The sequence below is a fragment of the Nonomuraea sp. NPDC050536 genome (assembly GCF_044457685.1).
Taxonomy (GTDB): domain Bacteria; phylum Actinomycetota; class Actinomycetes; order Streptosporangiales; family Streptosporangiaceae; genus Nonomuraea.
The window spans coordinates 1-54081 of the sequence record NZ_JBITHD010000038.1; the positions used below are offsets into that span (position 1 = coordinate 1).

Annotated in this window: 57 protein-coding genes and 1 pseudogene (1 of these 58 only partly in view); 35 read left to right on the forward strand and 23 right to left on the reverse strand. The window is 69.8% G+C overall.

Going from position 1 to position 54081, the window contains the following annotated elements:
• Positions 1–110 precede the first annotated feature (110 nt).
• The 4 genes and pseudogenes from ACIBHX_RS50665 to ACIBHX_RS50680 all read left to right on the forward strand — a co-directional run.
• Positions 111–272 (forward strand): annotated as a pseudogene (locus ACIBHX_RS50665) (F0F1 ATP synthase subunit gamma); the annotation flags it as partial.
• 1 nt (position 273) lies between these two features.
• Complete coding sequence (gene atpD, locus ACIBHX_RS50670) at positions 274–1719, forward strand: F0F1 ATP synthase subunit beta (protein WP_397076022.1); 1446 nt, start codon at positions 274–276, stop codon at positions 1717–1719.
• 46 nt (positions 1720–1765) lie between these two features.
• Positions 1766–2167 carry a F0F1 ATP synthase subunit epsilon gene (locus ACIBHX_RS50675; protein WP_397076023.1) on the forward strand — a complete coding sequence of 134 codons (402 nt, stop codon included), beginning with the start codon at positions 1766–1768 and terminating at the stop codon, positions 2165–2167.
• A 23-nt stretch (positions 2168–2190) separates the two neighbouring features.
• Positions 2191–2562, forward strand: coding sequence for a DUF2550 domain-containing protein (locus ACIBHX_RS50680; protein ID WP_397076025.1), 372 nt, complete (start codon positions 2191–2193; stop codon positions 2560–2562).
• 21 nt (positions 2563–2583) lie between these two features.
• Here ACIBHX_RS50680 and ACIBHX_RS50685 read toward each other — a convergent pair whose 3' ends face one another.
• Positions 2584–3174, reverse strand: coding sequence for a cob(I)yrinic acid a,c-diamide adenosyltransferase (locus ACIBHX_RS50685; RefSeq protein WP_397076026.1), 591 nt, complete (start codon positions 3172–3174; stop codon positions 2584–2586).
• A 240-nt stretch (positions 3175–3414) separates the two neighbouring features.
• On the opposite strand from ACIBHX_RS50685, the gene ACIBHX_RS50690 reads away from it, so the two are divergent.
• The 4 genes from ACIBHX_RS50690 to ACIBHX_RS50705 are packed head-to-tail and all read left to right on the forward strand — an operon-like array spanning position 3415 to position 6912.
• Positions 3415–4290 (forward strand): ABC transporter ATP-binding protein, encoded by an 876-nt coding sequence (locus ACIBHX_RS50690; RefSeq protein WP_397076028.1) that lies wholly within the window; start codon positions 3415–3417, stop codon positions 4288–4290.
• Positions 4287–5390, forward strand: coding sequence for an ABC transporter permease (locus ACIBHX_RS50695; RefSeq protein ID WP_397076029.1), 1104 nt, complete (start codon positions 4287–4289; stop codon positions 5388–5390). Before ACIBHX_RS50690 ends, ACIBHX_RS50695 begins: the two co-directional genes overlap by 4 nt.
• Positions 5391–6557: a sensor histidine kinase gene (locus tag ACIBHX_RS50700; protein ID WP_397076031.1), complete on the forward strand. Its 1167-nt coding sequence runs from the start codon at positions 5391–5393 to the stop codon at positions 6555–6557.
• Positions 6558–6594: 37 nt separating this feature from the next.
• Positions 6595–6912 (forward strand): STAS domain-containing protein, encoded by a 318-nt coding sequence (locus ACIBHX_RS50705; RefSeq protein ID WP_397076033.1) that lies wholly within the window; start codon positions 6595–6597, stop codon positions 6910–6912.
• 99 nt (positions 6913–7011) lie between these two features.
• Here the strand turns inward: ACIBHX_RS50705 and ACIBHX_RS50710 are convergent, their stop codons facing one another.
• The 5 genes from ACIBHX_RS50710 to nucS all read right to left on the reverse strand — a co-directional run bounded on the left by ACIBHX_RS50710 (position 7012) and on the right by nucS (position 11959).
• Entirely contained in the window at positions 7012–7635 is a 624-nt protein-coding gene (locus ACIBHX_RS50710; protein WP_397076034.1) for a TetR/AcrR family transcriptional regulator, read from the reverse strand.
• 63 nt (positions 7636–7698) lie between these two features.
• The gene (locus ACIBHX_RS50715; RefSeq protein ID WP_397076035.1) at positions 7699–9171 is read right to left on the reverse strand and encodes an aldehyde dehydrogenase family protein; all 1473 of its coding nucleotides are present in this window, start codon (positions 9169–9171) and stop codon (positions 7699–7701) included.
• Positions 9172–9194: 23 nt separating this feature from the next.
• Positions 9195–9761, reverse strand: a complete 567-nt coding sequence (locus ACIBHX_RS50720) for a GNAT family N-acetyltransferase (protein ID WP_397076037.1) — start codon at positions 9759–9761, stop codon at positions 9195–9197.
• Positions 9761–11053, reverse strand: coding sequence for a carotenoid oxygenase family protein (locus tag ACIBHX_RS50725; protein ID WP_397076039.1), 1293 nt, complete (start codon positions 11051–11053; stop codon positions 9761–9763). Before ACIBHX_RS50725 ends, ACIBHX_RS50720 begins: the two co-directional genes overlap by 1 nt.
• Positions 11054–11296: 243 nt before the next feature.
• A complete protein-coding gene (gene nucS, locus ACIBHX_RS50730; protein ID WP_397076040.1) occupies positions 11297–11959 on the reverse strand; it encodes an endonuclease NucS in 663 nt (220 codons plus the stop codon).
• 36 nt (positions 11960–11995) lie between these two features.
• On the opposite strand from nucS, the gene ACIBHX_RS50735 reads away from it, so the two are divergent.
• From ACIBHX_RS50735 to ACIBHX_RS50755, 5 genes are all read left to right on the forward strand, one after another.
• Positions 11996–13438, forward strand: a complete 1443-nt coding sequence (locus tag ACIBHX_RS50735; RefSeq protein WP_397076042.1) for a 3-hydroxybutyryl-CoA dehydrogenase — start codon at positions 11996–11998, stop codon at positions 13436–13438.
• A complete protein-coding gene (locus tag ACIBHX_RS50740) occupies positions 13435–13719 on the forward strand; it encodes an ATP/GTP-binding protein (protein WP_397076043.1) in 285 nt (94 codons plus the stop codon). Before ACIBHX_RS50735 ends, ACIBHX_RS50740 begins: the two co-directional genes overlap by 4 nt.
• 130 nt (positions 13720–13849) lie before the next feature.
• Complete coding sequence (locus ACIBHX_RS50745; protein ID WP_397076045.1) at positions 13850–14554, forward strand: alpha/beta hydrolase; 705 nt, start codon at positions 13850–13852, stop codon at positions 14552–14554.
• A 313-nt stretch (positions 14555–14867) separates the two neighbouring features.
• On the forward strand, positions 14868–15626 hold the full coding sequence (locus ACIBHX_RS50750) for an SDR family NAD(P)-dependent oxidoreductase (protein ID WP_397076047.1): 759 nt from the start codon (positions 14868–14870) through the stop codon (positions 15624–15626).
• Positions 15627–16665: 1039 nt separating this feature from the next.
• Complete coding sequence (locus tag ACIBHX_RS50755) at positions 16666–17460, forward strand: alpha/beta fold hydrolase (protein WP_397076049.1); 795 nt, start codon at positions 16666–16668, stop codon at positions 17458–17460.
• On the opposite strand, the gene ACIBHX_RS50760 is transcribed toward ACIBHX_RS50755, so the two are convergent.
• The 3 genes from ACIBHX_RS50760 to mce all read right to left on the reverse strand — a co-directional run bounded on the left by ACIBHX_RS50760 (position 17420) and on the right by mce (position 20635).
• On the reverse strand, positions 17420–18586 hold the full coding sequence (locus ACIBHX_RS50760; protein ID WP_397076051.1) for an AI-2E family transporter: 1167 nt from the start codon (positions 18584–18586) through the stop codon (positions 17420–17422). The genes ACIBHX_RS50755 and ACIBHX_RS50760 overlap by 41 nt on opposite strands.
• A 135-nt stretch (positions 18587–18721) precedes the next feature.
• Complete coding sequence (locus ACIBHX_RS50765; RefSeq protein ID WP_397076053.1) at positions 18722–20020, reverse strand: DivIVA domain-containing protein; 1299 nt, start codon at positions 20018–20020, stop codon at positions 18722–18724.
• A gap of 192 nt (positions 20021–20212) precedes the next feature.
• The gene (gene mce / locus ACIBHX_RS50770; protein ID WP_397076055.1) at positions 20213–20635 is read right to left on the reverse strand and encodes a methylmalonyl-CoA epimerase; all 423 of its coding nucleotides are present in this window, start codon (positions 20633–20635) and stop codon (positions 20213–20215) included.
• 84 nt (positions 20636–20719) lie between these two features.
• Here mce and ACIBHX_RS50775 point away from each other — a divergent pair, with 84 nt between their 5' ends.
• On the forward strand, positions 20720–21901 hold the full coding sequence (locus tag ACIBHX_RS50775) for an acetyl-CoA C-acetyltransferase (RefSeq protein WP_397076056.1): 1182 nt from the start codon (positions 20720–20722) through the stop codon (positions 21899–21901).
• A 419-nt stretch (positions 21902–22320) separates the two neighbouring features.
• On the opposite strand, the gene ACIBHX_RS50780 is transcribed toward ACIBHX_RS50775, so the two are convergent.
• The 4 genes from ACIBHX_RS50780 to ACIBHX_RS50795 all read right to left on the reverse strand — a co-directional run bounded on the left by ACIBHX_RS50780 (position 22321) and on the right by ACIBHX_RS50795 (position 25373).
• Positions 22321–22464: a hypothetical protein gene (locus ACIBHX_RS50780; protein ID WP_397076057.1), complete on the reverse strand. Its 144-nt coding sequence runs from the start codon at positions 22462–22464 to the stop codon at positions 22321–22323.
• A 275-nt stretch (positions 22465–22739) separates the two neighbouring features.
• Positions 22740–22892, reverse strand: coding sequence for a hypothetical protein (locus ACIBHX_RS50785; protein WP_397076058.1), 153 nt, complete (start codon positions 22890–22892; stop codon positions 22740–22742).
• 437 nt (positions 22893–23329) lie between these two features.
• Positions 23330–23989 (reverse strand): DUF4230 domain-containing protein, encoded by a 660-nt coding sequence (locus tag ACIBHX_RS50790; RefSeq protein WP_397076059.1) that lies wholly within the window; start codon positions 23987–23989, stop codon positions 23330–23332.
• Between the two features lie 28 nt (positions 23990–24017).
• A complete protein-coding gene (locus ACIBHX_RS50795) occupies positions 24018–25373 on the reverse strand; it encodes a hypothetical protein (RefSeq protein WP_397076060.1) in 1356 nt (451 codons plus the stop codon).
• A 210-nt stretch (positions 25374–25583) separates the two neighbouring features.
• Between ACIBHX_RS50795 and ACIBHX_RS50800 the strand changes: the two genes are divergently transcribed.
• Genes ACIBHX_RS50800 through ACIBHX_RS50815 form a run of 4 tightly spaced genes read left to right on the forward strand, consistent with a single transcriptional unit; the run spans position 25584 to position 29147 of the window.
• A complete protein-coding gene (locus ACIBHX_RS50800; protein WP_397076061.1) occupies positions 25584–26102 on the forward strand; it encodes a MarR family winged helix-turn-helix transcriptional regulator in 519 nt (172 codons plus the stop codon).
• Between the two features lie 4 nt (positions 26103–26106).
• Complete coding sequence (locus ACIBHX_RS50805) at positions 26107–27042, forward strand: tetratricopeptide repeat protein (RefSeq protein WP_397076062.1); 936 nt, start codon at positions 26107–26109, stop codon at positions 27040–27042.
• Between the two features lie 9 nt (positions 27043–27051).
• Positions 27052–27681 (forward strand): AAA family ATPase, encoded by a 630-nt coding sequence (locus tag ACIBHX_RS50810; RefSeq protein ID WP_397076064.1) that lies wholly within the window; start codon positions 27052–27054, stop codon positions 27679–27681.
• Positions 27682–27737: 56 nt separating this feature from the next.
• Positions 27738–29147 (forward strand): NAD-dependent malic enzyme, encoded by a 1410-nt coding sequence (locus tag ACIBHX_RS50815; protein ID WP_397076065.1) that lies wholly within the window; start codon positions 27738–27740, stop codon positions 29145–29147.
• Between the two features lie 223 nt (positions 29148–29370).
• Here ACIBHX_RS50815 and ACIBHX_RS50820 read toward each other — a convergent pair whose 3' ends face one another.
• Positions 29371–30708 carry an MFS transporter gene (locus ACIBHX_RS50820; RefSeq protein WP_397076066.1) on the reverse strand — a complete coding sequence of 446 codons (1338 nt, stop codon included), beginning with the start codon at positions 30706–30708 and terminating at the stop codon, positions 29371–29373.
• A 69-nt stretch (positions 30709–30777) separates the two neighbouring features.
• On the opposite strand from ACIBHX_RS50820, the gene ACIBHX_RS50825 reads away from it, so the two are divergent.
• On the forward strand, positions 30778–31389 hold the full coding sequence (locus ACIBHX_RS50825; RefSeq protein ID WP_397076067.1) for a TetR/AcrR family transcriptional regulator: 612 nt from the start codon (positions 30778–30780) through the stop codon (positions 31387–31389).
• Here the strand turns inward: ACIBHX_RS50825 and ACIBHX_RS50830 are convergent.
• The gene (locus ACIBHX_RS50830) at positions 31379–32155 is read right to left on the reverse strand and encodes a hypothetical protein (protein ID WP_397076068.1); all 777 of its coding nucleotides are present in this window, start codon (positions 32153–32155) and stop codon (positions 31379–31381) included. The genes ACIBHX_RS50825 and ACIBHX_RS50830 overlap by 11 nt on opposite strands.
• A gap of 123 nt (positions 32156–32278) precedes the next feature.
• On the opposite strand from ACIBHX_RS50830, the gene ACIBHX_RS50835 reads away from it, so the two are divergent.
• Positions 32279–32857 carry a YqgE/AlgH family protein gene (locus ACIBHX_RS50835; protein ID WP_397076070.1) on the forward strand — a complete coding sequence of 193 codons (579 nt, stop codon included), beginning with the start codon at positions 32279–32281 and terminating at the stop codon, positions 32855–32857.
• On the opposite strand, the gene ACIBHX_RS50840 is transcribed toward ACIBHX_RS50835, so the two are convergent.
• On the reverse strand, positions 32854–33468 hold the full coding sequence (locus tag ACIBHX_RS50840; RefSeq protein WP_397076071.1) for a TetR family transcriptional regulator: 615 nt from the start codon (positions 33466–33468) through the stop codon (positions 32854–32856). The two genes, ACIBHX_RS50835 and ACIBHX_RS50840, sit on opposite strands and share 4 nt — an antisense overlap.
• 149 nt (positions 33469–33617) lie before the next feature.
• Here ACIBHX_RS50840 and ACIBHX_RS50845 point away from each other — a divergent pair, with 149 nt between their 5' ends.
• The gene (locus ACIBHX_RS50845) at positions 33618–35222 is read left to right on the forward strand and encodes an MFS transporter (protein ID WP_397076073.1); all 1605 of its coding nucleotides are present in this window, start codon (positions 33618–33620) and stop codon (positions 35220–35222) included.
• 50 nt (positions 35223–35272) lie between these two features.
• On the opposite strand, the gene ACIBHX_RS50850 is transcribed toward ACIBHX_RS50845, so the two are convergent.
• A complete protein-coding gene (locus ACIBHX_RS50850; RefSeq protein WP_397076074.1) occupies positions 35273–36667 on the reverse strand; it encodes a cellulase family glycosylhydrolase in 1395 nt (464 codons plus the stop codon).
• A 77-nt stretch (positions 36668–36744) separates the two neighbouring features.
• Here ACIBHX_RS50850 and ACIBHX_RS50855 point away from each other — a divergent pair, with 77 nt between their 5' ends.
• The 6 genes from ACIBHX_RS50855 (at position 36745) to ACIBHX_RS50880 (ending at position 42601) form a co-directional block, all read left to right on the forward strand.
• Entirely contained in the window at positions 36745–37248 is a 504-nt protein-coding gene (locus tag ACIBHX_RS50855) for a hypothetical protein (RefSeq protein ID WP_397076076.1), read from the forward strand.
• Between the two features lie 32 nt (positions 37249–37280).
• Positions 37281–37532, forward strand: coding sequence for a DUF3039 domain-containing protein (locus ACIBHX_RS50860; RefSeq protein ID WP_397076078.1), 252 nt, complete (start codon positions 37281–37283; stop codon positions 37530–37532).
• Positions 37533–37608: 76 nt separating this feature from the next.
• Positions 37609–38487 (forward strand): zinc metalloprotease, encoded by an 879-nt coding sequence (locus ACIBHX_RS50865; RefSeq protein ID WP_397076079.1) that lies wholly within the window; start codon positions 37609–37611, stop codon positions 38485–38487.
• Positions 38488–38506: 19 nt separating this feature from the next.
• Positions 38507–39892: an MFS transporter gene (locus ACIBHX_RS50870; RefSeq protein ID WP_397076081.1), complete on the forward strand. Its 1386-nt coding sequence runs from the start codon at positions 38507–38509 to the stop codon at positions 39890–39892.
• Between the two features lie 104 nt (positions 39893–39996).
• Positions 39997–40677, forward strand: coding sequence for a hypothetical protein (locus tag ACIBHX_RS50875; RefSeq protein WP_397076083.1), 681 nt, complete (start codon positions 39997–39999; stop codon positions 40675–40677).
• Positions 40678–40849: 172 nt separating this feature from the next.
• Positions 40850–42601, forward strand: coding sequence for a DEAD/DEAH box helicase (locus ACIBHX_RS50880; RefSeq protein WP_397076084.1), 1752 nt, complete (start codon positions 40850–40852; stop codon positions 42599–42601).
• Between the two features lie 660 nt (positions 42602–43261).
• Here ACIBHX_RS50880 and ACIBHX_RS50885 read toward each other — a convergent pair.
• From ACIBHX_RS50885 to ACIBHX_RS50895, 3 genes are all read right to left on the reverse strand, one after another.
• A complete protein-coding gene (locus tag ACIBHX_RS50885; RefSeq protein ID WP_397076086.1) occupies positions 43262–43768 on the reverse strand; it encodes a hypothetical protein in 507 nt (168 codons plus the stop codon).
• Between the two features lie 110 nt (positions 43769–43878).
• Positions 43879–44457, reverse strand: coding sequence for an isochorismatase family protein (locus tag ACIBHX_RS50890; RefSeq protein WP_397076088.1), 579 nt, complete (start codon positions 44455–44457; stop codon positions 43879–43881).
• 14 nt (positions 44458–44471) lie between these two features.
• Positions 44472–45755 carry a nicotinate phosphoribosyltransferase gene (locus ACIBHX_RS50895; RefSeq protein WP_397076138.1) on the reverse strand — a complete coding sequence of 428 codons (1284 nt, stop codon included), beginning with the start codon at positions 45753–45755 and terminating at the stop codon, positions 44472–44474.
• A 46-nt stretch (positions 45756–45801) separates the two neighbouring features.
• Between ACIBHX_RS50895 and clpS the strand changes: the two genes are divergently transcribed.
• The 5 genes from clpS to ACIBHX_RS50920 all read left to right on the forward strand — a co-directional run bounded on the left by clpS (position 45802) and on the right by ACIBHX_RS50920 (position 48456).
• Entirely contained in the window at positions 45802–46095 is a 294-nt protein-coding gene (clpS, locus tag ACIBHX_RS50900) for an ATP-dependent Clp protease adapter ClpS (protein ID WP_397076090.1), read from the forward strand.
• Between the two features lie 10 nt (positions 46096–46105).
• Positions 46106–46630: a DUF2017 domain-containing protein gene (locus ACIBHX_RS50905; RefSeq protein ID WP_397076091.1), complete on the forward strand. Its 525-nt coding sequence runs from the start codon at positions 46106–46108 to the stop codon at positions 46628–46630.
• 66 nt (positions 46631–46696) lie between these two features.
• Entirely contained in the window at positions 46697–47098 is a 402-nt protein-coding gene (locus ACIBHX_RS50910) for a Mov34/MPN/PAD-1 family protein (RefSeq protein ID WP_397076093.1), read from the forward strand.
• Between the two features lie 136 nt (positions 47099–47234).
• Positions 47235–47507 carry a MoaD/ThiS family protein gene (locus ACIBHX_RS50915; protein WP_397076094.1) on the forward strand — a complete coding sequence of 91 codons (273 nt, stop codon included), beginning with the start codon at positions 47235–47237 and terminating at the stop codon, positions 47505–47507.
• A gap of 1 nt (position 47508) precedes the next feature.
• Positions 47509–48456: a PLP-dependent cysteine synthase family protein gene (locus tag ACIBHX_RS50920; protein ID WP_397076096.1), complete on the forward strand. Its 948-nt coding sequence runs from the start codon at positions 47509–47511 to the stop codon at positions 48454–48456.
• Positions 48457–48501: 45 nt separating this feature from the next.
• Here ACIBHX_RS50920 and ACIBHX_RS50925 read toward each other — a convergent pair whose 3' ends face one another.
• Positions 48502–50280, reverse strand: coding sequence for a DUF3352 domain-containing protein (locus ACIBHX_RS50925; protein WP_397076098.1), 1779 nt, complete (start codon positions 50278–50280; stop codon positions 48502–48504).
• 166 nt (positions 50281–50446) lie between these two features.
• Positions 50447–50767: a hypothetical protein gene (locus ACIBHX_RS50930; RefSeq protein ID WP_397076099.1), complete on the reverse strand. Its 321-nt coding sequence runs from the start codon at positions 50765–50767 to the stop codon at positions 50447–50449.
• A gap of 104 nt (positions 50768–50871) precedes the next feature.
• Here ACIBHX_RS50930 and ACIBHX_RS50935 point away from each other — a divergent pair, with 104 nt between their 5' ends.
• The 3 genes from ACIBHX_RS50935 (at position 50872) to ACIBHX_RS50945 (ending at position 53364) form a co-directional block, all read left to right on the forward strand.
• Positions 50872–51660, forward strand: a complete 789-nt coding sequence (locus ACIBHX_RS50935) for a thioesterase family protein (RefSeq protein ID WP_397076100.1) — start codon at positions 50872–50874, stop codon at positions 51658–51660.
• A gap of 61 nt (positions 51661–51721) precedes the next feature.
• Positions 51722–52615, forward strand: coding sequence for a glutamate racemase (murI, locus tag ACIBHX_RS50940; RefSeq protein WP_397076101.1), 894 nt, complete (start codon positions 51722–51724; stop codon positions 52613–52615).
• Positions 52612–53364 (forward strand): MBL fold metallo-hydrolase, encoded by a 753-nt coding sequence (locus ACIBHX_RS50945; RefSeq protein ID WP_397076102.1) that lies wholly within the window; start codon positions 52612–52614, stop codon positions 53362–53364. Before murI ends, ACIBHX_RS50945 begins: the two co-directional genes overlap by 4 nt.
• A gap of 14 nt (positions 53365–53378) precedes the next feature.
• Here ACIBHX_RS50945 and ACIBHX_RS50950 read toward each other — a convergent pair whose 3' ends face one another.
• On the reverse strand, positions 53379–54081 hold the 3' portion of the coding sequence (locus ACIBHX_RS50950; RefSeq protein ID WP_397076104.1) for an MFS transporter. It continues 536 nt past the right edge of the window; only the last 703 of its 1239 coding nucleotides appear in the window; its start codon lies beyond the right edge, outside the window — the gene reads right to left on this strand; it ends in the stop codon at positions 53379–53381.

Consider the following 54081-nt stretch of genomic DNA (forward strand, 5'->3'; position numbering starts at 1 on the left):
CGCCCGGCCCCCCCCCGGCGGCGCTCGGGCCGGCCCCCCCCCCCCCGGGGGGGGGCCCCCCCCCCGCCCCCCGGGGGGGGGGGGGGGGGCCCCCCCCCCCCCCCCCCCCACGCCGCCGCGCCATGAAGTCCGCTACGGACAACGCCAACGAGCTGATGAGGGTCCTCACCCAGGACATGAACCAGGCTCGCCAGGCCGAGATCACCCAGGAAATCAGCGAGATCGTCGGTGGCGCCAACGCGCTCGCTGACGCCGCAGCGGGGAAAGAGTGAAATGACTGCAGAAGCTGTTGAGACCGTGGAGAGCTCCGCGGCCGGAACTGGCCGGGTGGCTCGAGTCAACGGTCCCGTCGTCGACGTGGAGTTTCCCGTCGACGCGATGCCTGAAATCTACAACGCGCTGAACGTCGACGTCACCCTCAACGGTGACACCAAGACGCTGACCCTGGAGGTCGCGCAGCACCTGGGCGACAACCTGGTGCGCGCCATCTCCATGCAGCCCTCCGACGGTCTGGTTCGTGGCGCCCCGGTGTCCGACTCCGGCGGCCCCATCTCGGTGCCGGTCGGCGACGTCGTCAAGGGTCACGTGTGGAACGCGCTGGGCGAGACGCTCGACGTGCCCACCGCCTCCCTCAAGGTCGAGGAGCGCTGGGGCATCCACCGCCCGGCGCCCGCCTTCGACCAGCTCGAGGCGCGTACCGAGATCCTGGTCACCGGTATCAAGGTCATCGACCTGCTCACGCCGTACGTGCAGGGTGGGAAGATCGGTCTGTTCGGTGGTGCCGGCGTCGGCAAGACCGTTCTGATCCAGGAGATGATCCGCCGCGTCGCCCGTAACTTCGGCGGTACGTCGTGCTTCGCCGGTGTGGGCGAGCGTACCCGTGAGGGCAACGACCTCTGGCTGGAGATGGAGGAGGCGGACGTCCTCAAGGACACCGCGCTCGTCTTCGGCCAGATGGACGAGCCGCCGGGCACCCGTCTGCGCGTGGCGCTGTCGGCGCTGACGATGGCGGAGTACTTCCGCGATGTGCAGAAGCAGGACGTGCTGCTGTTCATCGACAACATCTTCCGCTTCACGCAGGCCGGTTCCGAGGTCTCCACGCTGCTGGGCCGCATGCCGTCGGCCGTGGGTTACCAGCCCACGCTGGCCGACGAGATGGGCGTGCTCCAGGAGCGCATCACCTCGACCCGTGGTCACTCGATCACCTCCATGCAGGCGATCTACGTGCCCGCTGACGACATCACCGACCCTGCGCCGCACAACGCGTTCGCCCACCTCGACGCTCAGACGGTTCTGTCCCGTCCGATCTCCGAGAAGGGCATCTACCCGGCGGTGGACCCGCTCGACTCCAGCTCCCGCATCCTCGACCCGCAGATCGTGGGCGAGGAGCACTACGCGGTGGCCCAGGAGACCAAGCGGATCCTGCAGAAGTACCGCGAGCTCCAGGACATCATCGCGATCCTCGGTATCGACGAGCTGTCCGAGGAGGACAAGGTCACGGTTCAGCGGGCCCGTCGCATCGAGCGGTTCCTGTCCCACCCGATGTACGCCGCCGAGGCGTTCACCGGCCAGCCGGGCGAGACCGTGCCGCTGGACGAGACCATCGCCTCCTTCAAGGGCCTGTGCGCCGGCGAGTACGACCACCTGCCCGAGCAGGCGTTCTTCATGGTCGGTGGCATCGAGCAGGCAGTGGCGAAGGCCAAGGAACTCGAGCGCTGATCATCGCCCGTGGCGGGGGCTCTGCCCCCGCCGGAAAGGAAGCTACGTGGCGAAGCTACGAGTTGGGGTTGTCTCGCCCGAGCGGGAGATCTGGTCGGGCGAAGCCGACATGGTGATTGCCAAGACCGTGGACGGCGAGATCGGTATTATGCCGCAACACGCACCTGTGCTCGGCGTCCTGGTCGAGGGCGGCGTGCTGCGGGTGAAGCGGGAGGGCGACGACGACCTTGTCGCGGCCGTGCACGGCGGTTTCATCTCCGTGGCGGACGACGAGGTGTCCGTCCTCGCCGAGGTGGCCGAGCTCGGTTCCGAGGTCAACGTCGCGGCTGCCCGTGATGCGCTCGAACGGGCGCAGGCCTCGATCGAGGCCGACCAGGAGGACGCCGACGCGGCGGTCGCGGCCAAGCGGGCCAAGGCCCGGCTGCGCGCGGCAGGCGAAGAGGTCTGACGTACACGAGCCAAGGGGGCGGCATGGTAGCGGGCATCGTCATCTGTTTGCTACTGATTGCCGCCCTGATAGGGGTACGTGCCCTCGTTCTGAGGGGCAACGTGCCGTGCCGGCTCAGGGTCGGCAACCACCGCTGGCGGAGCGGGGTAGCCCGCTACGCCGATGGGGAGCTCCACTGGATTCCCCTGCTGGGTCTGCGACTGAGGCCGCGCCACGCGATCGCGAGGCGCGGCCTCGTCGTTTCCTCCCGCCGTCCGCTCGACGGCGACCTGTTCGCGGTCGACTGCTCGGGCACCACGCGCGACATCTCGCTCGCGATGAGCGCCGACGCGCTCACCGGCTTCCTGGCCTGGCTGGAGTCGGCTCCCCCCAGCGCCTATCTCGACGTCGCCTGATCCGGTACGGCGAAGCCGCCCTTACCGGGTGCCACCCGGCTTCCAAAGGATCTCCGTGCCGTCGTGGGCGATCCTGCACAGGATGAACAGCAGGTCCGACAGCCGGTTCAGATACTTGGCGGTCAGCGGGTTCATGTCGTCGTGCTCGTGCAGCGCGGCCCACGCCGTCCGCTCGGCCCGCCGTACCGTGACCCTGGCGACGTGCAGTTGCGCGGTGGCCGGGTCGCCGCCGGGCAGGATGAAGCTGCGCAGCGGCTTGAGGCGCTCGTTGAAGGCGTCGCACTGCTCCTCGAGCCAGTCGATGTAGGACTGCTCGACCCGCAGCGCAGGGAAGGGCGGATCGGCGACCACCGGCGTGGCCAGGTCGGCGCCGAGGTCGAAGAGCTCGTTCTGGACGCGCCCGAGCACGGCGGTGATCTCGGGGGAGAGCGTGCCATAGGCCAGGGCCAGGCCGATGGCGGCGTTGGCCTCCTCGGCGTCGGCGTACGCGGCCAGGCGGGAGTCCGTCTTGGCGGCCCGGCTCATGTCGGCGAGCGTGGTCGTCCCGTCGTCCCCGGTGCGGGTGTAGATCTTGGAAAGGACGACGGGCTTGTCCTTGTCTGCTCGGGTCATGCTGTCCAGGATCCCACGCCGGCGGGTGCGGGCTGTTCGACGGCGAACGTCCCATTTGCCGTCTGAAGCCCGCGGGGAAGGCGGAGGTCCGGTTTATCCGGAATGCCGCGGGCGAGCCGCTACGGCGCGTGTGCGGCCCACAGGAGGCGCTTCTGGCGCGCCGGCGGATGACAAATGTCAAGTCGGGGCGGTGATTCCGGCGACTACCCGGCATGTCCCCCAGACGGGCAGCATGGGCGCATGCTGGAGATTCGGGAACTACGCAAGCTCTTCGGGAGCAAGCTGGCATTAGACGGGATCGGTTTCGCGGTCCGTCCGGGGGAGATGTTCGGGTTCGTCGGCGCCAACGGCGCGGGCAAGACCACGACCATGCGCATCGTGATGGGCGTGCTCGAGCCCGACTCCGGCTCGGTGCATTGGCAGGGCGAGCCGCTGGGCTTCGCCGACCGGCGGCGCTTCGGTTACATGCCGGAGGAGCGCGGGCTCTACCAGAAGATGCGGGTGGCGGAGCAGATCGAGTACTTCGGCCGCCTGCACGGCCTCGGGCCCGCCAAGGCCCGCAAGGCAGCGGACGAGCTGCTCGAGCGGCTGTCGCTGACCGAGCGCAGGGGTGACGCGGTCGAGGCCCTGTCGCTGGGCAACCAGCAGCGCGTGCAGCTGGCCGTGGCGCTGGTGCACGATCCCGAGGTGCTGATCCTGGACGAGCCGTTCTCCGGGCTGGACCCGATCGCGGTTGAGGCGCTGGCGGCGGTGCTGCAGGAGCGGTGCCGCGGCGGCGTTCCGGTGATCTTCTCCAGCCACCAGCTCGAGCTGGTCGAGCGGCTGTGCGACTCGGTGGGCATCGTCTCGGGCGGGCGGATGGTCGCCTCGGGGACGGTCGGCGACCTGCGCGCCGCCGAGGGCCGCACGCTCCGCGTGGTGGTGCGTGACCCGGCCCCGGGCTGGGCGGACGGGCTGTCCGGCTCGGTGACCGTCAACGGCGACCTGCAGGTGCTGCTCACCCGGGACGGCGACGACCAGGAGATCCTGCGCCGCGCGATCAAGGCGGGCCACGTCGAGCACTTCGGCCTCGAGCAGCCGACCCTCACCGAGATCTTCAAGGAGGCCGTGGCATGAGCGGCATGATGCTGGTCGCCCGTCGCGAGATCACCACCCGCATCCGGACCAGGGCCTTCGTCATCGGCCTGCTCGTCACGATCGTGCTGGTGGGCGCGGTGGCGTTCGCGCCCAAGGTGTTCGGCGGCCCCGACTCCTTCACGCTGGGCACGGTCAACTCCCAGAAGCTGCCCTTGCAGGACCCGGGCGCGAAGATCGAGTGGAAGAGCTTCCCCGACGAGGCCGCCGCGAAGAAGGCGGTGCTGGCGGGCGACGCCGACGCCGTCCTCGTCGACGGCACCAAGGTGATCTCTGACGGGGAACTCGATTCCAAGCTCGCCGTGCTCCTGCAGAGCGCCAACCGCGAGGTCAAGCTGGGCGCGGCGGGGGTGAAGATCCCGCCGCTCGCGCTGGAGTCCGTGGGCCAGGACACCCGATACCAGTCCGCTCGCACGGGCATCGCCGTGGTGCTGGTCGTCCTGCTCTTCATGCTGCTCATCGGACAGGCCATGATGGTCGCGATGGGCGTCGTGGAGGAGAAGGGCAGCCGCATCGTGGAGATCCTGCTCACCTCGGTCAGGCCGTGGCAGCTGCTCGGCGGCAAGATCATCGGACTGGGTGCGCTCGGGTTGATCAACCTGAGCGCGGTCCTCGTGGTGGGGCTGACCGCCTCGAAGATCTCGGGCACGGCCGTGGACTTCCCGCCGGGGATGTTCGGGATCGTGGCCGGCGTGCTGGCCTGGTTCGTGCTGGGATACGCCTTCTTCGCCACGCTCGCGGCCGCGCTGAGCTCGCTGGTCTCGCGCCAGGAAGAGGTCAGCAACGTGATGTCGCCTCTCACGATGCTGATCATGGCGTCCTACTTCGCCGCCTTCTACGCCACGTTCCAGCCGACCGGCACGCTCGCCCAGGTGCTGTCGTTCATCCCGCCGTTCTCCTCCATGGTGATGCCGGTGCGGATGGCCGCGGTGGACGTGCCGCTGTGGCAGGTGGGCGTCGCGGCGGTGCTCATGCTGGTCGCGGTGGCGGGGGTGCTATCGATCGGGGCCAGGATCTACCAGCGAGCCGTCCTGCGCACGGGGGCCAGGGTGAAGCTCAGCGACGTTCTGCGCGCCCGGTAGATGGAGGCGATCACGCGAGCCCGGCGGCTCACCAAGCTGATGCTCAACAGCATGCTGGTGGTGGCCTGGGTCATGGTGGCGGCGATGTCTGCGGCCTCGCTGGCCGAGCATGTGTCGACCTGGCCGCCGCTGGTCCTCGCCGGGCTCGCCGGGATCGCCTTCACCTGGCTCTTCCTGCGCATCACCGACGCGGCCATCGAGCACCGGTACGCCACCCGCGAGGTCGTGGCGGCCGGTGCTCTGGCCGTGGCGGCCGCGGCACTGGGCGGCGCCGACCCGATGAGCTGGGGTGTCCTGCCCGTGGCCTGGCTCTCCGTGGCCGTGCTCGGCGTCAGCAAGCGACGGGCCCAGCTCGTCGGCCTCGCCACGTTCGTGGTCTGCAGCGCGCTGAGCGCGCTCGGCATCCTCGCAGGACGCAGCATGTTCAGCGTGGACGGCGGCGGCACGGTCGCGTCGTCCATCGCCGTCTCCTGCCTGATCTACGCGATCTGGTGCCTGGCCATGCCCGGCTCCAACCGCATGTGGGCCTGGATCTGGCGCCTGGCCAACGAGGCGCACGAAGGCCGCGAGGCGCACGCCAGGCTGGCGGTGGCCGAGGAACGGCTGCGCTTCGCCAGGGACCTGCACGATCTGGTCGGCCACCAGCTGTCCGCGATCGCGGTCAAGGCCGAGCTTGCCGTACGGCTGGCCGAGGCGGGCCCGGCGAAGAACGAGATGACCGAGGTGAACGCGCTGACCCGGCAAGCCCTGCGGGAACTGCGCCAGGCGGTGCGCGGATACCGCGAGCTGGACCTGTCGGCCGAGCTGGGCAGCGTCCGCGGCGTGCTGGAGGCCGCGGGAGTGCGGTGCGAGCTCAACCTGCCCTACCGGGACCTGCCCGACGGTCTGGCGCCCGTGTTCGCCTACGCCGTCAGGGAGGCGGCCACCAACGTCCTCAAGCACAGTACGGCCACCTTCTGCGCCATCACGCTCCGCTTCACCCCGGACGAGGCGGAGCTCGTCGTCCGCAACGACGGGGTGGCCCGCCGCCAGGCCACCGACCTGGGCAGCGGGCTCACCGGGATGGGGGAGCGGCTGGCGGCGGTGGGCGGAAAGCTCACGGCCCGGCCCACGGCCGACGGGGAGTTCCTGCTGAAGGCGGTTGTTTCACTCCCGATTCGTGGGTAGGGGGTAGACCCGAAAGGGTGTGACCAGGGAGGGTGGCATGCGCGTCCACGGCGATCCCCGTGCCCAGGTGGTGCGGGTCGGTACTCGGCTCGACGCCGGGACCTCGGCCGGAGTACGCCCACGCCTGCACGACGCGGTCGACTCCGGCGCGGGCGACCTGATCCTCGACGTGTCCCGGCTGGAGATGATCGACGCCACCGGCCTCGGGGTGCTCGTGGGCACGCACCGGCGCGCGATGAGCGCGGAGCGACGCCTCGTCCTGCGCGGCGTTCCGCCACGGATCATGCGGATACTCGCGGTGACGCGGCTGAATCGGGTGCTGCACGTCGAGGTTACGCACGCCGCCGTGGCCTGAGACTCGTGCAAATGCAATTGCACGGAAATCCCGCGGGCTGTCGGAGTTCGAAAATGCCGTGAATAACGGCGGGAAATATCGCACCGCGTGATCAATCCCTCACGTAGCACCCAGCGAGCGGCCGAAGATGTGCCCGGCCACGCCGACCAGCTCTTCGATCTCGGGCTGTTCGTCGGCCAGCAGCCATTCGATGAGCAGCTCTTGCAGCGCTCCAATTACACCGAGTGCGAGCAGCCGCCGATTGAGCCCGGCCGGCTGCGGGAATTCCGCCGCGGTCTCCTCGATGAGGTGGGCGAAGGCGTCCACGGCGCGCTGCCTCGAGATCGAGAGCACATCGCCTGACCTGCGCACCTCCACGTGCATGATGCGGGCACGGCGCCAGTCGGCGGTGGCGAATTCGACGTAGGCGCGAATGCCGGCCTGCACTCTGCCGGCCAGCGTACTGGGCGCGTCCTGTAACGCTTTGGCCACGGCCGCGAGGGTTTCGTCGACGCACCGTTCGTGCAGCGCCTGAAGCAGTTCCTCGCGCCCGCCGAAACATTCGTAGAAGGCGCGGTTGGAGATCCGCGCCTCCGAGCACAGCCTTTCGATCGTCGTCGCCGCGAATCCAGGCTTGGCGTAGAGCGTGTACGCGGCGGTCATCAGCCGCTCGCGCCTGTCAGCCAGCCTTTGCTCAGCCGTCATTCCCCGGTAAGACCGGTTCACATTCCACCCGTCCAACATGATCGTGGCCCCCAGAGCACACAATTATGGACGGATGATCCCTTATAGGAAAGAGTGTGAACATTACCTCTTTCGTCGACCGTGCAAGAACGTGACAAGCCTGATCAGCCGGTCAAGCTCTTCCTGGCCGCGGGAGAACGAGGTCAGGTTCATGCCCGGCATGGCGAAGCGTTGCCGGGAAACGGCCTTCGGCCTGGCGAATTCGCGTAGCCCGTCGGCTCCGTGGATGCGCCCGAACCCCGAATCGCCCACCCCGCCGAACGGCAGCGCGGGCACCCCGGCGAAGGAGATGACCGAGTTGATCGCCGTCATCCCGGTCCGCATCGCCCTGGCCAGTTCCGTGGCCCGCCGGGCGTTGCGCGAGAAGATCGTGCCCGCCAGCCCATAGGCCGAGGCGTTGGCCAGCTCCAGCGCCTCCTGGGCGTCCCTGGTCCGCCTGACCGTGATCGTCGGGCCGAACGTCTCCTCCCGTACGGCAGGCGAGTCCTCGGGCACGTCCTCCACCACGACGGGATCGACATACGGCGCGCGGACGGACTCCGGCCCACCGGTCACGATTTTTCCGGACTTGGTGGCGTCGTCGATGTGGCGCCGGATGATGTCCAGCTGCCCCGGCATGGTGATCGGGCCGTAGTGCTCCCCTGCCTTGACCCTGGCCACCCGCTCGCCCAGCTCCCGCATGAACGGTTCGTAGACCGCGTCGACCACGTAGACGCGCTCGACGCCCACGCACGTCTGGCCGGCGTTCGACATCGCGCCCCACAGGCACGCCTCCGCCGCGGCCGGCAGGTCGGCGTCGGCGTCCACGATGAAGGCGTCCTTGCCGCCGCACTCGGCCACGATCGGCGTCAGGTTCTCCGCGCAGGCGGCCATGACCCGCTTGGCCGTCGCGGTCGAGCCGGTGAAGGCGATCTTCTTGACCCGCGGGTCCTTGGCCAGGAACGCGCCGGTCTCCCCGAGCCCCGTCACGGTCTGGAACACCGGCTGCTCGGGCACGGACTCGGCGAACAGCTCGGCCAGCCGTACACCCACCCCGGGGGTGAGCTCGCTGGGCTTGAAGACGACCGCGTTGCCCGCCGCCAGGGCGTAGGCGATCGAGCCCATCGGGGTGAAGACCGGGTAGTTCCACGGGCCGATCACGCCCACCACGCCCAGCGGCAGGTACTCCAGCGTGGCCGCCAGGTTCATGCCGATCATGCCGGTCGAGACGCGGCGGCGGCCGAGTACCCTCTGTGCGTGCTTGGCCGCCCAGTCGAGGTGCGTGATGGCCAGCACGATCTCCAGCGTGGCGTCGCCGACCGGCTTGCCCGTCTCCTCGTGGACGAGTCGCGCCAGCTTCCTGAGGTCGCGCGTGATGACGGCCTTGTAGTCCAGCAGGCGTCGCCGGCGCTCGGCGGGGCCGATCCCGGCCCACCAGGCCGCGGCCTCGTCGGCTCTGCCGACCGCCTCGTGCACGGCCTCGGCCGTCTGCTGGGGATGGCTGCCGACGACCTGCCCGGTCGCCGGATTCAGGGAGTCGAACGTCAGCGTCGTCATGGCCGCCACGATAACTCCGTAAGCTATCGCTTACTAGGTCTCCACATGCCCCACATCGGCGGACCGCCAGGTACGTCGAGGCGCTCGGTGACGGTGAAGCCGTAGTGCTCGTAGATCGGGATGTTCGACTCCTTGGTGCTCTCCAGGTAGGCGGGCAGCCCCTCGGCGTCGACGCGGGCCAGGCCCGCGCGCATCAGCTCGCCGCCGACACCGGAGCCCTGGGCCTCGGGCACCACGCCGATCTGGGCGAGATACCAGTGCGGCTCCTTCGGGCGGTGCGCGGCGAGCGCCTCGTCCAGCAGCATGCCGTAGGTCACGCGGTCGCCCATGGCCTCGACGAAGCCGGGGATGGCGCCCTCCATGTCACCCTCGTAGCCCGGCGGGTCCCACAGCGCCGCGCCGGCCGTCTTGTCGTCGCGGTGGGCCAGGTCCGCCAGCGCGTGCTGGTAGCGGGCCAGCGTGGTGAACATCAGCGCCGAACCCTTGCCCCCTGGCAGCATCCACAGGATCACCGGGTCGTCGTGGAAGGCCCTGGCCAGCACCTCGCCGAGCTCGCCGGTGTCCTTCTCCTTGTCCGCCGATCTGATCATCAGTCCTCCAGCCAGGTCCCGTGGAAGCCCGCGGGCACGCGCCGCGGCAGCCGTACCGACGCTACCCGCGAAAGATCCGCGGCGTGCAGGACCAGCAGCTCGGATGTGTCGCCGGTGGTCACGATCGACAGCAGCCAGCCGTCGTCCTCGCTGTCCGAGGCGGGCACGAAGACCGCCTCGCCGGTGTCGCCGCCGGTCTGCCGGGTGGCGGCCTCGCCGGTTCGCTGGTCGTACTTGACGATGGTGTCCTTGCCGACCGTGTAGAGGTAGCGGCTGGCGGTGCCGAGCAGGTCGTCCCTGAACGTCGGGAACTCGATCGTGCGGTCGTCCAGCGGCTCCTCGCTCACCGTGCCGGTGCGCGGGTCGAGCGTCCAGCGGTGCAGGGTGGCGCCGCCCTGCCTGGCCGCCTGCCTGGCCGGGTCGTTGCTCCCGCCGATGCGCCGCCACGCGCCCGCGAACGACTCGCCCGAGTAGCGGGCCGCGTTCAGCACGATGCGTCCCTGGTCGTCCTCCCAAGCGTTGCCCACGTGGAAGACGTAGCAGGGGTCCACCTCGAACCACCGCGTCGGGCCGCCCGCGCGCGGGGTCACGCCGATGCGCGCGCCATAGGACTCCTCCCAGTCGTACGGCATGCCCTCCCTGCCCAGGTCGAAGACCACCGGCAGGTCCAGCCACAGCAGGTGGTGCTCGGTGACGGCGAAGTCGTGCATCATCGTCGAGGCCGGGACCTCGATCTCCCTGCTCTCCACCAGCTCGCCCGCCTTCGACAGCCGGTGGTAGGTCAGGAACGGCGGCATGAAGCCGTAGCCGAAGAAGTGCAGCTCGCCGGTGACCGGGTCCTGCTTGGGGTGTGCGGTCATCGCCGTCGTCAGCCGCCCGCCGAAGTCGCACGGGCCCACCGTCGCCAGCTCCGGCGTCATCTCGTACGGCAGGCCGTTCTCGACCAGCGCGAAGATGCGCTCGGAGTGCCGGATGACGCTGGTGTTGGCTGTCACGGCGGACAGGTCGACCCCGTGGTCGCCGATGAAGTGGGCGCCGTCGGTGAACTTGCGGGTCCTCACCCAGCGGTTGCGGTACCACTCGGCCCTGCCGTCCCTGAGGCGGATGCCGTGCAGCATGCCGTCACCGACGAACCAGTGCCCGGGGTCGTCGCCCGGTTTCGGGTTGGGGCCGTTGCGGAAGTACCTGCCGGTCAGCTCGCCGGGCAGCTCGCCGTCGACGGGGAGGTCGTGGGCGTCGATCTCGTCGGGGACCGGGGCCAGGTTGCCGCTCAGGTAGCTGGGCATCATCATCGCAATACTCCAATCTTGATAGGTCAAACGTAGAAGCTTCATGTGTGACCTGTCAATGTTGGAATAATGTGCCGCGTTTCGGCTCTCCGCGTGGCAAGGGGCGCACAACAGGACCAGCCAGACGCATTCCGTGTGTCGTAACGGCGGTCAGCCGTCACCTCTTCAGGCGTGGCGTCTCCCTGGAGGCCCCCAGCCGAAGTGCGGTGACTGGCGGTGGGGTGGCTCGCCGTAACTCTTGTGTTTCTAGAAGAGCGTCGGATTCTCGGGCTCGATGCCGCGCAGGGCGGCGTAGTCGAGGGTGACGCAGCCGATGCCGCGGTCGGTGGCCAGGACGCGGGCCTGGGGCTTGATCTCCTGGGCGGCGAAGACGCCGCGGACGGGCGCGAGCAGCGGGTCGCGGTTGAGCAGTTCGAGATAGCGCGTGAGCTGCTCCACGCCGTCGATCTCGCCGCGGCGCTTGATCTCGACGGCCACCGTGGCGCCGGCGGAGTCGCGGCAGAGGATGTCGACCGGGCCGATCGCCGTCATGTACTCGCGGCGGATCAGCGAGTATCCCTCACCGAGCGTGGTGATGTGCTCGGCCAGCAGCTCCTGCAGGTGGGCCTCGACGCCGTCCTTGATCAGGCCGGGATCGACGCCGAGCTCGTGCGAGGAGTCGTGCAGGATCTCCTCCATCGTCAGGACGAGCTTCTCGCCCGTCTTGCCGTGCGTGACGGTCCAGGTCCCGTCGTCCTCCTTGAGCTTGCACGGCGGGTTCATCCAGTTGAGTGGCTTGAAGGCCCGGTCGTCAGCGTGGATGCTCACGCTGCCGTCGGCCTTGATGAGCACCAACCGAGGGGCCATCGGCAGGTGTGCCGTGAGCCGTCCGATGTAATCCACGCTGCATCGCGCGATGACCAGCCGCATGACCGTCAACCCTAGCGGCTCTGGAAAACTGGACGCATGGCGTTCGACAGGGTGGGAGTGGTCGGTCTCGGCACGATGGGGGCCGGGATCGCGGAGGTGTTCGCGCGGGCGGGGATCCGGGTGATCGGGGTCGAGGCGGACGCCGAGGCCCTGGCCAGGGGGCGGGGACACCTGGAGAGGTCCACCGGGCGGGCGGTCGACAAGGGCAAATTGACCGCCGCCGAGCGCGAGGAGATCCTCGGGCGTGTCACGCTCACCACCTCACGGGGCGACCTGCGTGAGGCGGATCTCGTGGTCGAGGCGATTCCCGAGGTGCTGGAGTACAAGCTCGCGCTGTTCGGGGAGCTCGACCGGATCTGCAAGCCGTCGGCCGTGCTGGCCACGAACACCTCCTCGCTGCCGGTCACCGCTCTGGCCGCTGCCACCGGGCGGGCCTCCCAGGTCGTGGGGCTGCACTTCTTCAATCCGGCTCCGGTGATGCGGCTGGTCGAGGTCGTGGGGACGGTGGTGACCTCGCCCTCCGTTTTGTCCGACATCTCGGATTTGTCGGGAAATTTGGGTAAGCGGGCGATCGTGGTGGGGGATCGGGCCGGGTTCGTGGTGAACCGGCTGCTGCTGCCCTATCTGAACCACGCCGCCCAGCTGCTCGAGCAGGGGACGGCTGACCGTGACGGGATCGACGCGGCCGTCAAGCTGGGCGCGGGGCTGCCGATGGGGCCGTTCACGCTGCTCGACCTGATCGGGCTGGACACGGCCTACGAGATCATGGGCGTGCTCTTCGACGAGACGCGCTCGTGGCGGCACGCTCCCGCGCCGCTGCTGCGGGAGCTGGTCGGCGCCGGGCTGCTCGGGCGCAAGAGCGGGCGCGGATTCTATGCCTCTGCCGAAGGCCCCGCTGCCCCTGCGGACACGTCGGGCGTCTCCACGTTCGCCGTGCAGGGCTCACCCTCGCTCGCGGTACGGCTGGCCGAGGCGGGTTTCAAGGAGTCCGACGACCCGGACGTCGTGCTGCACGTGGGGGATCGGCCGGTCGTGGAGCACGCCGTACGGCTGGCGCGGCCCGAGCGGCTGGTGGGGGTGCACCTGGCGGAGCCCGTCGCGGAGCTCGCCGCCACCGTGTTGACCTCTCCGGAGGCGGCGCTGGCGGCTCGCGATCTGATGACCGTGATCGGGCTGACGCCGGTCGCCTGCAGGGATCGGGCGGGGTTCGTGCTCGACGCCCTGATATTTCCGTACTTGAACGATGCCGTCCGGATGTACGAGTCCGGCTACGCCTCGATCGACGACATCGACACCGCCATGCGGCTGGGCTGCGGATACCCGCAGGGCCCCTTCGAGATGCTGGAGTCGCTGGGGCTGGCCCGCGTACGTGACGGCCTGCGCGCCCTCTACGCCGAGTACCGTGAGCCCGCCTTCGCGCCCGCGCCGCTGCTCGACCAGCTCGTCACCGCCGGGCTCAGCGCCTTCCCGCGCCCATGAGCCCACGCCGCGCCCGCCGCAAGGAGACCCCCGCGCCGCCGCTCTCGGCCCGGGGGGTCGACCGGGTCGAGGAGTGGCCTGATGGCGAGTGGAAGGTCAGGATGCTCAGGGGCTCGGGCAAGGCATACCGGTGCCCCGGCTGCGACCAGGAGATCCCCGCCGGGCAGCCGCACCTGGTCAGCTGGCCCAACTGGCCGGGCGGCGACGACGAACGCCGCCACTGGCACACCGCGTGCTGGCGCAAACGCCTCGACCGCGGCCCGGGCCGTTCCCGCTACTGACCCCCGCCGGCGTGGGCTCGCGGGCTTGCCCTTGTCCTGCCGGGCCGCCGCCGTGGGCCTTGCCGGTGGAGCACGGAACGTAGCCACTACCGTAGGGTCTCGGACCGCGGCCATTACCGAAGGGACGAACGTGGAGATTCGCGCGGCGACCGTGCTGCCCGCCAGGCGAGAGCCGATCGAGCTGCACACGGGCGACGGCCTGACGCTGGTAGGCGAGCTGGCCCAGCCGCTGGACAAGCCGCCGGTGGCCACGCTCGTCACGCTCCACCCGCTGCCCACCCACGGCGGCTTCATGGACAGCCACGTCTTCAAGAAGGCCGCCAACCGCCTGCCCGCCCTGGCGGACCTGGCGGTGCTCCGCTTCAACACCCGCGGCACGTCCTCGGAACGCGGCACCTCCCAGGGCACCTTCGACGGCGGCGAGGGCGAGCGCTTCGACGTCCTGGCGGCACTGGAGTACGCCGAGTTCCACGACCTCCCCCACGTGTGGGTGGTCGGCTGGTCCTTCGGCACCGAACTCGCCCTCAAGTGGGCCCACGACCCCCTGGTGGAAGGCGCCATCCTGCTGTCGCCTCCACTCCACCGCGCCACGGACGCCGACCTGGACGCCTGGACCGCCTTCGGCCGCCCCCTGGTGGTCCTGGTCCCCGAGTTCGACGACTACCTCCGTCCCGAGGAGGCCCGCCGCCGCTTCGCCAGGGTCCCCCAAGCAGAGGTGATCGCCGTGCCCGGCGCCAAACACCTCTGGGTCGGCGAACCCTACGTCCGCACAGCCCTCAACGAAATAGTCCGCCACACAAACCCCACAGCCCACCCCCTCCCCACCGACCTCTAACCCACCCCGCGCACGTAGGCCGCAACTCCACCCCACAGCCGCCAAGCCCAGACCCACCCCCCGCCCAGCGCCGGGCTTGGTCCCGCACGCCATCCCTCCAGGCGCCGATACGGCGAGACCCACGACCCCTTCCAGACGCCGGTAGTGCGAGTCGTGGGTTGGTGGTGATCGGCGCGCTCGTACGGCCGCCCGGCCCACCCCTGGCGCCCCGTGAGCGAACGTCACCGCCCATGGGGGATCCGCATTGGCCGGTTGGAGTGGTGGGATGGGGAGTGGGTTCGTAGAATCTCGTTCGGTCGGCTTAGGAGGCGGGATGGGCGCGTTCGGGTTGGATGGCAGGAAGGCCCTGGTGACCGGGGCGTCCAAGGGCATCGGGCGGGCGATCGCGCTCGCGTACGCCGAGGCGGGCGCCGACGTCGCGCTCGTGTCGCGGTCCGCCGAGGCGCTGTCCGAGGTGGCCAAGGAGGTCGAGGCGCTGGGACGGCAGGCCCTGGTGATCCCCGCCGACCTCACAGACCGCGAAGCCGCCGCCGCCTCCGTGCAGGCGGCCATCGAGGGCCTGGGCCACGTGGACATCGTGGTCAACAACGCCGGAGGATCGAACTTCCTGGTCGAGTTCAAGGACCTGCGCCTGTCCGGCTGGGACAAGCTGATGCGCCTCAACCTCGACTCCGCCATGACCGTCTGCCACGCGATCGCCCCCCACCTGCTGGAGCGCCGCACCGGCTCGGTCATCAACGTCGCGTCCGTCGCCGCCCTCGGCGCCCCGCTCCTGGCACCGTACGCGGCCGCCAAAGCGGGCCTGGTGGCGCTGACCAAGACCCTGGCCGTGGAATGGGCCGGCGCCGGCGTCCGGGTCAACGCCCTCTGCCCCGGCTGGACGGCCACCGACCTCAACAGAAACCTCTGGGAGGACGAGCCCACCAGCGCCTCCACGGTCGCCGGCGTTCCAATGCGCCGCTGGGGCACCCCCGAAGAGATGGCCCACCCGGCCGTCTTCCTCGCCAGCGACGCATCCGCCTACATGACCGGCCAAATCCTCTTCATCGACGGCGGCGCCACAGCCATCTGACCACCCCTCAGCATCGCCGCAGTACACCGCCTCACCGTCGTACGTCCCTCTACCGTTGTATGTCGCTCTGCTGTTGTGCGGCGCTGCGCTGTTGTAGTCGCTCTGTCCTTGTACGGTGGGCCGCCGTTGTGCGGTGCTCTGCCGTTGTACGACGTTCTGCCGTTGTACGGCGCTTTGCTGTTGTGCAGCGCTTTGCTGTTGTACGGCGGGCCGCCGCCCCCGGCCGCCCGCCGCACTTCGGCTGAGGGCCCGCGCCCGGCGCTCCCGGCGAGTTGAGGATCCTTGCTCGCCGCCACGGCGCTTCGTTCTCTGGGTACCACGGTCCCCTCCGCCCCGCCGCCACAGTCCTTCGTTCTCCGGGCACCATGGTCCCCTCCGCCCCGTCCGCCAGCGCCCTTCGTCATCCGGTCGGCTCAGTCCCTCTGCTCCGGCCACCATGGCTGCTTCCTTCCCCAGACACCACGGCCCCCCGGCCCGCCGTACAGGGCGCCGAGCTCGGCCGTACCCCGCCTCGCCGACCCGGCGCCTGGGCAGGGTCCCTTGGACGCGAGGAGGCGACCTAGGCGCTTCCCAGGGTTCACACCCTCCGGGCCGCCCCCGGGTCTACCGCGCACTCCCGGTCCCAGCACTTTCCAGGCGCCGGGTCGGCGGGGTGGTGGTCGGCGGAAGGCGGCGCCCTGTGCGGCGCGGAGCCGGGGGAGATGGATTCCGGTGGCGTTGTGGCGGGGACCGTCACCGACTCGCCGGAAGCGCCGGGCGCGGGTCCTCGGCCGGAGTGCGGTGGGCGGCCGGTGGCGGGGGCTTGCCGTACATCAAGAGGAAGAGGGCGTACATCAAGAGGAAGAGGGCGTCCAGCACGGGGAAGTGGGCGTGCATCAAGGGGGAGGGGCGGGCGGCAGGTGGGAGGGGGCGTGCGGCAGGAAGAGGCTGTTCAGGAGGGGGAGGTGCCGGGGGCGGAGGTGGGGAGGGGCGGGGCGGGGCTGGTAACGAGAAGGGAGAGGAGCTTGTCAGGGGGAGCGAGGGGGCTAACGTTTGGTCCGTGCAGCTCTACACGAGATCAGCCGGGACCGGGCTCCCGGTCGTACTGCTACACGCGTTCCCCGTGTCGTCGGCGATGTGGCTCGCGCAGCGGGAAGGGCTGGCGCCGGCGTGCCGGGTGGTCACGCCCGACCTGAGAGGGTTCGGGGGCTCACGGCTGGGGGCCGACGAGCCGTCGATCGACCTGATGGCCGACGACGTGGCGGCGCTGCTGGACGAGGAGGGCATCGACCGGGCGGTGGTCGGCGGGCTGTCGATGGGCGGCTACGTGACGATGGCGTTCTGCCGCAGGCATCCCGACCGGGTGATGGGCGTGATCCTGGCCGACACCAAGGCCTCGGCCGATCCGCCGCCGGCGCAGGAGAACCGCGAGCGCATCGCCAGGGCCGTGCTCGAGGACGGCAGCGAGGTGCTGGTCAGGGACGTCCTGCCCGCGCTGATCGGCAGGACGACCAGGGAGCGCAGGGCGATGGTCTTCGGCCGGGTCCGCGGGCTGGTCCAGTCGGCCCCGCCGCAGGCGGCGGCGTGGGCGCAGCGGGCGATGGCGCGCCGTCCCGCCTCCTTCGACACGCTGGCGGGGCTGAAGGTGCCCGTGCTGGTCGTGGTGGGCGAGGAGGACGAGCTGGCCCCGATCGCCGACGCCGAGGCGATGGCGAAGGCCGTGCCCGACGGGCGGCTGGAGGTCATCCCCAAGGCCGGCCACCTCAGCGCGGTCGAGCAGCCGGAGGCGTTCAACGCGGCGGTGCTCGGGTTCCTCAACTCTGAGCTTGGCGGGGAAGCACGATCTCGCGGATGACCAGCGAGATGGCGGCGGCCACCGGGATGGCGAGCAGCGCGCCCACGATCCCCAGCAGCGCGCCGCCGAACAGCGCCGCGATCACGGTCACGGCCGGGGTGACGTCCACCGAGCGCTTCATGACCCTCGGGTAGATCAGGTAGTTCTCGACCTGCTGGTAGACGATGAAGAAGATCGCGCAGGCGATGCCCGCGGGCACCGACTGCAGGAACGCCACCCCGGTCACCAACACCGCGCCGATCGTGGCGCCGACCAGCGGGATCAGGTCCGTCAACGCCACCACGAGGGCCAGCGCGAGCGCGTACTTCACGTCCGCGATCGACAGGAAGATCCACGTGAGCAGGCCCGCGATGACCGAGATGAGCACGTTGCCCGCCACGTATCCGCCGATGCCGTCCAGGACCTCCTCGGTGATGCGGCGCGTCCGGTCCCTGCGGGAGGCGGGCACGAGCTTGAGCAGGTAGTCCTTGATCGTGTGCAGCGAGCCGAGGAAGTAGAGCATCAGCACCAGCAGCGTCACACCGGTGAACACCCCGTTGAGCACCACCAGGCCCGCGCCCACCACGCCGCTGGCCAGCGCCGGCCCCAGCGTGCCCGTCACGAACGCGCGCAGCGTCGGCAGGATCTGGAAGTCGGTGTCCAGCTTGCGCAGCGTGGTGTTGCTGGTCAGCTCGTTGAAGTAGCCGGGCACGGCCGCGATGAACTCGGCCATCTGCCTGCTCACCGGCGGCACCACGGCGAACCCGAACAGCACGAACACCACGATCACGCCGGTGAACACGATCGAGATCGCGCCCCGCCTGGCCAGCCCGCGCCGCTGCAGCGCCTCCACCGCCGGGTTCAGCCCGACGGCCAGGAACATGGCGACCACGACCAGGATGATCACGCTGAGCGAGTGCATGATCATCTGCGCGATCGCGATCGCGGTCAGCACTCCGAGCCCGCCCACCAGCCCGAACAGGAACGGCCCTCGCCGCAGCGGCTTCCCCGGCAGCCCGTACGGCAGGGCCGCCTCGTAATCCGCCTCTCCGCCCACCGGGTCGGAGTCCTCGGCGTCCCGGGACGTGGTGGACCGGGTGGCGGGTTCGGGGGCGCGCGGCGCGGGGGTGGTGGCCTCCGGGGGCACGGGGGGCTCCTCGTGATAGGGGGCGAACCGCATCGAGGACGGCCAGGCCGTACTCGAAAGCAAAAAAGAGAGCCTAGCGACCATACCGGTCGCCAGGCTCCCTTCAGCCGTCAAGCAGCCCCCGTGCGGGCGGTTTTACTCCTGCCACCACTCAGCGTCGTCCTCCGACTTGGCCTCCGACTTGGCCGGAGCCGGAACAGGCGCGGCCGCCGCGGCGGGCTTGTCGTTGGCGGGCGACGCGGCGATCGCCGGCTTGGCCGGAGCGGCGGCCACGGGCTCGGGCTCCATCCCGGGCAGCGCGGCCCCGCCGAGCAGCTGGCGCAGCTGGGCGAGGTGGCTGGTGATGCTGTCGCGCTGGCGGGTGAGCTCGTCGACCTGGCGCTGCATCGAGGTGCGGGTGCGCTCGGCCTCGTTCTTGGCCTCGGTGACGATCGTCTCGGCGCTGCTCTTGGCCTCGGCCACGATCGTCTCGGAGCTCTTGCGGGCGTTGGCGACCAGCTGCTTGGCGTGCAGGTCCGCCTCGCGGCGGGTCTGGTCGGCCTGCTGGGTGGCCTTGGTGGCCCGCGACTCGGCGGTGGCGGCGCGCTGCTCGGCCTCGGCGACCAGCTTCTGCGTCGCGGCCTGCGCGGTGGCGTGGCGCTCTGCCTCCTGGCGCTCCGCCTCCTCGCGGCGTGCGGCCAGCTGGATCTCGAACTCCGCCTCGTCCTGCGCCCGCTTCGCCTCGGACTCCTCCAGGACCCGCTGAGCCTGCGCGCGCATCTCGTCGGCCTGGCGCTTGGCCGTGGTCAGCACCTCGTCGCGCTCGCGCTTGGTCGAGGCCCGCAGCTGGGCCACCTCGCGCTCGGTCGTGGTGCGAAGCTTGGCGATCTCACGCTCGGCGTCGGCGCGCTTCTCCGCCACCTCGTGGTCGGCGGTGGCGCGCAGCTTGGCGGCCTCGCGCTCGGTGGTGTTGGTCAGCTCGTCAGCCTCGCGGCGGGCGGTCGAGCGGATCTCCTCGGCCTCCCGCTCGGCGCTGGTGCGCATGTCGTCGGTCTCACGAGTGGCCTGGGCCCGCTTCTCGGCGGCCTCCGACTCGGCGGCGGCCCGCAGGTCCGCGGCCTCCACCTTGGCCGCGGCCTTGATCTCGTTGGCCTCGGACCTGGCGGCCTGCACGAGCTCGGTCGCCTGCTCCTCGGCAAGCCTGAGCAACTGCTCGATGCGGGCGCCAAGACCGGAGTAGGTGGGCCGCTCCTGCTCCTGGAGCTGGCGCTGGGAGTCGGACAGGTCACGCTGCAGGGCGCCGACCTGCTCGCGGGACTGGCGGAGCTCGTTGTCAATCTGCTTCAAATGGTCGTGTACCTGGTGCCGGTCATAACCGCGGAGCACGACGTCGAACTCGCGTGCGGGGGCATCCTCGAAGAAGTTGTTGAGCTGGGCGTCGATGTCGGACTGCATGGAGGCTCGATCCTGGGTTGTCGAGACGGCTACACGGGCCGGACGGGGGGTCGGGACATCCGAGCCAGGAGCCCATGCCTCACGGCAGGACCCATGTCCGGTGGAAGGCCAGCGTACTCCGCTGGTGCCGCCTTGGAGGCCCCGTCCAACTTTCTGCGTCACTAGTTACATACTGAACGTTTATCGCGGTTGCTAGGGTCTGGCGGCTTGGACCAGCTCCGTGAGCATTCCTCCCACGTCCTTGGGGTGCAAAAACGCGATCGAGGAGCCCATGGAACCGTGCCTGGGGCTCTCGTCCAGGAGCCTGACGCCCTTCGTCCCAATCTGCTCCATCGCCTCCGCTACGTCCGGCACGCCGAACGCGACATGGTGAACCCCTTCACCGCGCTTGGCCAGGTATTTCCCCACGGGTGAATCCGCGGAAAGGGGCTCAAGAAGCTGAATGTAGGAGCCCCCGCCCTCGCCGTCGGCGATGTGGAGCATCGCCTCCTTGACCCCCTGCTCCTCGTTCACCTCGCGGGCGACCACCTCCAGATCGAACAGCGAGGAGAAGAGCGCGATCTTCTCCTCGAGGTCGTGGCAGGCGATCCCGATGTGGTCGATGCGCATGAACATGTGTGGCCTACCTCCATGGCGGTGATCCGGCTGCTCGTGGGTATCGTGTCAAACGACCCCGCACGCGCACAGGAGGCCCCTGCCATGTCTGGTTCCGTCATCGTCGCCGGAGCTCGCACCCCGATCGGCAAACTGCTCGGGGCCCTGTCCGGCCAGCAGGCCGTCGACCTGGGCGGTATCGCGATCAAGGCCGCGCTGGAGCGCGCGGGCGTGTCGCCCGAGCAGGTGGAATATGTGATCATGGGTCAGGTGCTCCAGGCGGGCGCCGGCCAGATCCCCTCCCGCCAGGCCGCGGTCAAGGCCGGCATCTCGATGACCGTCCCGTCGATCACCATCAACAAGGTGTGCCTGTCGGGCCTGGACGCGATCGCGCTGGCCGACCAGCTGATCAGAGCCGGCGAGTTCGACATCGTGGTCGCGGGCGGCATGGAGTCGATGACCAACGCGCCCCACCTGATCCCCGACCTCCGCAAGGGCGTCAAGTACGGCAACGCCGGGATCGTCGACTCGATGGCGCACGACGGCCTGTTCTGCGCCTTCGACCAGTGCGCGATGGGCGAGTCGACCGAGCGCTACAACGCCCGCCTCGGCATCGGCCGCGAGGAGCAGGACGAGCTGTCGGCCCGCTCGCACCAGCTGGCCGCCGCCGCGATCAAGAACGGTGTCTTCGCCGAGGAGATCGTGCCCGTCGAGATCCCGCAGCGCCGCGGCGAGCCGATCCTGGTCAAGGACGACGAGGGCGTGCGCGGCGACACGACCGTGGAGACGCTGGCCCGCCTCAGGCCCGCCTTCGCCGCCGACGGCACGATCACCGCGGGCTCGGCCTCCCAGATCTCCGACGGCGCCTGCGCGGTGGTCGTCATGTCCAAGGCGAAGGCGGAGGAGCTCGGCCTGCCGTACCTCGCCGAGATCGGCCGCCACGGCAACGTCGCGGGCCCCGACGCCTCGCTGCAGTCGCAGCCGGCCAACGCCATCAAGCACGCCCTGGCCAAGCAGGGGCTCACGGTCGACGACCTGGACCTGGTGGAGATCAACGAGGCGTTCGCCAGCGTGGTGCTCCAGTCGGCCAAGGAACTGGGCGTGCCGCTCGACAAGGTCAACGTCAACGGCGGCGGCATCGCGCTCGGCCACCCGATCGGCGCCTCGGGCGCGCGCATCGTCCTCACGCTGGCCTACGAGCTCAAGCGCCGCGGCGGCGGCACCGGCGCCGCCGGCCTCTGCGGCGGCGGCGGCCAGGGAGATGCACTGATTCTGACGGTTCGCTGACTTTCGTGCGGCGCGCTTCTTCTCTTGTGCGGCGCGCATCTTCTCTTGTACGGCGGGCCGCCCCACCGGCCGCCCGCCGCACTTCGGCTGAGGGCCCGCGACCGGCGCGTGCGGCGAGTCGGTGCCACTGACCCGCCGCCACGGCGCACGGATCCCGCCCGGGTGGTCCCATGGAGGGCGGGGAACCCGGGCACGCGGGCATGCCGTGCACGGATCCCGCCTGGGTGGTCCCGAGCGTGCCCATGGAGAGCGGGAACCCGGGCACGCAGGCGTGCCGTACCCCGGACATGAGGAGAGGGCGAGAGATCTGGAAATCTCTCGCCCTCAGATGTGGGTGCGATATGTCTGCTCCCTAGCGAACTAGGGAGGGAGATTGGCCCGGCCGCGAGGGAGGTTGCGGCCGGGCCTTCTTGACGTCTTCATGAGGAGAGGAAACGGGCGAACAGCGAGCGGCGCCCGGACTTGCGGCCCTTGGCCTCCTGGATCGTGCGGTGCCTGGCGGCGGCCCTGCGCAGCTCCTCGGCGTGGTTCTTCATCACTACGTATTCGAGCTCGGCGTGCATCTCGGCTCCTCTGGAAGGTGCTCCTTGTTGGCACCTCTAACACTGCTCCTAAGGCCCCTCCCGTCACATCGGGCGGATGCCTTATCTCTGGTCGTAGTACCGCGTAGGGATACCTAGAGCCCGGTCTCAGCTCCTGATGAGCAGGTAAGGAGCCCTCTCGAGCGGCGGAGGTGCTGACATGAAGAAGGGCGCGAGCTCTGGTCTCGCGCCCTGTCGTCAAGGGGGAAGTTCGGCCCGGCCGCGAGGGAGGCTGCGGCCGGGCTTTTCTGACGTCTTCATGAGGAGAGGAAGCGGGCGAACGCGGAGCGGGTGCGGCGCTCGGACTTGTGCGCCTTCCGTGCCTCGCGTACCTGGCGGTGCTGCGCCGCGGCGGCCCGCAGCTCCTCGGCGTGGTTCTTCATGACTGCGTACTCGAGCTCGGCGTTCATCTCGCGTCTCCCGTGCTGTGCGGTGCTTTCTTGCTGGCACTCTCTACTCTGCGGCTAAGGCCCCTTCCGGCACATCGGACGTATGCCTTATCTCCCGGCGTGTACGAACACGCCCCATACCTAAGCCCCGCCTTAGGGGTACTTAGACGCGCCTGGCCTGCACTTATACGACCTGGCCACGCCCCACGCAGGACCACCCAGATGGCCTACGCAGGACCACCCAGACGGCCTACGCCGAGTCGATCCAGACGGCCTACGCCGAGCCGCCTCAGACGGCCCCCCCGAGCCGATCCAGACGGCCTGGAGCGGAGTCGTTGCGGCGGCCCGCCCCGCATCACCGGAGGAGCGTCTCCCTGGACAGACGCGGCCGAAGTGCGGCGACTGGCGGTGGGGCGGCCCGCCGTACAGCAGCGGATATCTAGAAGATCAGCAGACGGTCACGGCTCGTCGGAGAACTTGATGGTGGTTTTGGTGAAGCCGAGCGACTTCAGCAGGCCGGTCAGCATCGCCTTGGTGTTGGTGTCGGCGCGGGCCCGCAGGTCGCTTTCCCGGGCCGCCTGGCTGATCTTGTTCTCGGCCAGCACGTAGAGCTCCCGCTCGTCCGACGGCGAAGACGAAAGGAAGCCCTGCACCCGGTCCAGGAGGCCGCGCTGCTGGGCGAAGACGTAGGAGCGGCTGTTGTCCAGGTTGGCCTTCTCCAGCTCGGCGTGCGGCAGGCGGAGCGTGGCCTCCTTGCGGTCCTGCGACACCGTCACCATGCTCCCCGACAGTCCGGAGAGGTCGACGTAGGCGTCGACGCTGCCCGCGCCGACGAACAGCGTCCGGGTGCCCTTGATGGCGTCGGGCAGGAAGGGGGCGTCCTTCTCCAGGTCCACGACGACCTGGAAGCTGCCGGTGGCGGCCTCGAAGCGGCTCAGGTCCTTGATCGACTGGAGCAGCACGGGCTGGCTGCGGTCGATCGTGCGTTCGCCGAGCGGGTCGAGCCAGGACCAGGCCAGCCGTCCGCCCACGACCAGCAGGACGGCGAGCACGAGGAACCCGGCCAGATATCGCCACCGGCGGCGCCGCGCGGGAGCGGCGGTCGGAGGAGTAGTCATGAGCCCTTGACTACCCGCCCGTCGATCATCAGTGCCAGCTTTTTGGTGACATCTCCGATCCCCAGTCGGACGTGGGCTCCACGGCGGGGTCCGGGTAGACCGGGTAGACCTGCGTGGCGTCGGGCGAGGGCTGGACGGGCGCGGCCGCCCGCGTCGGGCCGCCACCGAAGTGGCTGCTCGACAGCTTGCACGCCTCGAAGTCGCGGTAGAACATGCGCAGCCACTCGCGCCGCTGGTGCTCGCTGAGCCCGGAGAACCAGGCCGCGGCGTACTGGTGCTCGGGCAGCGGCCCGCCAGGCAGCGGCTCCCCACGCAGCCAGGCCAGCACGATCTCCCGGTAGCCGGCGGCGGTCGTGTTGGTGCACTGGGGGGCCAGCGAGTCGACGTACTCGTAGGCCGCCTTGTCGGCGAACCCCGCCGACAGGTCCGGCAGGTGGATCTGCGCCAGCCCGGCGGTGTGCTCGAGCGTGTCCTCCAGCGGGCGCTGCTCGACCCGGGTGAAAGCCGCCGGGGTGCCCGCCAGGCGTGAGGCGATGCTGGTGAACGCCGCGCCCAGCTCGGTGAGCCCGGCTCGCATGCCGGGATGCACGCACACCGTGATCGGCCAGTCCTGGCAGGCGTAGGCGATCTCCTGCGCCGCGGCCGGCTTCGGCTCGGTCAGCAGCCGCGCCACCCCCGCGCCCGCGGCCAGCACGGCCAGCAGCGCGCAGGCCAGCGCCAGCGCCTGCCGGGTGACCATGGCCGCCCAGCCGAGCAGCAGCGCCCCCGCGATCCCGGCCAGCCACATCGTCTGGTCGGTGAACGTCGCCCCGCTCAGCCCCTGGAACAGGTCGTACGGCTCGCCGGTGCCGGGCGCCAGCTTGTCGGCCCACGTCTCCCGCCCGGCCAGCCAGGTGAACAGCCCGTAGCAGGCCAGCCCGGCCAGCGGCGGCGTGAGCACGCGCGGCATCAGCCACCCGGCCACCCACCCGATCACCGAGTAGAGCGCGAGACCCGCCATGCCCATCCCGAGCCCGGACAGGCTCAGCCGCCCAGACTGCTCGGTGATCACGGTCTTGACCGCCAGCACCAGCACCGTGGCGCCGAACGAGCCCACCACGACCACCACGATCGCCAGCGGGGCCTTCAGCGCCCGCCAGGTCGACATCGAACGGCCGCGCAGAGCCCTGCGCTTGCGGATGGCCACCCACGCGGCGAAGGCCGCCGCGACGGGCCCGGTCAGCCGGAGCGAGCCGAGCACCGCGGCCACGATGTTCTCCCAGGCGTCCACACCGGGGATGAGCACGCTCCAGGCCGCGACCAGGCCGAGGGCGAGCAGCACGGCGACCGTCACGGCCGCGCTCTGCTTCAGCTCCTCGCGTGTCACCCCCGCGTGCTCACGCACGCGTCACCCCGATGAAGTCCATCAAGCACCCCCCGTGCCCCGAAGGCGAGGCGGAAAACGATCAGTCCCCACTTGGTTTCCGCGTCACCATTTGATGCGAGAACCATAACTGAGCGTGACGATTGGCGTCTGGATTCTTGGTCAACCGGTGAATTCGATCGCTGAGAGTAACCAGACGAACCCGGACGAGCGGCGCGCTACGGTAGCGCTGTGTCGCTCAATTTGCCGTTCGATCCGATCGAGCGCGCCGCAGAGACCTGGCGTGTTCACTTCGGTCCCTCTTCCGCCATGGCCGCCGTCACTTCGATCATGAGAGCGCACCAGATCCTGCTGTCGCAACTTGACTCGCTCCTGAAGCCTTACGACTTGACCTTCGCCAGATACGAAGCGCTGGTGTTGTTGACCTTCAGCAGAACCGGCAGGCTTCCGCTGTGGAAGATCGGTGAGCGTCTCATGGTCCACCCGACCAGCGTCACCAACACGGTCGACCGGCTGGAGAAGTCCGGTTTCGTGCGCCGCATGCCCAACCCCGACGACGGCCGCGGCGTGCTGGCCGAGATCACCGACGCCGGGAGACAGGTCGTACGGCAGGCCACGGCGGACCTGATGGGCGCCGACTTCGGCCTGACGATGTACGGCGAGGACGAGCTGGCGAGCATGTTCCAGCTCCTGCGCACCCTGAGGGTGGCGGCAGGTGACTTCCCAGGAGCTGAGATGCGGCAAGATTGAGGGCATGGCCGACTTCAGTAGGCCCGGATCGCTCTACGGGGCTATCGATCTGGGCGCGCGTAAGCAGGCACTCGAGGCGCAGGCCCGGCGTGGGACCGCCGGACCACAGTCGTCGGCGTCCGTCGTCGAGGTGACCGAGGAAACGTTCACCGCCGACGTCATCGACCGTTCGATGAACGTGCCCGTGGTGCTCGACCTCTGGTCCCCGCGGGCGCCCGGCAGCGCCCAGCTGAGCCCGATCCTGGAGAAGGTGGTCGGCGGCCTCGCCGGCAAGGTCGTCCTGGCCAGGGTCAACGTGGACGCCAGCCCGCAGATCGCGCAGGCGCTGCGGGTCCAGGCGGTGCCCACGGTGCTGGCCATCTTCCAGGGCCAGGCCGTCACCGGCTTCCAGCAAGTGCTGCCCGAGCAGGAGGTCACCCGCTGGCTGGATGAGCTGATGGCCGCGGTCGAGCAGTTCTACCAGGCCAACCCCGACGTCCGCCCGCCTGACACCGGCGAGGCGGGGCCCGACGTGGAGGCCCAGCCGCCCGTCGACCCCGACCTGCTGGCCGCCGAGGAGGCCATCGACAAGGGCGACCTCGACGCGGCCGAGGCCGCCTACGAGCGGCTGCTGGCCCGCAGCCCCGGCGACGAGGACGCGCGCATGGGCCTGGCCGGCGTCGGCCTGATCAAGCGCACCAGCCAGGTCGACCCGGCCGACGTGCAGCGCCGCCTGCAGGACCCGTCAGACCTGGACGCCCAGCTGCTCGCCGCCGACCTGGAGATGCTCTCCGGCTCGGTGGACGAGGCGTTCGGGCGGCTGGTCGGCGTGGTCAAGCGCACCTCCGGCGACGACCGCGACAAGGTCAGGAAGCACCTGCTCGGACTGTTCGAGGCACTGCCCGCGGAAGACCCTTCGCTGGCGAAAGCACGTAGAGCTTTGTCGAGCGCTTTGTTCTAATCTGAGGGCATGCGCGTCGTCACGATCTCGGCGACCTACGGCACGGCCGGCAGCCACATCGGCCCGGCCGTCGCCGAACGGCTGGATGTTCCCTTCGTCGACCGCGCCATCCCCAGCGCGGTGGCCCAGGAGCTGGGCTGCACGCTGGAGGAGGCCCTGGTCCACGACGACCGTGCGGAGCACGGCCTCGGCAGGCTGCTGTCGGGCGCCATGCGCCTGCCGACCGTCACCTTCGGCGGCGTCGACATGTACTGCCCGGGAACGCTGCCGCTGGCGGCAGAGGAATTCGTCACACGTACCGAGCGCATGCTCAAGGAGATGGCCCTCACCCAGGGCGGGGTGTTCCTGGGCAGAGCGGGCGCCATCGTGCTGCGCGACCACCCCGGCGCGCTGCACGTCCGCCTCGACGGCCCGCTGGAGCGCCGGGTCCGCCAGACAGCCGAGTACAACGAGGTCAGCGAGCGCGAAGCACGCCGCGTCATCGAGGACAACGACCGCGCCCGCACCGCCTACGTGCGCCACTTCTACCGGTCCGACCCGTCCGAGCCGTGCCAGTATCACCTGGCGATCGACAGCACCACGATCCCCGTGCAGGCGTGTGTCGACCTGATCGTCATCGCGGCCGAGGCGCTGGACTGACCGCGGGCCCCCTACCATAGGGGTACTTCTTGGTCAGGCGCGAAGGAGCGAATGACGTGGCGACCGTCCCGAGTGTGTCGTACTCCATCACCGTGCGGCTTGAGGTGCCCGCAGGCGGCAAGGCCGTCAGCCAGCTCACCCACGCCGTAGAGTCGGCAGGCGGAGTGGTCACCGCCCTCGACGTCACCAACGCGGGCCACGAGAAGCTCCGCATCGACGTCACCTGCGCCGCCCGCGACACCGACCACGCGCAGCAGATCGTCGACCAGCTCGAGGCCGTCGACGGCGTGGTCATCCACAAGGTCTCCGACCGCACGTTCCTCATGCACCTCGGCGGCAAGATCGAGATGAAGTCGAAGGTGCCGCTGCGCAACCGCGACGAGCTGTCGATGGCCTACACGCCCGGCGTGGCCCGCGTCTCGATGGCCATCGCGCGCAACAAGGAGGACGCGCGCCGCCTGACCATCAAGCGCAACAGCGTCGCCGTGGTCACCGACGGCTCCGCCGTACTCGGCCTGGGCAACATCGGGCCCGAGGCCGCGCTGCCCGTCATGGAGGGCAAGGCGGCGCTGTTCAAACGCTTCGCCGGCATCGACGCCTGGCCGATCTGCCTCGACACGCAGGACGTGGACGAGATCGTGCGCACCGTCCAGATCATCGCGCCCGGGTTCGGCGGCATCAACCTGGAGGACATCGGGGCGCCGCGCTGCTTCGAGGTGGAGCGGCGGCTGCGCGAGCTGCTCGACATCCCCGTCTTCCACGACGACCAGCACGGCACGGCCATCTGCGTGCTGGCCGCCCTCACCAACGCGCTGCGGGTCGTCGGCAAGCCGATCGACTCCGTCAAGATCACCATGGCCGGTGCGGGCGCCGCCGGCAACGCGGTGCTGCGCCTGCTGCTGGCCGCCGGGGCGCGCAACGTCATCGTCTGCGACTACCTGGGCGCCGTCCACGGCGGCCGCGACGACCTGGACGAGTCGCTGCGGTGGATCGCCGAGCACACCAACGCCGAGGGATACTCCGGCGACCTGCGCGGCGCGGTCAAGGACGCCGACGTGTTCGTGGGCGTCTCGGCGCCCGGCATCCTCACCGGCGACGACATCGCCACCATGGCCAAGGACGCGGTCGTCTTCGCCCTGGCCAACCCCGAGCCCGAGGTCTCGCCCGATGACGCCCGCGAGCACGCCGCCGTCGTGGCCACCGGGCGTTCCGACTACCCCAACCAGATCAACAACGTGCTGGCCTTCCCCGGCGTCTTCCGCGGTCTGCTCGACGCGCAGGCCGACGGGGTTACGCAGGAGATGCTACTGGCCGCCGCACACGCCCTCGCCTCGGTCGTCACGCCGGAGGAGCTGGGGCCCAACTACATCGTCCCCAGCGTCTTCCACCCCGACGTCGCCGGCGCCGTCGCCGCCGCCGTCCGCGAATCCGCCGGCGGCCGCGCCCGCGGCTTCACCGAGGCGTGATCTCCTCTTCAAGGACAAGGGCCTTCATCTCGTACGGCAGGCCGCCCCACCGCCACCCGCCGCACGGGGCCGGGCTCTGTCCAGGGTGACGCTCCTCCGGTGATGCGGGGCCGGCCGCCGTTACGACGCACGTGACCGTGGCCCCCGGCCCCGCCTTCCCGCCACACAGGGCGCCCATGTGTGGTGCCCGGGTCCTACCTACGCCGGGGTCGGCGAGGAGCGGTCAGCCCTTCTTCATGAGCGTCCCGACCAGGGTCAGCGCCGCGTTCACCAGCACTGCGACGATCACCCCCTGCAGCACCGAGCCCATCGCCGCCGTGACGACCGCGCTCATCACGGGGATGCCCATCGTGATCCCCACCTGCTGCGTCATCGTGGCCAGCCCGGTGGCCAGGCCCTGCTCCGAGTCCGGCAGCCCGGACGTGGCGGTCACCATGAACCCGACGATCGCCACCATGTTGCCCACGCCGCCGACGAAGGTGGCCGCCAGCAGCAGCCAGATCCACCCGGGCGAGGTGCCCAGCAGCGCCAGCGACGCCGTGGCCAGAGCCTGGACGGCGAACCCGGCGACCAGCGCCCGGCGGTTCCCCAGCCGCGCGAGCACCCGCGCCGCCACGGTCCCGCCGAGAACGGTTCCGAGCCCCAGCACGCCGAAGGCCAGCCCGGTGGCCAGCGCCGAGTAGCCGAGCACCTTCTGCAGGTAGAGCGTCATCAGGAAGACCAGCGACGTCTCGGTCGCGAACGCGATCAGCCCGGCCAGGTTGCCCCACTTCACGCTGCGCCTGGCCAGGATCGCCACCGGCACCAGGGGCGCCTCGGCCCGCCGTTCCACGAACCAGAACACCACCAGCAGCACCGCACCCGCGGCCAGCCCGGCCAGCGAGGCCCTGGTCAGCCCGAACACCAGCGCGAGCAGCCCCGCGGTCACCGTCACGGCCCCCACTACGTCCATCCGCGGCCGGCTCTCGGGCCGGCTCTCCGCCAGCACCGAGGGAGCGGCGACAAGTACGGCCAGCGCCACGGGAACGTTGATGAAGAACGCCCACCGCCAGCTCAGCAGCTCGGTCAGCAGCCCGCCCAGGATCGCGCCCGAGGTGAACCCGGCCGACATCAGCGCCCCGTTCAACCCGAGCGCCCTGGCCCGCAGCGGCCCCTCGGGGAAGGCGGTGGTCAGCAGCGACAACCCGGCCGGTGTCACGATCGCCGTCGCGAGCCCCTGCGCCACGCGGGCCACCAGCAGGATCCCCGGTGCGGGGGCCAGCCCGCCCGCCAGGGAGGACAGCCCGAGCAGCGCCATCCCGGCCAGGAACAGCCTGCGCCGCCCGAACAGGTCGGCGATCCGCCCGAACAGCAGCGTGAACCCGGCGGCCGCGAGCGCGAACGCCGTGGCCACCCACTGCAGGTCGGCCAGCGCGAAGCCAAGCCCTGAGCCGATCACGGGCAGGGCCACGTTCAGTATCGAGAAGTCGACGGCCAGCATGAACTGCGAGCCGAGCAGCAGCACGAGCACCAGTCGTTGCCGTGCGGTCATCCGCGTCTGGGCGAATGCCATCGTGGTCATGGCGAACCTTCTTAATGGGTCACGAGTTCCGTTAAGATGCGAGATGACGGTAACACGGGAGGAGCATTAATGGAACAAGAGACCCGTTTGGCTGGCAGCGTGCGTCCCGGCGGCCGGACCGCCCGCGTCCGCGCGGCGGTGCTCGAGGCCACCCAGGACGAGCTGGTGGAGCACGGCTTCCACGGCCTGACCATGGACCAGGTGGCGGCCAGGGCGGGCGTGGGCAAGACCACCGTCTACCGGCGCTGGGGGAGTACGGCCGGCCTGGTCACCGACCTGATGAACGACCTGGCGGACCAGTCGGCGGCGCACGCCGACACCGGCTCGATCGAGGCCGACCTGCGGGCCAACGCGACCAACGTGCTGGGCGCCATCACCGACCTGCGGCTGGGCGCCACGCTGCAGGCGATCATCGCCGCCGCCACCTGCGACCAGCAGGCCGCGGACGCGCTCAACGCCTTCTACCTGCGCCGCATCACGGAGTGGGCGCGCGTGGTCGACCTGGCCGTCGAGCGTGGCGAGCTGCCTCCCGGCACCGACGGCCCCGAGGTGATCAGGGCGGTCTCGGCCCCGCTGTACTACCGGCTCGTCGTCACCAGGGAGCCGGTGAACGAGGCGCTCGCCGTACAGGCGGCGGATCGGGTGCTGGCCGCGGCGCGCGCGGGCGCGTTCAGATGTTGAGGCCGGGCCAGCGCCTGCGCGACCTGGTACGGCCGGCCGTGATGGTGCCGTCGTAGTTCTGGCGCGGCCAGATGGAGCCGTACCACCACGCGATGCCGCCGGTCAGCATGAGCCCGCCCGCGGTGGCCACCTTGCCCCACAGGTCGGCGGGCGGACCGGTGAACGGCAGGCGACGGCCGCCGCAGTTGCCGTTCCATCCGCCGCCCCCGTGGTCGCAGCCGTTGCCGCAGTTGTCGCCCCTGCCACCACCCCAGCCGCCCTGACCCCAGCCGCCCTGGCCCCAGCCGCCCTGGCCCCAGCCGCCCTGGCCCCGACCGCCCTGGCCCCAGCCGCCCTGGCCCCAGCCCCCGCCGCCCCAGCGGTTGCAGCCCCCGCGATTCCCGCCGCCGTTCCCGCCGCAGTGGATGCCGAGCTGCTTGAAGAAGATCTGCGAGTTGGTGAGCTCGGAGTACACCGAGATCTGCACCGGACCGCCGGGCGGCAGGTGCACCACCTCCCTGGCGGGGTCGTCGCCCGGGTCCAGTTGCTGGGTGTCGACCACCTGCTTGTCGGCCTTGAGGGTGAAGGTGTCGGACTTGGAGGGGCTGCCGGAGTTGGTGATGGTCACGAAGAGTCTGCCGCCGCCGCATTCGAAATTGCTGAGCTTGACGTTCAGTGGCGACTGGTTGTCGTGGTTGGGCCACTCCCAGGCGCGGGCGGTCGTGGGCAGCAGAAGCGCCGCACCCAGCGGCAAACCAAGAAGAGCAAGGCGGGTGGCGGACTTCATGCTGGTACTCCCGTGCTGCGCCTGATCGTGATCTTTGGTACCTACAGTGCCCAATTGACTACAGAAAGTAACATCGCGAACCCGGGGGAGCGGGATCCGGGGTTCACCCTTCATGATGGATGTATGGCGGAAGCGATCTACGTCGGCGGTCTTCTGGTGGCGACGCCGCTTCTCGACGACCCCAACTTCCGGCGTAGCGTCGTGCTGATCCTGGAGCACGACATCGACGGCGGCACCCTCGGCGTCGTACTGAACAGGCCGAGCGAGATCGCGGTGACGCAGGTGCTGCCGGTGTGGGACCCGCTGGTGACGGGCCCCCCGGTGCTGTTCGAGGGCGGGCCCGTGCAGACCGACAGCGCGCTGGCGCTGGCCGCGGTGCCGAGCGGGGAGGAGCCGCTGGGCTGGCGCCGGCTGCACGCGGGCACCCCCGCGGTGAGCAGGCTGGGCACGGTCGACCTGGACGCGCCGCCGGAGATCTTGCAGGGCGAGATCGCGCAGATGCGGATCTTCGCCGGCTACGCGGGCTGGACCTCGGGGCAACTGGAGAGCGAGATCGCCGAGGGTGCGTGGTACGTGGTCGAATCCGAGGTGGGTGATACTTTTCACACCGATCCCGGCTCGCTGTGGCGGCACGTGCTCCGCCGCCAGCCGGGCGAGCTGGCCTTCGTGGCCACCTGCCCGGACGACCCGACGATGAACTAGAGGTCCCAGCCCGGCTTCAGCGAGCGCTCGGCCAGCTCCAGCGTCTGCTCCATGCGCCCGACGATCTCGCTCAGGTTCTCCACCTCAGGGGGGCATTCGAAGCCCACCCGCATGGTGGCCATCGCGAACATGACGATCAGGTGCGTCTTCTGATCGGTGGCGTCGACCCCTCGCCGGGCGGCGATCTCCTCGGCGAGGTGGCGCTCGGTCTGCGCACCACGGGCGACGGACATCCCCACCAGGTGGGGATTCTTCTCCAGCAACTCCCGCAACTTCAGGAACCTTGCGGTGTCGTCGCTCGTTGACTCCTCCAGGTCGCGAAGCACGGCCCGCAGGGCGTGTGCCATCGACGTGAACGGGGGTTCGTCGGCGGGACGGCTGCGCAGCGTCTCCAGCATGACCTCCTCGCCGTGGTCGTGGAACCAGAAGACGAGTTGGTCCTTGACGGCGAAGTAGCGGAAGAACGTGCGCGGGGACACGTCGGCGGCCCCCGCTATCTGATCCACCGTCGTCGAGTCGTACCCTTGTTCGAGGAACAGGTCGAGCGCCGCGTCGAGCAAGGCGAGGCGCGTCTTCTCCTTCTTGCGTTCCCGCAGACCCACTGCAGTCACTCCCTCGAAACCTTCCTGTCACAGTCTGCCATAAGTCATTCTGCGCCGAACCAAACTCATTTGTCATCTGGCAGCGTCTGACATAAATTACCTGAGGCTTAAGTGAACTATGCCCCTGTATGGGGCGGCACGTACTGAGGGGGCAACTCATGGCTCACGCCAGGACGGTGGATGCACCGTTGTCAGCCGAAGGGGGAACCAAGAGCGGGGGCAACCCGTGGCTGACCCTGCTGGCCGTAAGTCTCGGCGTCATCATGGTGATGCTGGACGGCACCGTGGTCGGCATCGCCAACCCGGTCATCGGCAGGCAGCTCGGCGCCTCGCTGTCGGACCTGCAGTGGGTGACCAGCGGCTACCTGCTTGCACTCGCCGTCTTCTTGATCACCGCCGGCAAGCTGGGTGACCTCTTCGGGCACAAGCGGGTCTTCCTGATCGGCGTGGCCGGATTCGCGCTGTCGTCGGTGGGCATCGGCCTCAGCCAGCAGCTGGCCGACGTTTTCTCGTTCATCTCGCCGATCGGCGCCCTGATCGCCCTGCGCGTGCTGCAGGGTCTGTTCGGCGCGCTGCTCCAGCCCGCCGCGCTCGCGCTGCTGCGCGGGGCTTTCCCAGGTGAGAGGCTCAACCAGGCCATGGGCGCCTGGGGTGCGATCATCGGCCTGTCCAGCGCCGCGGGCCCGATCGTCGGCGGCCTGCTGGTGGAGAAGGTGAGCTGGGAGTCCGTCTTCTTCATCAACGCCCCCGTCGGCCTGGTCGCGCTGATCATGGGCATCGTCATCATCAAGGAGACCCGGGCCGCGACGCTGGCCAGGATCGACTGGCTGGGCGTGGTGCTGCTGTCCGGCGCGATGTTCGCCCTGGTCTGGACGATCATCAAGGCCCCCGAGTGGGGCTGGGGCGACACCAAGACCCTCGGCTTCGTGGCAGGCTTCGCCGTGCTGATCGCTCTGTTCATCGTCTGGCAGAGCAAGGCCAGCCAGCCGCTGGTGCCGCTGTCGCTGTTCCGTAACCCGTCGATCTCGATCGGCACCGTGCTGATGATGATGGTGGCGTTCGCGATGTTCGGCGCCATGTTCTTCCTGGGCTTCTTCTTCCAGGGCGTGCACGGGCTCTCCCCGCTCAACGCCGGCCTGCGCATGCTGCCGATGTCGGCGGGCATGATCGTGGCCTCGCCGCTGGCGGGCATGATGATCGGCAAGGTCGGAGCGAAGATCACGATGGCCGTCGGCCTGGTGATCACCGCGCTCTCGATGTTCCTGATGGCGCAGCTGACCATCGACGCCTCGTTCTTCGCCACCGGGCTGCCGTTCCTGCTGCTGGCCTTCGGCCTGTCGCCGGTGTTCGTGGGCGCCACGGAGATCATCGTGGGCAACGCGCCGGTCGAGCTCAGCGGCGTGGCCGGCGGTGTGCAGCAGTCGGCGATGCAGGTCGGTGGCGCGCTCGGCACCGCCATCCTGGGCGCGGTGATGGCCGGCGTCATCTCCGACAAGCTCCCCGGCTACCTCGGCCCCGCGGCCCAGGCCATCCCGGCGGACAAGATCACCCTGCTGGAGAAGGTCGCCGCGTTCGGCAAGGCGCCCGACGGGCTGCCCGCCCAGATCGCTCCGGTGATCTCCAAGGCGGTGCACAACTCGTTCATGGACGGCATGCACGTGGCCTTCCTGATCAGCACCGGCATCGCCCTGCTCACCGCGGTCCTGGCCCTGTTCGTCAAGGCCGGCCGCAAGTCCGAGGGTGTCCAGGTCCACGTGGGGTAGTGGTTGGTTCGTTCGGTGGTACGGCTCTCGCTGCGGCGGGAGCCGTACTGCTATGTGGGGGTGATCGTCAGGGTGACGATGCCCGAGGTCTTGGTCGTGACCGTCAGGATGCGGCGGGCGGGATCCCAGGTGGCGGTGCCGACGGAGGGCGTGCCGCCCTTCGGGAAGTCCCTGGCGGGCAGGTAGAACTCGGTGGGGCCCGTCTCGTTGGCGTCGAAGACGACGGTCAGCGCCTTGCCGGCGTAGGAGATCTTCTGGGGGATGCCGCCGACGGCCCGCGGGTAGGCGCGGTTGTAGACGTCGACCAGCGGGGTGGGCTTGCCCTTGTCATCGTAGGGACCCCAGACGCCGGGATCGCGGGACCAGTAGGACATGCTCAGCCCCAGTTCCTGCACCCGTCCGACCAGGTCGGCCGAGCCCGGCCGGGTCATGTCCAGGCCGAACTCTCCCAGGATCACCGGGCCGCCGATCCGCTTGGCCGTGCGGAGCGTGTTGTCGCGCCACCAGCCGATCGTGCGGTCCGTCCACTGCCTGGACCCGGCGGTGTAGTCGTCGCCCAGGTCGAGCGGAAGCGGGTAGAGGTGCGGCACGAAGCCGATCCTGGACGGGCCGGAGCGGGGGTCGTCGAAGTGGGGGAGCGCGGAGGGCAGGCCCCAGTTCGCGCCGACCGCCTGCGGCTCCAGGAAGACCCACGAGTCGGTGTCGACCGACCTGATCTGGGCGATGCACCGGCGGTAGAGCTCGGCCAGCGGGCCGGTCTCGAACGTGGCGCCCTGGACCGAGCCGCCCCACGGCTCGTTCATCAGGTCGTAGCCGAGCACCGCGGGCTCGTCCTTGAAGCGGGCCGCGACCGCCTTCCACGCCCCGGCGTAGTGGTCCATCAGCTCCGGATGGTCGCCCGTGGTGTTCCAGAAGTGGTCGAAGGCGCGGATGACGCCGGGCTCCAGGTAGAACATCTCCCAGGTGGGCTGCTTGGTGGCGACCGGCAGACCGTCCAGGTGGGTGGCCCAGCCGGGGGCCCCGTTGCCCGCCCCGCCCTCCGGGGTGATCCCCGAGCCCCACAGGTCCTGGTGCATGTCGAGCATCACGTGGTAGCCACGCTTGGCGTACCAGCGGACCCGCTCCGCCACCTTGTCCAGATATTTCGTGTCATAGGTGCCGGGGGAGGCCTCGACCGCGCGCCACTGGAGGAGGAAGCGGACGAAGTTGGTGCCCATGTCCCGGTACTCGCGGTCCAGGTCCGCCTCGGTGAACTCGGGCAGCCCGTCAGGCGTGCCCTTGGCGCTGCCCGCGGTGTTGAACCCGCGCAGGATCAGCGCCCTGCCCTGGTCGTCGGAGACGTAGGGCAGCCCGTCCTCGGGTGCGCTCCGAGTCCACGCGACGATCCCGGCAACTGTCAGAAAGGCGAGCACGAGGACGGCTGCGATGAACCGGGCGAGCTTCATGTGGTCTCCGGGCTTCAGAGGGGGTTCCCGAATCCGGGTCTTCCGCCAGAATCATGGTCGCCGCTAGCCTGCCGAACATGAGCCTTGTTCGCAATGGCCTTCCCGCGATCGTCACGTTGATGATGGTGCTGGCCTTCGGTCTGTTCGGCGCCACGCTCGTCACCCGGGTGGGCTACCTGGCCGTCCCCTCCTCCATCGGCCTGCCGTACGGCCTGCCTGGGCTGCGCGTGGTGCCGCTGGGCGAGACGACCTGGCTGACCATGCTCACCGAGAGCGTGGCGGCGCTGGTGCTGGTCGTCTTCGTGGCGGCGACCAGAGGCGGGTTCTGGCGGACCTGGGGCGCGTTCCTGCTCGGCACGCTGGTCGCGGACCTGCTGCGGGCGGCCGTGCTCTTCCAGGAGTCCAACGGCGCCGGGATCGGCACCTATGGCGCCTACCTGGCGGGCGGGCTGCTGGCCGGGCTGGTCTGGGGGCTCGGGCTCGGCTGGATCGCGGGGCTGGCCACGCTGGCCCGCCGTACCCGGGCGGGCGAGGACGCCGGCCGTACACCCGTGACGGCAAGCACGTCGAGCGGCGGATGAGGACGGCTGCCCGCGCGAATAGACTTGGCAGGGTGAGCACGAAGATCCTGCCAGAGCAGGAAACCATCCCGCAGGTTTCGCACGGCGACGGCGATCACGAGCGGTTCGCGCACTACGCGGACAAGCACAAGATCACCGAGAGCATGGTGACCGGCACGCCGATCCGCGCCCTGTGCGGCAAGGTCTGGGTGCCCAGCCGCGACCCGAAGAAGTACCCGGTTTGCCCGGAGTGCAAGGAGATCTACGAGGGTCTGCCCGAGAACAACGGCGACGACAGCCAGTGAGTGTTGATCACGGCTGATCGCCTCCGGTAGGGCTACGGTCGGTTACTGACCTGCTCATGCCGGATCGGGGGACCGCATGGCCCGGCGCGCGACCGCCGTCTTGTTGGTATGCCTGCTCGCAGCCTGGCCCTTCGCGCCGCCCCGGCCGGCGGCCGCCTCGGGCTGCGCCAGGGGAGCGGCGCGCAGTCCGCGCGGCGTCGAGCCCGGCTCGCCGGGCACCGATCAGGTGACCGGCGTGCTCACCGAACTGGCCAGGCGCCTGGTGGGCACCACGGTTCCCGACACGATCACCGTGCCCATCCGGGTCCACGTCATCACCGACGGCCAGCGCCGCGCCACCGACGCGTCGATCAAGACCCAGATCGACACCCTCAACGCCGCCTACAGCGGTCGCTACGGCGGCGCCGACACGGGGATCCGCTTCCGTCTGGACGGCACCGACGTCACCACGAACGCCGAGTGGTTCACCGACCCGGTGGCCAACGAGGCGGCCATGAAGACCAAGCTGCGCACCGGCGACGCCCAGACGCTCAACCTGTACATCGCCCAGCTCAGCCGGCTCATCCTGGGCTACTCCACCTACCCGTTCTGGTACGACGAAAGCCCGGACCTGGACGGTGTGGTGATCGACTGGCGCACGCTGCCGGGCGGCAGCATGCGCGACTTCAAACTCGGCTACACGGGCGTGCACGAGATCGGCCACTGGCTGGGCCTGTTCCACACCTTCGAGAACGGCTGCCAGCCACCCGGTGACGGCGTCGCCGACACCCCGCCCGAGGCGAACGCAACCCAGGGCTGCCCCGCGGACAAGGACACCTGCTCCGGCGACGGCTCCGATCCGTTCCACAACTTCATGGACTACTCCCACGACCGCTGCATGAGGGGCTTCACCGCCGGTCAGGGCACCCGGCTCCGGGAGATGTGGGTGGCGTACCGGACTAAAAACGATTTGTAACACCTACTACGATGTGTGAGTGACAGCACCGAAGACCATCGACGCTACATACGAACCGCCGCGCATCTTCGGGCCGGCCTACCGCACGGCCACCGTCGGCATCCTGCTCGTCGTCACGCTGATCGCCTTCGAGGGCATGTCGGTCAGCGTCGTGATGCCTGCCATCTCCCGCGAGCTGCACGCCGACAGCGTGTACGGGCTGAGCTTCTCGGCCTTCCTCATCGCGAGCCTGTTCGCCAACGTCGTGTCGGGGCTGTGGTCCGACCGGCGCGGGTACGGCCTGCCGTTCCTGCTCGGGGTGGTGCTGTTCGTCGTCGGCATGGGGCTGGCCGGAGCCTCGGTCAGCAAGGAGATGTTCCTGCTCGCCAGGACCGTGCAGGGGCTCGGCGCCGGGTTCACCGTCGTGGCGCTCTACGTCATGATCGCGCGGGTGTACCCGGCCGAGTCGCGGCCCAAGGTGTTCGCCGCGCTGTCGGCCGCCTGGGTGGTGCCCGCGATGGTGGGGCCGGCCGTCGCCGGGTTCGTCGCCATCGCTCTGGGCTGGCGCTGGGTGTTCTTCGGGATCATCCCGCTGGTGGTGCCCGCCCTGGTCATGCTGGTCCCCGCGCTGGGCAAGAAACCCGCCGAGGAGGCCACCCCCGGTGACGGGCCCCGCTCCCGGCCGCTGGCGATGACCGTGGCCGCCACCTCGGCCGCGTTCGGCGCCGCCATCCTGCTGTACGGCGTCGACCTGCTGCACACCAGGACCGCACTGGGCGTGGTCGAGGTCGTGGCCGGTCTGGCGCTGCTCGGGTACGGCCTGGCCAAGCTGCTCCCGCCGGGCGCGCTGCGGTTCGGTCGCGGGCTGCCGACCACGGTCATGATGCGGGGCGTGTTCTCGGCCGCGTTCTTCGGGGTGAACATGTACATCCCGCTCGCGCTCCAGACGGTCAAGGGCTTCGACGCCAGAACCGCGGGCATCGCGCTGACCACCGGGGCGCTGGGCTGGTCGACCGGCTCGTACCTGCAGAGCAGGCGTACGGCGGAGCCGCACCGCCGCATCAGGCTCGGCATCGCCTGCGTGATGACCGGGATCCTGCTGTCCCTGCTTTCCGTGCTGCCCGGGGTCACCGGGTGGGTGGCGGTGCCCGCCTGGATCGTCGCCGGGTTCGGCATGGGGATCGGCATGACCACGGTCAACGTCACCGCGCTCAAGCAGTCGCCGGTCAACGAGCAGGGGGCCAACTCGGCCGCGCTGTCGGTGACGGACATGCTGGGCTCGGCCGTCGCCGTGGGAGTCGGCGGCGCGCTCATCAACGTCATCGGCCACGCGCCCGCGCAGATCGCCACCGGGTTCGTCGTCATCACCTGTCTCATGGCCGCCGTCGCGCTCGCCGGGACCGTGCTGGCGTCGCGTACGCGGTAGGGCTCGCCGTACAGGATGGCCTTTTCTTCCTCCTGAGCCACAGCGATCACGGATTCCCGGAAGCCCGCTCTCCGGAGTGATAGGACAGCGGGCAGGGAGGTGTCATGGTGGGTGATCATCGCGTCTGGCCTCCTGACGAACCGTGGAATCCGACGCTGAGGCGGACGGCCGAGCGGTCGTGGGAAGCGCTGCCTCCGTCGGCGCGGATCCACGGCGCCCCCGCCGACCCGGGGATCGCCCGGCGGATGGGCGGCCGCAGGTGGAAGCGCCGGATCGGGGCCGTGCTGGCGCTGGTCGTGGCCTCCGGGCTGGTCGCAGGGACGGTCGTGCTCGTGCTGCGGCTGGCCAGGCCGGCGCCCGTCAGCGGTCAGCTGGTCGACTCGCTGGCCGGGGTGACGATCGCGCTGCCGCCCGGCTGGCAGCGTGGCGCGGTGCCGCCCGTCACCGGGTTCACCTCGGTGGTCAGGTCCGGGTCCGCGCTGGTGATGGCCAGGCCGCTGGACCAGGTCGCCGACCTCAAGCAGGCGGTGTTCGACGACTCGGAGCTGTACTCCCGGCTGCTGCTCAAGGGCGACCGGGTGACGATCGTCGAGGACAAGCCCATCCCGCAGGGTCACACCCGGGCGCTGCGCGCCGAGTACCAGGACGTGGTGAACCGTCCCGCCTACCTGCGAGTGACAATTCTCACCCGGCGAACCGGCGGCGTGCTGCTGGTCGGGCTGCTGCAACCCGAGGATCCCGCGGCCAGACAGGCGCTGGACACCCTCATGATGAGCGTGCGATAAGCCACTTACCACCTGAGGATTACCTTGGCCAGGATCCCCGTTGCTCGGCACGTCTTGTCAGTGCCCCCGATTACTCTTGTGACACTGTGAGCACTCGAACCTCGAACGTGATGCCCGTGAGCGTGCGTAACGCACTGTGCTCACAGCCTGACGAGCGTAGCGAGGCTGGTCTGTGAGCACCTTCGCCGCATCCCATCTCTCGCCCTCATACCCCGACCGAGCAGCGTGGGGCACCGCGCCCAAGCTCCGGGCGTGGCAGCAGGAAGCGTTCGATCAGTACTTCAGGCGCGAGCCGCGCGACTTCCTCACCGTCGCGACCCCCGGCGCGGGCAAGACCACCTACGCGCTGCGCATCGCCAGCGAGCTGATGGCCAACGGCGTGATCAGGGCGATCACCATCGTGACGCCCACCGAGCACCTCAAGCGCCAGTGGGCCGACGCCGCGGCCCGCGTCGGCATCGGCATCGACCCCGAGTTCAAGAACAGCCAGGGCGCCACCTCGCGCGACTACATCGGCGTCGCCGTCACCTACGCCCAGGTCGCCATGCACCCCGCCCTCCACAGGGCGCGCACCGAGGCCCGTAAGACGCTGGTCATCTTCGACGAGATCCACCACGCGGGCGACGCCAGGTCCTGGGGCGACGGCGTGCGCGAGGCCTTCGAGCCCGCCACCAGGCGCGTGCAGCTCACCGGCACACCGTTCCGTTCCGACGACAACCCGATCCCCTTCGTCGGCTACGAGGAGGACGAGGAGGGCTTCAAGCGCAGCGTCTCCGACTTCTCCTACGGCTACGGCCCCGCCCTGTCCGACGGCGTCGTCCGCCCGGTCATCTTCCTGGCCTACTCCGGCGAGATGAAGTGGCGCACCCGCGCCGGCGACGAGATCGCCGCCACGCTCGGCACACCGCTGACCAAGGACCAGCTCTCCCAGGCCTGGCGCGCCGCGCTCGACCCCAAGGGCGACTGGATCCGCCAGGTCATGCAGGCCGCCGACCGGCGCCTGACCGAGGTACGGCGGGGCGTCCCCGACGCCGGCGGCCTGGTCATCGCCACCGACCACGAGGCGGCCCGCGCCTACGCCCGCCACCTGCGCAACATCACCGGCGAGGGCGCCACGGTCGTGCTCTCCGACGACCCGGGCGCGTCCAACAAGATCAAGCAGTTCGCCGCCTCGGAAGACCGCTGGCTGGTCGCGGTCCGCATGGTCTCAGAAGGCGTCGACATCCCCCGGCTGTGCGTCGGCGTCTACGCCACCTCGACCTCGACCCCGCTGTTCTTCGCCCAGGCCGTGGGCCGCTTCGTGCGGGCCCGCAAGCGCGGCGAGACCGCCTCGGTCTTCCTGCCCTCGGTGCCGACCCTGATGGGCCTGGCCAACGAGATGGAGGTCGAGCGCGACCACGTCCTCAACAAGCGCCCGCCGGAGGACGGCCTCGACGACAGCCTGCTCGAGCAGGCCAACAGGCAGCAGGACAACCCCGACGTCCTGGGCGACGAGCTGCCCTTCGAGACGATGGAGACCTCGGCCACCTTCGACCGCGTCCTGTTCGACGGTGGCGAGTTCGGCACCGGCGCCGAGGTTGGCTCGGCCGAGGAGGAGGACTTCCTCGGCCTGCCCGGCCTCCTGGAGCCCGACCAGGTGGCCACCCTGCTCCGCAAGCGCCAGTCCGACCAGCAGGCGGCCAAGCGCAAGGTCGCCGCCGCTGAGCCGCAGGAGCGCCTGGCGCCCCACGAGCAGATCGCCGAGCTCCGCCGCGAGCTCAACGGCCTCGTCGGCGCCTGGAACCACCGCACGGGCCAACCCCACGGCGTCATCCACTCGGAACTACGCCGCGCCTGCGGCGGCCCTCCCATCGCCCAGGCCACCGCCGACCAGATCCAGGACCGCATCAACAAAATCCGCACCTGGGCCACCTCCCGCCGCTAACCCCCTCCCCCGTCAGCGGCCGGCCGAGGATCGTGGCATCCGGGCTCGACGAGGCGCGGGTCTACAGCCCTCGGCTGGGCGCCGGGTCGGCCGGGTGACACCCGGAGTGGCAGAGGTCACGCGCAGGCCGCGCCCCCAGGCTGGGCGCCGGGTCGGCGGGACGTGGGTCGGCGCAGGTCGGCGCCTTGTACGGCGGGCTGCCGAGGAGCGTGGCATCGGGCTCCGGGGCGTGGTGGGGGTCTGCGCGGCTCTGGGCAGGTGTCACACGGGCGCGCAGTGCCCGGCTGGGCGCCGGGTCGGCGGGATGTGGGTCGGCGCCTTGTGCGGTGGGCTGCCGGGGAGCGTGGCATCCGGGTTCTGGACTTGGTGTGGGGCCGGGGTGCTCCGGGTTGGGGTGGCGTGACCGGGGGCAGCCGGGTGGTGCTGGAGGGGCGTCTTGCTGACGGGGCCGGCTGTGGGGCGGTGGGTGGTGGAGGGGTGGCTTGGCGTACGGGATCGAACGGCGTAAGCGGCCGCACGGGAGCGAACGGCGAGCGGCCGTATAGGACCGAACGGCGCGAGCGGCCGTACGGGACCGGAGGGCGCGAGCGGCCCTATAGGACTGAACGGTGGGAGTGGGTGTGTAGGGGTGGGTGGGGCGCGGCTGTTGGGGGGTGGGGGCTAGGAGCGGGGGATTCGGTGGCCGGAGCGGCCGTCGATGGGCTGGTAGTGGGTTTTGGGGTGTAGGTCGAGTGGCACGTGGAGGGTGGCCGAGCCGGAGGCGACGTGGACGGGAAGGGTCTGGACGCCGCTGTGGGTGCCCTGGAGGGGGCCCTCGTGGACCCAGACGCGCAGCCGGTGGCCGTTGTGGCGCAGCACGACCTTGGCCGTGTCGCATTCGTCGGGCGCCGCGGGCCAGGAGAGCGTGAGCCCGTTGCGGACGCTGGCCGTGGCCGGCACCGGCATGCGTTCCGCACAGGCACTGGGCGCCTGCGGGATGACGTCGTGGGCGACCACGGCGGGGCCCTGGTCGGTCTTGTGGGCGGCGTTGAGCATGACCGTGCCGCCCTCGAGGAGGGCGAGCGTGGCCAGCGCGCCGATCCTGGCGAGGTTACGACCGCGGACGAGGACCCAGAGGCTGAACGGGGCGAGCAGCAGCCAGGCAAGGCCGAGCGAGTAGGCGAGCATGAAGGACCTCATACGTGGGCTGAGACATGTAACTCTCCGTACTAGCTCCACTCCGAAGAGCTTTCGCTGTCTTGGATATCACATGAACTCAGCGTGACGCACTGTGTACGCTACTCGGCGGGTCGCACCACGGGCGCCCCCTTCAGGGTCGCCCCCGCGGAGGCGAGCTCCGCGATCGCGGCCTGCGTGGTCAGCCGCGACACCCCGGCCGTCAGGCCCAGCAGCACCCGTACGGCGAGGCCGTGCGTGACCGCGTCCAGCGCGGTGGCCCGCACGCAGTGGTCCGTGGCGATGCCCACGACGTCCACCTCGTGGACGTGGCGCTCGTTCAGCCATTGGGCGAGGGGCACCCCGTCGCCCGAGGTGCCCTCGAAGCCGCTGTAGGCGGCCTTGTCGTTGCCCTTGCTGAAGACCTCCTCCACCGCGGACACGTCGAAGGCCGGATGGAAGTCCGCCCCCGGCGTGCCGGCCACGCAGTGCGCCGGCCAGGTGGTGACGTAGTCGGGCGCGGTGGAGAAGTGGACACCCGGGTCGACGTGGTAGTCGCGGGTGGCGACCACGTGGTCGTAGCCGTGGTCGGCCACGTGCCGGGTGATCGCCGCCGCGACCTCCGAGCCGCCCGCCACCGGCAGGCTGCCGCCCTCGCAGAAGTCGTTCTGCACGTCAACGATGATCAGCGCGGTCCCCATACCAGCACGATACGTCAGGCGAACTCCGTCGGGATCGCCGCATACCCCCTGCCCAGGTGCAGCGCGTCGAGCGGCAGCTGGGTGACCAGCTGACGGTGTCGTTCCCTGGCCACGGCCAGCGACTCGGTGCCCACCACCGCGCCCTCGACGACCATCGGGTGCAGCAACGCCTCCCCGCCCTCGGGCTCCACCCCGGACGTGGTGATCAGCTCGGTGTCCCAGTGGCCGGTCTCGTCGAGCAGCCGGTAGGCCTGCTTGCGCCCGCCCCTGGAGGGCTTGCCGACCGATCGCTTGGCCACCGGCTCCAGCTTGCCGTTGGCCGACTCGCGGGCCACCAGCTTGTAGACCAGCGCCGCGGTCGGCACGCCCGATCCGGTGACCAGCGAGGTGCCCACGCCGTAGGCGTCCACGGGGGCGGCCGCCAGCGCGGCGATGGCGTACTCGTCCAGGTCGGAGGTGACCAGGATGCGGGTCTTGAAGGCGCCGAGCGAGTCGAGCTGCTCGCGTACCTCCTGGGCGGCGGCGGCCAGGTCGCCTGAGTCGATCCTGACCGCGCCGAGCGAGGGACCCACCAGCTCGACCGCCGTCCGTACGGCCTCAGGCACGTCGTAGGTGTCGACGAGCAGCGTCGTCTCCGGGCCGAGCGAGTCCACCTGGGCCTGGAAGGCGGCCCGCTCGGAGTCGTGCAGGAGGGTGAACGCGTGCGCCGCGGTGCCCGCTGTGGGCACGCCGTAGCGGTGCCCGGCCATCAGGTTCGAGGTGGAGGCGAACCCGGCGATGTAGGCGGCCCTGGCGGCGGCCACGGCGGCCCACTCGTGGGTACGCCGTGAGCCCATCTCGATCAGCGGGCGCTTGCCCGCCGCGTTCACCATCCGGGAGGCGGCCGAGGCGATGGCGCAGTCGTGGTTCAACGTGGACAGGATGAGGGTCTCCAGCAGCACGGCCTCGGCGAAGGTGCCCTCCACGACGATGATGGGGGAGGCGGGGAAGTAGAGATCGCCCTCGCGGTAGCCGTACACATTCCCGGAAAAGCGGTAATCGGCGAGAAACGCCAGGGTCGCCTCGTCGACCACCTGGTTCTCTCGCAGGAAGGTCAGCTCCTCGTCGCCGAAGCGGAAGCGTTGTATCTCCTCCAGGACACGTCCCGTCCCAGCGACAACCCCATAGCGGCGCCCGCCGGGGAGATGCCGGGCGAATACCTCGAAAACTGCTCGCCGGTGGGCCGCGCCACTGCGCAGCGCGGCCTGCAACATCGTCAGCTCATAGTGATCTGTGAGCAACGCAGTGCTCATGGGCATAGTCACGACTCGAAGACTACGGCCCAGATAGGGCAGACTCGGGGATGTGGGTAGCACCGCTCCAATCGCCGTCGAGCGTCCGTCATCGGACGTTCGGCCCGATCTGCCATGGGTGACCATCGTTTGGAATGACCCGGTCAACCTCATGTCGTATGTGACCTATGTCTTCCAAACGGTCTTCGGCTACACCAAAGAGAAGGCCGAGAAGCTCATGCTGGACGTCCACCGCAAGGGCAAGGCCGTCGTCTCATCAGGCACGCGTGAAGAAATGGAACGCGATGTGCAGATTCTTCACTCCTACGGCCTGTGGGCGACACTCCAGTCGGACTCGATCAAGTGAGGCGGCACCGGTGAGCTCCGGATTCTCCGCGAGCAGGGGCGGCGGCGTGGTGGCGGAGTTCGAGCCCGCCGAGGTCTCGATCCTGCGCTCCCTCGTCACCCAGGTGCTCGGCCTGATCGTGCCGGGCCAGACCAGCGAGGACCCGCTCGAGCGGGCGCTGGGCATCGGCGCGGCCGAGGTGCCGTCGGATCCGGTGCTCGCACGCCTGTTCCCCGCGGCCTACCAGGATGCCGACGAGGCGTCCGAGTTCCGCCGCTACACCGAGGCGACGCTGCGCGACGGCAAGCGGGCCGACGCTCAGACCATGCTCGACACCGCCAAGGCCGGCCGTAGCGAGCTGACGCCCGAGCAGGCCCAGGCCTGGCTGCGCTCCCTCAACGACGTACGGCTGGCGTTGGGGATCCGCCTGGAGGTGACCGAGGAGATCCACGACGAGATCGCCTCGATGTCGGAGGACGACCCGCGCTACCCGGCCTACGTCACCTACGACTGGCTCACCTACCTCCAAGACAGCCTCGTCAGAGCGCTCTGGTAGGCCGCTCGGCGGCCTACCAGAGCGCCCAGAGCGCTGTGTCTGATTCGAGAGTGGTAATTTCCGGGCATGCTGTCCATCTCGCAGGACCTGGCCGACAAGATCGTCGCTCATGCCAGGGCCGACCATCCCGACGAGGCGTGCGGCGTGATCGCGGGGCGCGACGGCGTCCCCGAGCGGTTCATCCCGATGGAGAACGCCGAGCGCTCGCCCACGTTCTACCGCTTCGACTCCCTCGAGCAGCTGCGCGTGTGGCGGGGGATGGACGACCGTGACGAGACCCCGGTCGTGATCTACCACTCCCACACGGCGACCGAGGCGTACCCGTCCCGCACGGACGTGAACTACGCCTCCGAGCCCGACGCCCACTACGTCCTCGTGTCCACCCGTGAGGAGGACAAGGCGGAGTTCCGCTCCTACCGGATCCTCGATGGGGTGATTACCGAGGAGGAGGTAAGGTTTCTCCCATGATGGTCCGGCCGGTGCAGAGTTACCTCTTCGCGCATACCCCGGCTGTCGTCGTCTACGACTGTCGCTGACCTGGAATCCGCATCCAGCCACCGGTGTTGCTCCGGTGGGACGACTTCATCCGAGGAGACTGAGCTCGATGGCCATCGAGGTTCGCATTCCGACCATTCTGCGCAACTACACCGACGGTGCGAAGGCCGTCAACGCCGAGGGCGCCACCCTCGACGATGTGATCAGCAACCTGGAGGCCCAGCACCCGGGCATCAAGGAGCGGCTGGTCGACCAGGGCAACCTGCGCAGGTTCGTCAACGTGTACCTGAACGACGAGGACGTGCGCTTCCTCGGCGGGCTGGGCACCCCCGTCGCCGACGGCGACACGGTGACCGTGCTCCCCGCTGTCGCCGGCGGGTGACATGCGCTTCGACTCGCTGATCGACTCGGTCGGGCGCACCCCGCTGGTCGGGCTGCCCAGGCTCTCGCCGTCGGAGGACGTGCGGATCTGGGCCAAGCTGGAGGACCGCAACCCGACCGGCTCGATCAAGGACCGCCCCGCGCTGTGGATGATCGAGCAGGCGGAGAAGGACGGCCTGCTCACCCCCGGCTGCACGATCCTGGAGCCCACCAGCGGCAACACCGGCATCTCGCTGGCCATGTCCGCCAAGCTCAAGGGCTACAAGCTGATCTGCGTGATGCCGGAGAACACCTCCGAGGAGCGCCGGCAGCTGCTGCGCATGTGGGGTGTGGAGATCATCTCCTCGCCCGCGGCGGGCGGCTCCAACGAGGCGGTCCGCGTCGCCAAGGGCCTGGCCGCCGAGAACCCGTCCTGGGTGATGCTCTACCAGTACGGCAACCCGGCCAACTGGCGCTCGCACTACGAGAGCACGGGCCCGGAGATCCTCGAGGACCTGCCGACGGTCACGCACTTCGTGGCCGGGCTCGGCACCACGGGCACGCTCATGGGCGTCGGGCGCTTCCTGCGCGAGCGGGTCCCCGGCGTGCAGATCGTCGCCGCCGAGCCGCGTTACGGCGAGCTGGTGTACGGCCTGCGGAACGTGGACGAGGGTTTCATCCCCGAGCTGTACGACGAGAGCGTGCTGACCACCCGCTTCTCGGTGGGCTCGGCTGAGGCGCTGCGCCGTACCCGGGAGCTGCTGACCTCGGAGGGCATCTTCGCCGGGGTCTCCACCGGCGCGGCCCTGCACGCCGCGCTGGGCGTGGCCGCCAAGGCGGTCAAGGCGGGCGCCCGGGCCGACGTGGTCTTCGTGGTCGCCGACGGCGGCTGGAAGTACCTGTCGACCGGCGCCTACGAGGGCACCCTCGAAGAAGCCGAGGAACGCCTCGAAGGCCAGCTCTGGGCATAGCAGAAGGGGCCGACCCGAAGGTCGGCCCCCTTTTTGTCGTGAGCGTCAGTTGAACAGGACGCGCAGGGAGAACGCCGCCCCCGTGTCGGTCTGCTTGCCGCTCAGGCCGACCGCGCGCAGCTTCTCCAGGTTGGCCTTGTCGTCGCCCTCCATGCCCTGCAGGTAGTACTTCTCCACCTTGTCCAGGTCCACGAAGAGCGCGAAGGTGTTGGAGCCCGCGTCGGGGATCGCCGTCTTGAAGGCATCACTGTCGCCCAGCGTGCCGTCCTCGGCCAGCTTCTTGGCGTACTCCTGCGTCGTGGCGAGCGTCAGCGTGCCGTCACCGGGGACCTTGGCCAGCTGCGGCGCGGGCTGCCCGCCCGAGCCCGAGGAGATGGCCTTCTCGACCTTGTCCACGACGGCCTGCGCCTTGGCGGGGTCGGTCGCGATCCGGACGCCGGCGTTGGGGGTCTCGCCGTCCAGGCCCTGGCCGTCCACGGCGACCGTCAGGTTCTTGCCGAGCACCGTGGCCAGGTCGTCGGGGAGCTGCAGGCCGTACTGCGACTTGGCCTGCTCGACGAACTGCTTGAACTGCTCGCCCGCCGGCGTCGCGGCCGCGGACTCCTCGATCTTGGCCCACTGCTTGGTGACGATCTGGTCCAGGCCGGAGATGGACAGCGCGCCCGCGGTGGAGGCCGGGAGCTTGGTCAGGTCGGCGTTCTCCAGGTCGCCCTGGACCAGGCCGTCGGCCCCGCGCAGCACGCCCGCCAACTCGGCGTAGGCGCTGTCGAAGCGCAGCGCGCCGGCGAAGCGGGCGTTCTTGAACTGCTCGAACGCCTTGACCTCCTCCGGCGTCATCGTGGCGCGGCCCAGCTGTGCGGCCTGCCCGATGTTGGACCAGAAGGACAGCACGCCCTGCTCGCCCACGGCGTCCATGTCGTCGCTGAAGTCCTTGTTGTCGGCCAGGCTGCCCTGGGCCTGCGCGTACTGGTCGGCCAGCGCCTGCGTGGAGGTGAGCAGGGCGTAGTCGTCGCGGAAGGACAGGCCGTACTTCTCATCGCCCATCAGCTTCTTGATCCCGGCGCGGGCCTGCTCCTGGTCCTTGACCTGGACGGCCACCGCGAAGCCTGGCTCCTCGGCGGACTTGCCCGGCACGACCGCCAGGCCGATCCTGCTGCCCAGCCACGGGTCGACGTCCTTGGCGAAGTCGAGCTTGGCCAGGTTGTCGTCGTCGCTCTTCACCGCGTTGAACAGCGCCTGGCGCGGGTCCTCGCCGGTGAAGGCGTCCTTGGTGACGGTGAACTTCCTGCCCAGCTGGAACAGCGCGAGCTTCTGGTTGGCCGCCGGGTCCAGGTCGAGGCGCATGTAGGCGAAGGCGTTGGGCGGCAGGACCTCCTGCGGCTGGGTGCCGCCACCGCCGATAGCACCCACCACGGCGTACGCGCCGCCGCCGAGCAGCAGTACGGCCACCGCGGCGGCGATCGCGATGATCCAGCCCTTGCGGCCCTTCTTCGGCGCGCCGGGCCCCTCGGGGGCCTGCTGCCAGGCCAGCTGCTCGGCCTGGCCGTACCCGGGCTGCTGGCCGTAGTGGACCTGCTGCTGCCCATAGCCCTGCTGGTCGTAACCCTGCTGGGCATAGCCTTGCTGGCCGTAATTCTGCTGGCCGTGGTCCTGCTGGCCGTAGGCGGACTGCTGTCCCGAGGATGCCTGCTGCCCGTAGTCCTGCTGACCGCCGTACTGCGGCGGGCCATACTGCTGCTGTTGCGGCGGCTGGTAAGGCTGCTGCTGCTGGTAGGGCTGCTGCGGCGGGTACGGCTGGCCGAGCGGCATCGTGGGAGGGTTCACGGGCTGCTGCTGGTCCTGGTTCCAGCGGTAGGCCGTCGTCCTCTCCGGATCCTGACCATTCGGGGGATTATTAGCAGACATCACTCAACTCACAATGTGGACTTATGACCACAGAGAAGGTAGCTGATGTTGCTATCAGGTCGCTTGCAAGGGACTGAAGTCCGATTTATACGCGGCTCAGTTCCTTTCTCGACGTCTTGAGGAACACCTCGCCCTCGCCGTAAGCGTCCACCGTGTCCCAGGGCACGAACGTGCACCCCACGTAGACGACCCTCGCCAGCCACTCCGACAGCCACCCGAAGCGCCCCTCGCGCCCCCTGGTCAGCCCCATGAACAGGGGCCCGCGCAGACCCGAGACGAGCAGCCCGTACACCGAGTGCTGGAGCTCGCCCTTGTGCCTGACCACGCGAACGTCGACGACGTGACCGACCCATATCCCCCGGCAGTCCCAGACGGACTGGCCCATGAGTTCGGAAACACCTGCCATGATCCAGACTCTCTCAGCCGAATCACGTTTTCGCAGGTAGGCGCGCTGATGTACCGATGCCGTAGAGTATGGAGCCTAATAGAATTATATTCGGGAGATGGCGCATGACGAAGTTCGACGAGGCCACCCAGGCGATCAGGGTCGATGAGCACACCTATGACGTCTGCCTCGATCCGGGCTACGGGATCGGCGGGCCGCTCAACGGCGGATACCTCATGGCGGTGATCCTGCGCGCGGCGGTGGACGCCTCGCCGTTCGAGCATCCGGTGAGCCAGACCGCGCAGTTCCTCAAGTCCCCGGTCGTGGGCCCGGCGCAGGTGCGGCTGCAGCAGTTGAAGGCGGGCAAGACCGTGGCGTTCACCAGGGCCACGCTCGTCCAGGATGGCGTGCCGCAGATCGAAGGTCTGATCACGACCGCGACCCTGCGGGAGACTGAACCGGTTTATAGCGATAAAGCGCCACAAATGCCGTCGATCGAGGACTGCGTGAAGCTCCCCGATCCCAAGCCCGAGTCGAACATGACGCTCAACGCCCAGATGGACCTCCGCTTCGACCCGCCCACGATCGGCTGGCTCAAGGGCGAGCCCACCGGCAGGCCCGAGTCGCGCGCCTATTTCCGCATGTCGGAACCCCAGGACCCCGACCCGTACGTCATGGCGCTGGCCGTCGACGCCCTCCCGCCCGTCGTCTTCTCCGCGGGCGCCCGCGGCTGGGCGCCGACCGTCGACCTCACTTGGCACCTGCGCGCCCTGCCCGCGCCCGGCTGGCTCACCCTGCACGGCACCGGCCGCCTCATCTCCGACGGCTGGTTCGACGAGGAGGTCGAGATCTGGGACTCGGCCGGCCGCCTGGTGGCCCAGGCACGGCAGCTGGCGCGAGTGGGACGCGGGTGACAGCGACACTGTGAGCATTCTTACGCAGTGAAGTCGTAGCAGGTCCCTTACCCTCGAAGTCGTGCCGGACGCGAGCATTGGGATCTTCGACAGCGGGGTGGGTGGCCTGACGGTCGCCAGAGCGATCATCGATCAGCTGCCTCACGAGTCCATCACCTACGTGGCCGACACGGCCCGCCAGCCGTACGGGCCCAAACGCATCGCCGAGGTCCGCAAGTATGCCCTGGAGGTGATGGACCATCTCGTCGAGCACGACGTGAAGATGCTTGTGATCGCCTGTAACAGCGCCAGCGCCGCCGTGCTGCGCGACGCCCGCGAGCGCTACGCCGTGCCCGTGATCGAGGTGATCCAGCCCGCCACCAGGAGGGCCGTGCGGGCCACGAAGAGTGGCAGGGTGGGCGTGATCGCCACCCGCGCCACGATCGAGTCGATGGCCTACCACGACGCCTTCGCCGCCGCACCCGACGTCAAGCTCACAGGAGTGGCCGCCCCGCTCCTGGTGGAGTACGTCGAGCGTGGCGAGACGATGAGCGAGGAGCTCATCGAGGTGGTGCGCGAGTATCTGGTGCCGGTCCAGGCCGCCGAGTGCGACACGCTCATCCTCGGCTGCACCCACTACCCGCTGCTCACCGGCGCCATCTCCTACGTCGCCGGAGACGGTGTCACGCTCGTCTCCAGCGCCGACGAGACGGCCAAGGACGTCTACCGCGTCCTGCACGACCGCGGCTTGGCCGCGGGGACCGACGCCACCCCCCGGCACCGGTTCCGCGCCACCGGCGACTCCCTGCTCTTCGCCCAGCTCGGGCGGCGCTTCCTGGGCCCGGAGATCGACACGGTCGAGATCGCACCGGTGATGGACCCGGGACGGGACGGGGACATCCATCACGGAGGATCGGTCGAGTGGAGCTCGACAACCAACCCTGGGGGTACCACCTCTAATGGGAGGCCCGCATGAAGGTGACGATCGTCGGCTGCTCGGGAAGCTTCCCCGGGCCCGACAGCCCCGCTTCCTGCTACCTGCTGGAGGCCGAGGGGTTCCGGTTGCTGCTCGACCTGGGCAGTGGGTCGCTGGGAGCGCTCCAGCGGCATATCGGGCTCTACGACGTGGACGCCATCTGCCTGTCGCACCTGCATGCCGACCACTGCCTCGACCTGTGCGGCTATCACGTCGCCCGCACCTACGGCCCCGCCGCGCCGTACCCGAAGATTCCCGTCTACGCGCCGGCCGACGCCCCGCGCAGGATGGCCGCCGCCTACGGCATGCCGGAGGAGCCCGGCATGGAGACGGCCTTCGACTTCGTACGGCTGGCGCCGGGCATCTTCGAGGTCGGCCCGTTCACCCTGGCCGCAGGCCTGGTCAACCACCCGGTCGAGGCGTACGGCTTCCGCGTCATGCACGGCGGGACCAGCGTGGCCTACTCAGGTGACACCGGCGAGTCCGCGGAACTGGTGAAGCTGGCCGAGGGGACCGATCTGCTGCTGTGCGAGGCGTCGTTCCTCGACAAGCCGGACCTGCCCACCGATCTGCACATGTCGGGCCGCCAGGCGGCCGAGCACGCGGCGAAGGCCGACGTGGGCAGGCTGGTGCTCACCCACCTGGTGCCCTGGAACGACCAGAACAGGGTGCTGGAGGATGCCACCCGCGGCGGGTACGGCGGCCCGATCGAGCTGGCGCGCAGCGGCGCGGTCTACGAGCTGGGCTGAGGCTAGGACACGAGCTAAGACTTGGCCCGCAGCTCGGAGAACTCGCGCACGTAGGGCAGCGGCGAGAACAGCAACGGCAGGAATCCGACCAGCCGGAAGCTCATCAGCAGCCACAGCGCGTCACGCACCCCCAGATGCTGGGCCAGCAGGCCACCGAGCAGTGCCCCGAGCGGCAGCGTGCCCCACACCACGAACCGCACGGTGGCGTTGACCCGTCCCAGCATGTGCTCGGGTGCGACGGTCTGGCGGTAGGTGATCTGGCCGACGTTGTAGAGCATCGCGCCCCACGACAACCCGATCGAGGTGATCGTGAAGAAGCACACCCGCCAGTCGGCGTGCGTCATCGGCAGCAGCAGGCCGAACGGCGAGCTGATCACCATGGCCAGGAACATCACCCTGGCGGTGCCGTACTTCTTGCACAGGTAGCCGCTGGTGAAGCCGCCGAGCAGCCCGCCGACGGCACCCGACATGAGCAGCACGCCGATCACGCCGGGCGGCAGCTTGACCACGTCGGCCAGGAACAGCACCGACAGCCCGAGCACGCCGTTGATGCACAGGTTCGTGTAGGCGGTGGTCATGACGATCACGCGCAGCAGCCGGTCGCGCCAGACGAACGCGAGCCCCTCGCCGATGTCCCGGGTCAGCCTGCCGCGCTCGGTGACGCGGGGCTCGCGGTCGGGCTCCTTGATCGTGCCCAGGAACAGCAGCGACCCGAGC

Excerpts from the sequence above, each read along its gene's own strand:
- ACIBHX_RS50910 (WP_397076093.1), top strand. The coding sequence starts at position 46,697 with ATGCTGTCCATCTCGCAGGACCTGGCCGACAAGATCGTCGCTCATGCC.
- ACIBHX_RS50705 (WP_397076033.1), top strand. The coding sequence starts at position 6,595 with ATGCGCGTCCACGGCGATCCCCGTGCCCAGGTGGTGCGGGTCGGTACT.
- ACIBHX_RS50885 (WP_397076086.1), bottom strand. The coding sequence starts at position 43,768 with ATGCTCGCCTACTCGCTCGGCCTTGCCTGGCTGCTGCTCGCCCCGTTC.
- ACIBHX_RS50890 (WP_397076088.1), bottom strand. The coding sequence starts at position 44,457 with ATGGGGACCGCGCTGATCATCGTTGACGTGCAGAACGACTTCTGCGAG.
- ACIBHX_RS50775 (WP_397076056.1), top strand. The coding sequence starts at position 20,720 with ATGTCTGGTTCCGTCATCGTCGCCGGAGCTCGCACCCCGATCGGCAAA.
- atpD (WP_397076022.1), top strand. The coding sequence starts at position 274 with ATGACTGCAGAAGCTGTTGAGACCGTGGAGAGCTCCGCGGCCGGAACT.
- ACIBHX_RS50805 (WP_397076062.1), top strand. The coding sequence starts at position 26,107 with ATGGCCGACTTCAGTAGGCCCGGATCGCTCTACGGGGCTATCGATCTG.
- ACIBHX_RS50685 (WP_397076026.1), bottom strand. The coding sequence starts at position 3,174 with ATGACCCGAGCAGACAAGGACAAGCCCGTCGTCCTTTCCAAGATCTAC.
- ACIBHX_RS50725 (WP_397076039.1), bottom strand. The coding sequence starts at position 11,053 with ATGATGATGCCCAGCTACCTGAGCGGCAACCTGGCCCCGGTCCCCGAC.
- ACIBHX_RS50935 (WP_397076100.1), top strand. The coding sequence starts at position 50,872 with ATGACGAAGTTCGACGAGGCCACCCAGGCGATCAGGGTCGATGAGCAC.
- ACIBHX_RS50710 (WP_397076034.1), bottom strand. The coding sequence starts at position 7,635 with ATGTTGGACGGGTGGAATGTGAACCGGTCTTACCGGGGAATGACGGCT.
- ACIBHX_RS50820 (WP_397076066.1), bottom strand. The coding sequence starts at position 30,708 with ATGACCACGATGGCATTCGCCCAGACGCGGATGACCGCACGGCAACGA.
- ACIBHX_RS50915 (WP_397076094.1), top strand. The coding sequence starts at position 47,235 with ATGGCCATCGAGGTTCGCATTCCGACCATTCTGCGCAACTACACCGAC.
- ACIBHX_RS50825 (WP_397076067.1), top strand. The coding sequence starts at position 30,778 with ATGGAACAAGAGACCCGTTTGGCTGGCAGCGTGCGTCCCGGCGGCCGG.
- ACIBHX_RS50835 (WP_397076070.1), top strand. The coding sequence starts at position 32,279 with ATGGCGGAAGCGATCTACGTCGGCGGTCTTCTGGTGGCGACGCCGCTT.
- ACIBHX_RS50715 (WP_397076035.1), bottom strand. The coding sequence starts at position 9,171 with ATGACGACGCTGACGTTCGACTCCCTGAATCCGGCGACCGGGCAGGTC.
- ACIBHX_RS50680 (WP_397076025.1), top strand. The coding sequence starts at position 2,191 with ATGGTAGCGGGCATCGTCATCTGTTTGCTACTGATTGCCGCCCTGATA.
- ACIBHX_RS50875 (WP_397076083.1), top strand. The coding sequence starts at position 39,997 with ATGGTGGGTGATCATCGCGTCTGGCCTCCTGACGAACCGTGGAATCCG.
- ACIBHX_RS50765 (WP_397076053.1), bottom strand. The coding sequence starts at position 20,020 with ATGCAGTCCGACATCGACGCCCAGCTCAACAACTTCTTCGAGGATGCC.
- ACIBHX_RS50945 (WP_397076102.1), top strand. The coding sequence starts at position 52,612 with ATGAAGGTGACGATCGTCGGCTGCTCGGGAAGCTTCCCCGGGCCCGAC.
- ACIBHX_RS50695 (WP_397076029.1), top strand. The coding sequence starts at position 4,287 with ATGAGCGGCATGATGCTGGTCGCCCGTCGCGAGATCACCACCCGCATC.
- mce (WP_397076055.1), bottom strand. The coding sequence starts at position 20,635 with ATGTTCATGCGCATCGACCACATCGGGATCGCCTGCCACGACCTCGAG.
- ACIBHX_RS50700 (WP_397076031.1), top strand. The coding sequence starts at position 5,391 with ATGGAGGCGATCACGCGAGCCCGGCGGCTCACCAAGCTGATGCTCAAC.
- ACIBHX_RS50930 (WP_397076099.1), bottom strand. The coding sequence starts at position 50,767 with ATGGCAGGTGTTTCCGAACTCATGGGCCAGTCCGTCTGGGACTGCCGG.
- ACIBHX_RS50865 (WP_397076079.1), top strand. The coding sequence starts at position 37,609 with ATGGCCCGGCGCGCGACCGCCGTCTTGTTGGTATGCCTGCTCGCAGCC.
- ACIBHX_RS50720 (WP_397076037.1), bottom strand. The coding sequence starts at position 9,761 with ATGATCAGATCGGCGGACAAGGAGAAGGACACCGGCGAGCTCGGCGAG.
- ACIBHX_RS50735 (WP_397076042.1), top strand. The coding sequence starts at position 11,996 with ATGGCGTTCGACAGGGTGGGAGTGGTCGGTCTCGGCACGATGGGGGCC.
- ACIBHX_RS50920 (WP_397076096.1), top strand. The coding sequence starts at position 47,509 with ATGCGCTTCGACTCGCTGATCGACTCGGTCGGGCGCACCCCGCTGGTC.
- ACIBHX_RS50855 (WP_397076076.1), top strand. The coding sequence starts at position 36,745 with ATGAGCCTTGTTCGCAATGGCCTTCCCGCGATCGTCACGTTGATGATG.
- ACIBHX_RS50790 (WP_397076059.1), bottom strand. The coding sequence starts at position 23,989 with ATGACTACTCCTCCGACCGCCGCTCCCGCGCGGCGCCGCCGGTGGCGA.
- ACIBHX_RS50845 (WP_397076073.1), top strand. The coding sequence starts at position 33,618 with ATGGCTCACGCCAGGACGGTGGATGCACCGTTGTCAGCCGAAGGGGGA.
- ACIBHX_RS50895 (WP_397076138.1), bottom strand. The coding sequence starts at position 45,755 with ATGCCCATGAGCACTGCGTTGCTCACAGATCACTATGAGCTGACGATG.
- nucS (WP_397076040.1), bottom strand. The coding sequence starts at position 11,959 with ATGCGGCTGGTCATCGCGCGATGCAGCGTGGATTACATCGGACGGCTC.
- ACIBHX_RS50850 (WP_397076074.1), bottom strand. The coding sequence starts at position 36,667 with ATGAAGCTCGCCCGGTTCATCGCAGCCGTCCTCGTGCTCGCCTTTCTG.
- ACIBHX_RS50750 (WP_397076047.1), top strand. The coding sequence starts at position 14,868 with ATGGGCGCGTTCGGGTTGGATGGCAGGAAGGCCCTGGTGACCGGGGCG.
- ACIBHX_RS50740 (WP_397076043.1), top strand. The coding sequence starts at position 13,435 with ATGAGCCCACGCCGCGCCCGCCGCAAGGAGACCCCCGCGCCGCCGCTC.
- ACIBHX_RS50810 (WP_397076064.1), top strand. The coding sequence starts at position 27,052 with ATGCGCGTCGTCACGATCTCGGCGACCTACGGCACGGCCGGCAGCCAC.
- ACIBHX_RS50690 (WP_397076028.1), top strand. The coding sequence starts at position 3,415 with ATGCTGGAGATTCGGGAACTACGCAAGCTCTTCGGGAGCAAGCTGGCA.
- ACIBHX_RS50830 (WP_397076068.1), bottom strand. The coding sequence starts at position 32,155 with ATGAAGTCCGCCACCCGCCTTGCTCTTCTTGGTTTGCCGCTGGGTGCG.
- ACIBHX_RS50785 (WP_397076058.1), bottom strand. The coding sequence starts at position 22,892 with ATGAACGCCGAGCTCGAGTACGCAGTCATGAAGAACCACGCCGAGGAG.
- ACIBHX_RS50780 (WP_397076057.1), bottom strand. The coding sequence starts at position 22,464 with ATGCACGCCGAGCTCGAATACGTAGTGATGAAGAACCACGCCGAGGAG.